General features: G+C 67.2%; 46 protein-coding genes, 1 other RNA gene and 2 pseudogenes (2 of these 49 cut by a window edge). 30 read left to right on the top strand and 19 right to left on the bottom strand.

Annotated features, from left to right (window positions below; genetic code table 11):
* On the top strand, positions 1 to 57 hold the end of the coding sequence (bamE, locus tag OY559_RS09275) for an outer membrane protein assembly factor BamE (protein ID WP_142125396.1). Its footprint begins 336 nt before the window's first position; 57 of the gene's 393 nt are visible here — the last part of the coding sequence; its start codon lies off the left edge, out of view; the stop codon is at positions 55 to 57.
* 15 nt (positions 58 to 72) lie between these two features.
* On the opposite strand, the gene OY559_RS09270 is transcribed toward bamE, so the two are convergent.
* Together OY559_RS09270 and OY559_RS09265 are read right to left on the bottom strand one after the other, a co-directional pair.
* Complete coding sequence (locus OY559_RS09270) at positions 73 to 321, bottom strand: RnfH family protein (protein ID WP_277729965.1); 249 nt, start codon at positions 319 to 321, stop codon at positions 73 to 75.
* Position 322: 1 nt separating this feature from the next.
* Positions 323 to 751, bottom strand: coding sequence for a type II toxin-antitoxin system RatA family toxin (locus OY559_RS09265; RefSeq protein WP_277729766.1), 429 nt, complete (start codon positions 749 to 751; stop codon positions 323 to 325).
* Between the two features lie 41 nt (positions 752 to 792).
* On the opposite strand from OY559_RS09265, the gene smpB reads away from it, so the two are divergent.
* The 6 genes from smpB to OY559_RS09235 all read left to right on the top strand — a co-directional run bounded on the left by smpB (position 793) and on the right by OY559_RS09235 (position 5,990).
* Positions 793 to 1,281: an SsrA-binding protein SmpB gene (gene smpB, locus OY559_RS09260; protein WP_142125393.1), complete on the top strand. Its 489-nt coding sequence runs from the start codon at positions 793 to 795 to the stop codon at positions 1,279 to 1,281.
* A gap of 210 nt (positions 1,282 to 1,491) precedes the next feature.
* Positions 1,492 to 1,845: a transfer-messenger RNA gene (gene ssrA / locus OY559_RS09255) on the top strand.
* Between the two features lie 132 nt (positions 1,846 to 1,977).
* Complete coding sequence (locus tag OY559_RS09250) at positions 1,978 to 2,658, top strand: DUF3348 domain-containing protein (protein ID WP_277729765.1); 681 nt, start codon at positions 1,978 to 1,980, stop codon at positions 2,656 to 2,658.
* Positions 2,655 to 4,733 (top strand): DUF802 domain-containing protein, encoded by a 2,079-nt coding sequence (locus tag OY559_RS09245; protein WP_277729764.1) that lies wholly within the window; start codon positions 2,655 to 2,657, stop codon positions 4,731 to 4,733. Before OY559_RS09250 ends, OY559_RS09245 begins: the two co-directional genes overlap by 4 nt.
* Complete coding sequence (locus OY559_RS09240) at positions 4,730 to 5,377, top strand: OmpA family protein (RefSeq protein WP_277729763.1); 648 nt, start codon at positions 4,730 to 4,732, stop codon at positions 5,375 to 5,377. The genes OY559_RS09245 and OY559_RS09240 overlap by 4 nt, the downstream gene beginning before the upstream one ends.
* Positions 5,367 to 5,990, top strand: a complete 624-nt coding sequence (locus tag OY559_RS09235) for a DUF2894 domain-containing protein (protein ID WP_277729964.1) — start codon at positions 5,367 to 5,369, stop codon at positions 5,988 to 5,990. The genes OY559_RS09240 and OY559_RS09235 overlap by 11 nt, the downstream gene beginning before the upstream one ends.
* A gap of 559 nt (positions 5,991 to 6,549) precedes the next feature.
* Here OY559_RS09235 and OY559_RS09230 read toward each other — a convergent pair.
* Positions 6,550 to 7,860 (bottom strand): exo-beta-N-acetylmuramidase NamZ family protein, encoded by a 1,311-nt coding sequence (locus OY559_RS09230; RefSeq protein ID WP_277729762.1) that lies wholly within the window; start codon positions 7,858 to 7,860, stop codon positions 6,550 to 6,552.
* Between the two features lie 147 nt (positions 7,861 to 8,007).
* On the opposite strand from OY559_RS09230, the gene OY559_RS09225 reads away from it, so the two are divergent.
* Positions 8,008 to 10,068 carry a hypothetical protein gene (locus OY559_RS09225; protein WP_277729761.1) on the top strand — a complete coding sequence of 687 codons (2,061 nt, stop codon included), beginning with the start codon at positions 8,008 to 8,010 and terminating at the stop codon, positions 10,066 to 10,068.
* 128 nt (positions 10,069 to 10,196) lie between these two features.
* Here OY559_RS09225 and OY559_RS09220 read toward each other — a convergent pair whose 3' ends face one another.
* The 11 genes and pseudogenes from OY559_RS09220 to OY559_RS09170 all read right to left on the bottom strand — a co-directional run bounded on the left by OY559_RS09220 (position 10,197) and on the right by OY559_RS09170 (position 24,333).
* Entirely contained in the window at positions 10,197 to 12,560 is a 2,364-nt protein-coding gene (locus tag OY559_RS09220) for a Tex family protein (protein ID WP_277729760.1), read from the bottom strand.
* A gap of 151 nt (positions 12,561 to 12,711) precedes the next feature.
* Positions 12,712 to 13,284: pseudogene (locus OY559_RS09215) on the bottom strand (OmpA family protein); the annotation flags it as partial.
* A gap of 211 nt (positions 13,285 to 13,495) precedes the next feature.
* The gene (locus OY559_RS09210) at positions 13,496 to 14,956 is read right to left on the bottom strand and encodes a WS/DGAT/MGAT family O-acyltransferase (protein ID WP_277729759.1); all 1,461 of its coding nucleotides are present in this window, start codon (positions 14,954 to 14,956) and stop codon (positions 13,496 to 13,498) included.
* Between the two features lie 59 nt (positions 14,957 to 15,015).
* Entirely contained in the window at positions 15,016 to 16,434 is a 1,419-nt protein-coding gene (locus OY559_RS09205; protein WP_277729758.1) for a cryptochrome/photolyase family protein, read from the bottom strand.
* A gap of 30 nt (positions 16,435 to 16,464) precedes the next feature.
* The gene (alr, locus tag OY559_RS09200; protein ID WP_277729757.1) at positions 16,465 to 17,661 is read right to left on the bottom strand and encodes an alanine racemase; all 1,197 of its coding nucleotides are present in this window, start codon (positions 17,659 to 17,661) and stop codon (positions 16,465 to 16,467) included.
* A 39-nt stretch (positions 17,662 to 17,700) separates the two neighbouring features.
* A complete protein-coding gene (locus OY559_RS09195; protein WP_277729756.1) occupies positions 17,701 to 20,739 on the bottom strand; it encodes a sensor histidine kinase in 3,039 nt (1,012 codons plus the stop codon).
* A gap of 223 nt (positions 20,740 to 20,962) precedes the next feature.
* Positions 20,963 to 22,363: a replicative DNA helicase gene (locus OY559_RS09190; protein WP_277729755.1), complete on the bottom strand. Its 1,401-nt coding sequence runs from the start codon at positions 22,361 to 22,363 to the stop codon at positions 20,963 to 20,965.
* A gap of 200 nt (positions 22,364 to 22,563) precedes the next feature.
* Positions 22,564 to 23,013, bottom strand: a complete 450-nt coding sequence (gene rplI / locus OY559_RS09185; RefSeq protein WP_277729754.1) for a 50S ribosomal protein L9 — start codon at positions 23,011 to 23,013, stop codon at positions 22,564 to 22,566.
* Positions 23,014 to 23,110: 97 nt separating this feature from the next.
* Positions 23,111 to 23,341, bottom strand: a complete 231-nt coding sequence (gene rpsR, locus OY559_RS09180) for a 30S ribosomal protein S18 (protein WP_055942998.1) — start codon at positions 23,339 to 23,341, stop codon at positions 23,111 to 23,113.
* An 11-nt stretch (positions 23,342 to 23,352) separates the two neighbouring features.
* Positions 23,353 to 23,781, bottom strand: a complete 429-nt coding sequence (gene rpsF, locus OY559_RS09175) for a 30S ribosomal protein S6 (RefSeq protein WP_142125379.1) — start codon at positions 23,779 to 23,781, stop codon at positions 23,353 to 23,355.
* A gap of 213 nt (positions 23,782 to 23,994) precedes the next feature.
* On the bottom strand, positions 23,995 to 24,333 hold the full coding sequence (locus OY559_RS09170) for a HesB/IscA family protein (RefSeq protein ID WP_277729753.1): 339 nt from the start codon (positions 24,331 to 24,333) through the stop codon (positions 23,995 to 23,997).
* 119 nt (positions 24,334 to 24,452) lie between these two features.
* Between OY559_RS09170 and asnS the strand changes: the two genes are divergently transcribed.
* The 17 genes from asnS to OY559_RS09085 all read left to right on the top strand — a co-directional run bounded on the left by asnS (position 24,453) and on the right by OY559_RS09085 (position 38,905).
* Positions 24,453 to 25,853, top strand: coding sequence for an asparagine--tRNA ligase (gene asnS / locus OY559_RS09165; protein ID WP_277729752.1), 1,401 nt, complete (start codon positions 24,453 to 24,455; stop codon positions 25,851 to 25,853).
* 3 nt (positions 25,854 to 25,856) lie between these two features.
* Positions 25,857 to 26,162, top strand: coding sequence for a hypothetical protein (locus tag OY559_RS09160; RefSeq protein ID WP_277729751.1), 306 nt, complete (start codon positions 25,857 to 25,859; stop codon positions 26,160 to 26,162).
* Complete coding sequence (locus OY559_RS09155) at positions 26,159 to 26,467, top strand: hypothetical protein (RefSeq protein ID WP_277729750.1); 309 nt, start codon at positions 26,159 to 26,161, stop codon at positions 26,465 to 26,467. The genes OY559_RS09160 and OY559_RS09155 overlap by 4 nt, the downstream gene beginning before the upstream one ends.
* A 10-nt stretch (positions 26,468 to 26,477) precedes the next feature.
* Complete coding sequence (locus tag OY559_RS09150) at positions 26,478 to 27,107, top strand: FMN-binding negative transcriptional regulator (RefSeq protein ID WP_277729749.1); 630 nt, start codon at positions 26,478 to 26,480, stop codon at positions 27,105 to 27,107.
* A 120-nt stretch (positions 27,108 to 27,227) separates the two neighbouring features.
* Positions 27,228 to 28,016: an SDR family oxidoreductase gene (locus OY559_RS09145; RefSeq protein WP_277729748.1), complete on the top strand. Its 789-nt coding sequence runs from the start codon at positions 27,228 to 27,230 to the stop codon at positions 28,014 to 28,016.
* Between the two features lie 44 nt (positions 28,017 to 28,060).
* Complete coding sequence (locus OY559_RS09140) at positions 28,061 to 29,482, top strand: aldehyde dehydrogenase (RefSeq protein WP_277729747.1); 1,422 nt, start codon at positions 28,061 to 28,063, stop codon at positions 29,480 to 29,482.
* Between the two features lie 24 nt (positions 29,483 to 29,506).
* Positions 29,507 to 30,172, top strand: a complete 666-nt coding sequence (gene can / locus OY559_RS09135; protein WP_277729963.1) for a carbonate dehydratase — start codon at positions 29,507 to 29,509, stop codon at positions 30,170 to 30,172.
* Complete coding sequence (locus OY559_RS09130; protein ID WP_277729746.1) at positions 30,165 to 30,596, top strand: RidA family protein; 432 nt, start codon at positions 30,165 to 30,167, stop codon at positions 30,594 to 30,596. Before can ends, OY559_RS09130 begins: the two co-directional genes overlap by 8 nt.
* Before the next feature lies 1 nt (position 30,597).
* Positions 30,598 to 31,146 carry a 3-hydroxyanthranilate 3,4-dioxygenase gene (locus tag OY559_RS09125; RefSeq protein WP_277729745.1) on the top strand — a complete coding sequence of 183 codons (549 nt, stop codon included), beginning with the start codon at positions 30,598 to 30,600 and terminating at the stop codon, positions 31,144 to 31,146.
* A 44-nt stretch (positions 31,147 to 31,190) separates the two neighbouring features.
* On the top strand, positions 31,191 to 31,832 hold the full coding sequence (locus OY559_RS09120) for a nucleotidyltransferase domain-containing protein (protein WP_277729744.1): 642 nt from the start codon (positions 31,191 to 31,193) through the stop codon (positions 31,830 to 31,832).
* Positions 31,816 to 32,223, top strand: a complete 408-nt coding sequence (locus OY559_RS09115; protein WP_277729743.1) for a hypothetical protein — start codon at positions 31,816 to 31,818, stop codon at positions 32,221 to 32,223. The genes OY559_RS09120 and OY559_RS09115 overlap by 17 nt, the downstream gene beginning before the upstream one ends.
* 79 nt (positions 32,224 to 32,302) lie before the next feature.
* Positions 32,303 to 33,313: an amidohydrolase family protein gene (locus OY559_RS09110; RefSeq protein WP_277729742.1), complete on the top strand. Its 1,011-nt coding sequence runs from the start codon at positions 32,303 to 32,305 to the stop codon at positions 33,311 to 33,313.
* A 169-nt stretch (positions 33,314 to 33,482) separates the two neighbouring features.
* Complete coding sequence (gene kynU / locus OY559_RS09105; protein WP_277729741.1) at positions 33,483 to 34,757, top strand: kynureninase; 1,275 nt, start codon at positions 33,483 to 33,485, stop codon at positions 34,755 to 34,757.
* 15 nt (positions 34,758 to 34,772) lie between these two features.
* The gene (locus tag OY559_RS09100; protein WP_277729740.1) at positions 34,773 to 36,143 is read left to right on the top strand and encodes an FAD-dependent oxidoreductase; all 1,371 of its coding nucleotides are present in this window, start codon (positions 34,773 to 34,775) and stop codon (positions 36,141 to 36,143) included.
* Positions 36,140 to 37,579 (top strand): exodeoxyribonuclease I, encoded by a 1,440-nt coding sequence (gene sbcB, locus OY559_RS09095; RefSeq protein ID WP_277729739.1) that lies wholly within the window; start codon positions 36,140 to 36,142, stop codon positions 37,577 to 37,579. The genes OY559_RS09100 and sbcB overlap by 4 nt, the downstream gene beginning before the upstream one ends.
* A 65-nt stretch (positions 37,580 to 37,644) precedes the next feature.
* Positions 37,645 to 38,331, top strand: coding sequence for a DUF2461 domain-containing protein (locus OY559_RS09090; protein WP_277729738.1), 687 nt, complete (start codon positions 37,645 to 37,647; stop codon positions 38,329 to 38,331).
* A 37-nt stretch (positions 38,332 to 38,368) separates the two neighbouring features.
* Positions 38,369 to 38,905, top strand: coding sequence for a DUF2939 domain-containing protein (locus OY559_RS09085; RefSeq protein ID WP_277729962.1), 537 nt, complete (start codon positions 38,369 to 38,371; stop codon positions 38,903 to 38,905).
* 25 nt (positions 38,906 to 38,930) lie between these two features.
* Here the strand turns inward: OY559_RS09085 and OY559_RS09080 are convergent, their stop codons facing one another.
* From OY559_RS09080 to OY559_RS09065, 4 genes and pseudogenes are all read right to left on the bottom strand, one after another.
* Positions 38,931 to 39,839 carry a 5'-nucleotidase gene (locus OY559_RS09080; protein ID WP_277729737.1) on the bottom strand — a complete coding sequence of 303 codons (909 nt, stop codon included), beginning with the start codon at positions 39,837 to 39,839 and terminating at the stop codon, positions 38,931 to 38,933.
* A 48-nt stretch (positions 39,840 to 39,887) separates the two neighbouring features.
* Positions 39,888 to 40,379, bottom strand: a complete 492-nt coding sequence (locus tag OY559_RS09075; protein ID WP_277729736.1) for a hypothetical protein — start codon at positions 40,377 to 40,379, stop codon at positions 39,888 to 39,890.
* Positions 40,380 to 40,495: 116 nt separating this feature from the next.
* Positions 40,496 to 41,263, bottom strand: a complete 768-nt coding sequence (locus tag OY559_RS09070; RefSeq protein WP_277729735.1) for an NAD kinase — start codon at positions 41,261 to 41,263, stop codon at positions 40,496 to 40,498.
* An 82-nt stretch (positions 41,264 to 41,345) separates the two neighbouring features.
* A pseudogene (locus tag OY559_RS09065) lies at positions 41,346 to 46,241 on the bottom strand (NAD-glutamate dehydrogenase domain-containing protein); the annotation flags it as partial.
* Positions 46,242 to 46,716: 475 nt separating this feature from the next.
* On the opposite strand from OY559_RS09065, the gene OY559_RS09060 reads away from it, so the two are divergent.
* From OY559_RS09060 to OY559_RS09040, 5 genes are all read left to right on the top strand, one after another.
* Entirely contained in the window at positions 46,717 to 47,427 is a 711-nt protein-coding gene (locus OY559_RS09060) for a TetR/AcrR family transcriptional regulator (RefSeq protein ID WP_277729733.1), read from the top strand.
* Positions 47,424 to 48,605 (top strand): efflux RND transporter periplasmic adaptor subunit, encoded by a 1,182-nt coding sequence (locus tag OY559_RS09055; RefSeq protein WP_277729732.1) that lies wholly within the window; start codon positions 47,424 to 47,426, stop codon positions 48,603 to 48,605. The genes OY559_RS09060 and OY559_RS09055 overlap by 4 nt, the downstream gene beginning before the upstream one ends.
* A 15-nt stretch (positions 48,606 to 48,620) precedes the next feature.
* On the top strand, positions 48,621 to 51,785 hold the full coding sequence (locus OY559_RS09050; RefSeq protein WP_277729731.1) for a multidrug efflux RND transporter permease subunit: 3,165 nt from the start codon (positions 48,621 to 48,623) through the stop codon (positions 51,783 to 51,785).
* Between the two features lie 282 nt (positions 51,786 to 52,067).
* Positions 52,068 to 53,264 (top strand): efflux RND transporter periplasmic adaptor subunit, encoded by a 1,197-nt coding sequence (locus OY559_RS09045; RefSeq protein ID WP_277729730.1) that lies wholly within the window; start codon positions 52,068 to 52,070, stop codon positions 53,262 to 53,264.
* A gap of 12 nt (positions 53,265 to 53,276) precedes the next feature.
* A complete protein-coding gene (locus tag OY559_RS09040; protein WP_277729729.1) occupies positions 53,277 to 56,450 on the top strand; it encodes an efflux RND transporter permease subunit in 3,174 nt (1,057 codons plus the stop codon).
* 149 nt (positions 56,451 to 56,599) lie between these two features.
* Here OY559_RS09040 and OY559_RS09035 read toward each other — a convergent pair whose 3' ends face one another.
* Positions 56,600 to 57,671, bottom strand: the 3' portion of a protein-coding gene (locus OY559_RS09035; RefSeq protein WP_277729728.1) for a Tle-like phospholipase domain-containing protein. Its footprint extends 494 nt past the window's final position; the window shows 1,072 of its 1,566 coding nt (coding positions 495-1,566); the start codon falls outside the window, past its right edge; the stop codon is at positions 56,600 to 56,602.

Raw genomic sequence — 57,671 nt, 5'->3', positions numbered from 1 at the left:
GTGCGCAAGTTCGGCCCCAACCTGGCCAAGGAAAAGAAGAAGGGCGGCCGCCGCTGAGGCGCGGCTGACCTGCTATCTGCGCGCCCGTCGACGGCGCGCGTCCTTCGGATCGATCAGCAGCGGCCGCAGCACTTCCACGCGGTCGTCCTCGTTCAACACGGTTCCTGCCGTCGCATTCACGCCGTGAATCGCGATCGCGGCCGATTGCACGCCGTCGAAACCGCTCGCAGCCAGCGCATCGGCCACGGTGGCGCCGGCTGGCAAATCCAGCTGCACCGACTCGAACCGGTGCGGCCAGGCCCGGATCACCTCTACGCGCATCTCATTCCCCGCGATCGGCGGCACGCACGAAGTCGTCCACCATGCGGTCCGCGAGCGCCTGGAAGCCGATCGCCATCGCCGGCGCCAGCAGGCGGCTGGACGGTTCGAACTCCAGCGTCAGCGTGACCTTGCAGGCTGACTCATCCAGCGCATGGAAATCCCAGCGGCCATGCAGCTTGCGGAATGGGCCATCGACCAGGTTCATGTCGATGCGGTGCGGACGGTCCAGCGTGTTCTCGGTGGTGAACCACGTGCTCAGCGAGCCCAGCCCCAGGTCCAGACGGGCCACCAGGCGGTTTTCATCCTGCTCGATGAGCCGGGCGGCGCTGCACCAGTCGAACCGGCGGGGATAGGCCGCCACGTCATTGACCAGGTCGAACATCCGGGTGGCCGAGTGTTCGACCAGTGCGCTGCGGCGGATCGTGTGCATGTGGCTCGCGTAGGGTTCCGCCTTCGGCGACAATAGGACGGATGGCAAAGAAACCGGACAAGAATAAAGCAACGGGCACGATCGCGCTGAACAAGCGCGCCCGTCACGAGTACCACCTCGAGCAACGCCACGAGGCGGGCCTCGCCCTGCAGGGGTGGGAGCTGAAGGCCATCCGCGCCGGACGCGCCAACATCACCGAGGCCTACGCCACCATCCGCAATGGCGAGATCTTCCTGTTCGGCGCGCAGATCACCCCGCTGATCCAGGCTTCGAGCCATGTGGTCGCGGACGATCGCCGCACGCGCAAGCTGCTGCTACACCGGAACGAGATCGACAGCCTGATCGGCAAGGTCGAGCGCGACGGCTATACGCTGGTGCCCACCTCGCTGTACTGGAAGGGCAACAAGGTGAAGGCCGAACTGGCGCTGGCCAAGGGCAAGCAGACGCACGACAAGCGCGCCACCGAGAAGGACCGCGACTGGGCACGCGAGAAGTCGCGCGTCATGCGCCGGCACAACAAGGATGCGTAGCTCCATCGCTTCGCGATGAAACCCCCAAGATTTGCTTCGCACATCTCGGGCCCCGACGCGCGCTGCCGATCCCCCATTCGCGCTCACGCGCGAATTCGCCCCCTTACCAAGGGGGCTTGGCCTCACGAGACTGAACATCGCCCTTGCTGCGCCTTGTGAAGCGAGGTGCCCGCCCCTACACTTGCCCTTGTCAGGACGTTTCTGACTCCCGGGGGTGCACTGGCTTCGACGGGGGTTGCGAAGTTGCCTGGTGCATGCCGAGGGGGCAGCTTTCCTCGTAAATCCAGCGGCAAAACTCTAGTTGCCAACGACGACAACTACGCTCTCGCCGCTTAAGGCGTAAGCCCTGAAACTGCTTGTGTCCGTGCTCGCAGCGTAAGGTCATCATCACGGAATCGCCGGGAGTGGCTGCCTGTCAGCACCCGGTCAACCTAAAACAGGCTGGTTCTGCGGTGCGCTTTGCCCACCGTGCTGCTGCAGGACGAGACTCAACGGCGGGATAAGCATGTAGTACCGGGGATGGAGTGCCTTCGGACGGCGGTTCAATTCCGCCCACCTCCACCATTTGAAGAAAAGCCGGAACCGCAAGGTTCCGGCTTTTTCTTTGCCCGCCCGCATCCGTCAGCTCAGATTGCCAATGAACGGACCATTTGCCGATCAGTCGACTTGGTGCTTCCTGTAAAATCGCCGTCTTTTTTGAGCGTCAGCGTGGCAGCAGTGCAACAACGGGCGCCGGTGTCGGCCCCGGCCTTCGTACGACTCCTTGCCCGACTGGGCGACGTCGGCGCGCCTTCCGCCGGCCCCGCCCTTTCCGAGCGACTGGGCCAGTGGATCGACTGGAACCGCGCCATCGCACTGTCGCGCGCACTCGACGCGGTGCCAACGCCCGGTTCCTTCCCGACCCAGGCCGAAGGCGAAGCAGCCGCCTGCGCCCGCGTGCGCGCCAGCTTGCGGACCGCCATCATGCGCACCGACAAACTCGAGAAACTGACCGGCGAGGATTTCGCGCCGTTCCGTCGCCACTGCGTGGACCTCCAGCGGTCCCTGCTGGCGTCCACAGGCCCGTTGCGCGGGCGCCTGCGTGATGCACTGGCCACGGGCTCACCCGAGCAGGCGAGGCTGGCGGAGGTCGACGCCGTCATGGAGATGACGCTGAGCCCGCGCGAACACGCCCTGCTGGCCACGACCCCCACCCTGCTCGGCCAGTACTTCGAGCGGCTGAAGCGGGCCAACGCCGACGCGCCCGACGACGCCTGGCTCCCTACTTTCCGCCGCGACCTGCAGGACGTCCTGCTCGCCGAGCTGGACGTCCGCTTCCACCCCATCGAAGCGCTGCTCGCCGCCCTTCGCACTTCGCACGTTTCCGGAACACCATGATCAGAACCCCTCTCCTCGCCGCCCTGTTCCTGCTGGGTCTCGCCATCGTCACCTGGATCGGCGTGGGTTACGTCGGCACGCATGCGCTGGGCGTCGTGGTCACGCTGGTCATCTGCGCCTGCTATGTGGCCGGCGCGGTCGAACTGCACCGCTACCGGCAGGCCACCGCCACACTGGTGCGGGCCGTCGCGGATACCTCCGCCGCCGGCAGTGGCCTGCACGCGTGGCTGGCGCTGCTGCCACCGGGCCTGCGCCCGTCGGTGCGGCAGCGCATCGAAGGCGAGCGCGTCGCCCTGCCCGCACCGGCGCTGACGCCGTACCTGGTCGGCCTGCTGGTACTGCTGGGCATGCTGGGCACCCTCCTCGGCATGATGGCCACGTTGCGGGGCACCGGCCTGGCGCTGGAAAGCGCGACCGATCTCGACGCCATCCGCGGTTCACTGGGCGCGCCGGTCAAGGGGCTCGCATTCGCCTTCGGCACCTCGATCGCGGGCGTCGCCACCTCGGCGGTGCTCGGCCTGCTGGCGGCGCTCTGCCGTCGCGAACGGGTGCAGGCCGTGCAGGACCTCGATGGCGAAATCGCGACCTCGCTGCGCGTGCACTCCCAATCGTTCCAGCGCGAGGAATCCTTCCGCCTGCTGCAGCAGCAGGCCGCGCTGATGCCCGACCTCGTGGACCGGTTGCAGGCGATGGTCGCGTCGATCGAACACCAGAACAACGCCACCGGCGAACGCCTCGTCGTCAACCAGCAGGCGTTCCACGAACGCACCGAAGCGGCGCAGGTGCAGCTCGCGGCCTCACTGGAGCAGGCCTTGAAGTCGGGTGTCGACGCCAGCGCCCGGGCCGTGGTCGCCGCGCTGCAGCCGGCGACCGAGGCGACGCTCGCAGGGCTCGCACGCGAGAGCGCGGCGATGCAGGACGCCGTCACGCAGGCGGTGCAGCGCCAGCTCGATGGCCTGACCGCCGGTTTCGACGCCGCCTCCACCACCGCAGCCGCCAGCTGGACCACGGCGATCGAGCAGCAGCGCCAGACCAACGACACGCTCACCGGCCAGATGCAGGCCTTGTCCGAGCGGCTGGCCGCCAGTTTCGAGCAGCGCAGTGCCGCCGTTCTCGACGGGGTGTCCACGCGGCTGGAGCGCAACGCCGCCGAACTGTCGAACAACTGGAACCAGGCGCTTGCGCGACAGGAGGCCACCAGCGCCGGGATCGCCGCGCGCAACGAACACGCGCTGGCGGCGGCGGCAGGCGGCATCGAACGCCATGCCACCGAGCTGCTGCAGGCGATGGAGCGCTCGCATGCCGGCCTTCAGCAGACGCTGGCGGCACAGGACGACGAGAGGCTGGCGGCGTGGGCCGAACGCCTGGCCGCGATGAGCGCCTCCCTGCGCGAGCAGTGGGAACATGCAGGCGCGCAGACCGCACGCCTGCAGCAGGACATCTGCGATGCGCTCGCACGCAGTGCGGAGGACATCACCACCCAGGCGCAGGCGCACGCCGCGCAGACCATCGCCGAGATCTCGCAACTGGTGCAGGTGGCGTCCGAAGCACCGCGCGCCGCCGCCGACGTGATCGCGGAACTCCGCCAGAAGCTTTCCGACAGCATGGTCCGCGATACCGCCATGCTTGAGGAGCGCACCCAGATGATGGGCACGCTGCAGACCCTGCTCGACGCGGTGAACCATGCTTCCACCGAACAGCGGGGTGCCATCGATGCGCTGGTCGCCACTTCCGCCGACCTGCTGGATCGCGTCGGCACCCGCTTCACCGACCACGTTCAGGCCGAGACCGGCAAGCTCGAACACGTCGCCGCACAGGTCGCCGCCGGCGCCACCGAGGTCGCCGGCCTCGGCGATGCGCTGGGCAGCGTGGTCGCCCGCTTCGGCGAGTCCAACGACGCCTTGCTGGCGCGCCTGGAAAGCCTCGAAGGCGCGCTGGAGCGCTCGCTCGTGCGCAGCGACGAGCAACTGGCCTACTACGTGGCGCAGGCACGTGAAGTGGTCGACCTGAGCCTGTCCGCGCAGCGCCAGATCACCGTCGACCTGCAACGCCTGTCCGGGGCCGAAGCCGCATGAGCGTGGAAACCGGAGACGACACCGACCTCGGCGCGCCCGTCTGGGCCAGCTTCGGCGACCTGATGTCGGTGCTGCTGGGGGCGTTCGTGCTGGTGCTGGTCGGCGTGATCGCCGTGCAGGCGCAGCTGTCTCAGCGGCTGGACGAGGAAGTGCGCAGGCGCGAGCTGGAAACGCAGCAGCGCGATGCGCTCGAAAAGGCCCTCGCGGTGCCGCTGGCCGAAGGGCGGGTGACGCTGGTGGATGGCCGCATCGGCATCCGCGGCAACGTGCTGTTCGCACTGAACTCCGACCAGTTGCAGCCCGAAGGCCGTGACCTGCTCAAGGGTCTCGCCGCCCCGCTCGCGGGCTACCTGCGCACGCGCGACGAGATCCTGATGGTCAGCGGCTTCACCGACGACCGCCAGGTGCGCGACAGCAACCGCCGGTTCGCCGACAACTGGGAACTCTCGGCGCAGCGTTCGCTGACGGTCACGCGCACGCTGATTGCAGAAGGCGTGCCGTCATCGTCGGTGTTCGCCGCCGCGTTCGGCGCCGAGCAACCGGTCAGCGCGAACACCGACGAGGAAGGCCGCGCGCGCAACCGCCGTGTCGAGATCGCCCCCATCCCCCGCCCCGCCAAACGCAGCGGTGACGATGGACGGTGACGCGTTGCCGCTGACGGCGCAGCTGCAGGCGTGGCGCGCCCAGGGCGCGGACCGCGCGGACCCGGCACGCTTCGACATCCTGCAGGCGCTGGCCGCGCGGATCAGCGCGCACGAGGGAGAAGCCCGTCGCCTGCTGGAAGCGCGACTGGCCGGGTTGATGCGGGCGTATGCGGAAGCGTTGGCACAGCGACCGCCTGCCGCCCCTGCGGCGAAACACGCGACCGTGGCCGCTTCCGGGTTGCGCGAGCTGGTCGCCGCGCTGCAGCCGCGTGCCGGCCAGCTCCCGGATCACGACACCCCGCTAATGGCGCCTGCCATGCTGACCGAAGCGCGCGAGACCTGGGCCCAGGTCCGCACCGACAGCCAGCTGCGCGCCTCGCTGCACGACCTGCCCGCCGACGCCGGTCCGCTCAACTCCGGCATGCTCGTGCATCGCGCCCTGCACCTGATGCGCGCCACATCGCCGGGTTATCTGCAGCACTTCATCGCCTACGCCGATACGCTGTCGTCGCTGGAACAGCTCCAGCAGGCGGTGGCCCCGCTGACCGCGGCACCGGAAGCCCCGCGCACGACCCGACGCGCCCCGCGCAAACGGAAAGCAGTGGGGACGTAGCGGCTGAAGCGCGCATGCGCGTCGCCTGGCGTGTGGGTGTGGGAGCGACGCCAGTCGCGATGGAGCGTTACCGATAGTCCCTCGCGACGCACGTCGCTCCCACGCCTCCCCCGGTCGCAAGCGTCCTCGTCATTCCGAGCCCTTTGGGTGGCTCTCAATGTGAGAACGATGCCACTGCAAGCGCGATCGTTCGGGCTGGATGTGAGAAAGATCGGGCTCCGAGCTCCCTCCGCAAGGCTGGGAGCTCCGAGGATCGCTTTCGGAATGCCATCCCATCGATCTCGGAAAGCCATCGATGGCTTTCCGGATGCCATCGATGGCTTTCAACGTGAGACAGATCGCATTCCGAGCCCCACCCGCAAGGCGCGGAGCTTCGCGGATCGCAATCGCAGTGCCATCTTCATCGCATTCGGCGTGCCATCGACGGCGTTCCGAGCCCCATCGTTGGCTCTCAATGTGAGACAGATCGCCCTCAGCGCTCGAACGTTGGGGCCCGGAGCCCCATCGCTCACGCTCCGAGCTCCGTCGCGGGGGCTCTCACGCTGAAACGGCCGCGCGCTCAGGGCATCGGATACAGCAGATGCTGCCGGCGCAGCACCTCGAACGCCGCCAGCCCCGGCTGCCAGCGCGCTTCGATAACGTCCAGGGTGTCGCCGCGCGCGATGGCGGCACGCAGATCATCCACGCCGGCCAGCCGGTCGAAGAACGGCGGCTCGCCGGGCAGGAAGGCGAAGTCCTTCGGGTGCTGGTCGTGCAGGGCCTTCAGGACAGCGATGCCGGTACGCACGGGAAGGAACGCCGCGCGATCGGTCACGTGCAGCTGCACGCCGCCGCAGACCTGGCCTGCATGCTTCGAGAACGTGGGCGTGAACCACGTGGCGCGGAAGCGCACCCCGGGCAGGCCCAGCGCGTTGAGCCGCGCGGCCAGCGCCTGGGCATCCACCCACGGCGCGCCCACGGTCTCGAACGGGCGCGTGGTGCCGCGGCCCTCCGAGACGTTGGTGCCTTCCAGCAGGCCCATGCCCGGATACACCAGGGCGGTGTCCGGCGTGGGCATGTTGGGAGACGGGGGCACCCACGGCAACGCACCACGCAGCGGTTCATCACCGCGCCGCCAGCCCTGCATCGTCACCACATGCAGCTCGGCGCCGATGCCGAATCGGGTATTGAACAGCGTCGCCAGCTCGCCGATGGTCATGCCATGGCGGATCGGAATGGGGAACATGCCCAAGAACGACGCCAGCGCCGGATCCAGCACCGGGCCCTCCACCCGCATCCCACCGAGCGGATCGGGCCGGTCCGCCACGATCACCGGGATACCGGCGCGCTTTGCCGCACGCATCACGCCCGCCAGCGTGTATGGATACGTATAGAACCGCGTACCTACGTCCTGGATGTCGAACACCAGCACGTCGACGCCGGCCAGCATCGCCGGCGTCGGTTCGCGGTGCTCGCCATACAGGCTGTGCACCGGCAACCCGGTGGCGGCATCGCGCGATGAGGCGACCGTGTCGCCGGCCTGCACGTCGCCCCGCACGCCATGCTCCGGCCCGAACAGCGCCACGAGCGTGAAGTCGGTGCGTGCGGCGAAGCGGTCCATGGTGCTGCGCAATGCACGGTCCATGCCGGTGGCATTCGTCACCAGGCCCACGCGCTTGCCGCGCAGCAGGTCCAGGCGCGATGAGAGCAGGACATCGATACCCAGCCGCGGTGCCGTGCTCGTGCAATCACAGGCCGCAGCATCCAGCGGCGATGTCGCTGCGGATGCGCCGCTCGCGCCGCAGGCCAGCACCACGCCGAGCACCAGCAGCGCGATGTGCCGGCGCGGGTGGCGCGGCGCGGCATGCAACGGTCGCAGGTTCCGGGGCATAGTGTGGCTCTCGTTTGCTATCGTTGTCATGACGATAGCAGCCCGCGTCGGGCGCCGCGCAAGGGGAACATCGCCGGTCTCGACACCGTCTTCCGTTGTCTGATGAGGGATCCGATGTCCCGTACGGCGAATTGCATCATGCGAAGCATGTCCTTCCTTGCCATGGCCGGTGTCCTGGCCCCCGCCACTGCGCAACCTGCGCCGTCCCGCCTGGGCGTGACCCCCTCGGCGCAGTCGCAGGACTTCGTGGCGCACAAGCAGCAGTTCCAGTTGCACAGCCTGCTGACCGAACAGCGCCACCCACGCAGCTTCGACCTGAGCACGCGCATCGCGGCCGATACCACCGACGGACTGGCAGCGCTGCTGGCGGTGGACGAGGACATCGCGAAGGCCCTGCAGGACGTGGCCGACGATCCGGCACGGCGGGCAGCGCTGGAGGCGGCCTCGCGCGACATCACCCGCGCGCTGCGCGACGGGCACCGCCTGTACTTCTATGGCACGGGCTCGACCGGACGCCTCGCTGAAACGATCGAAAGCGGATTGTGGCGCCCGTTCTGGCAGCGCACTGCCGCATCACCGGCAATGGCCAAGATCGAGGCGCGCTTTCCCGGCCTGGGCGAACGCGTGCGTGGCGAGATCACCGGCGGCGACCGCGCGCTGATCGCCTCGCTGGAAGGCTTCGAGGACATCCCCGAGATCGGCCGCCTGCAGTTGCAGGACAACGGTATCCAGCGCGATGACCTGGTCTTCGCGGTCACCGAGGGCGGTGAAACCTCGGCCGTGATCGGCACCGCGCTGGCGGCCGCCGACCAGGCCGGTGTGGACGCACGGCGTACGTGGTTCGTCTACAACAATCCCGATGAGGTGCTGCGCCCGTTCGAGCGCAGCCGTCGCGTGCTGGACGATCCGCGGATCACCAAGATCCCGTTGCCCACCGGGCCGCAGGCGATCACCGGCTCCACCCGCATGCAGGCCACCACCACCAGCCTGTACGTGCTGGGCGTGGTGCTGGAGGACGCAACGCGCACGCTGTTGAGCGAGGTGCTGTCGGCAGACGAACTCGTCGCGCTGGGCTTCAGCGACGCCAGCATCGCCGATCGCCTGCGCGGCTTCGCCGGCATCCAGCGGACTGTCGCGGCGGCCGCGCCGAAACTGGCAGCGTGGACCGAGCGCGAAGCCGCAAGCTACGCCGCCGGACACCGTGCCACCTACCTGGCCACGCGCGCGTTGATGCCGGTGTTCGTGGACGTCACCGAGCGTGCACCTACCTTCCGGCTCGGCCCGCTGGACCCTGTGGACGCACCGGAACGGCGTTCGTGGATCCAGGTCTGGACGCCCGCTGGCAATGCGCAAGAGGCCTGGCAGGCACTGCTGCACCGTCCCTTCCACGGACTGGACAAAGCGCTGTACCTGCCGCCGTTCGAAACCGGCATCCCGGACCCGTACCTGCGCGAGTCCGCGCTGCGCGGGCTGGCGAACGCGGGCGACGAACAGCAGGCGCTGTACGACCTGTCGTATTCCGATGCCAACATGCGCCGCAGCGGACCGCAGGCGGGCGATTCCGGTGCGCTGATCCTGCTCGGCGATGAAGCACATGACGAGGCGAACCGGCAGTGGCTGCAGGCGTTCGCTTCAGCAGGCGCAGACCTGGTGCTGGTGTCGGTGTCCGCACGTCCGCTGGCCTCCGAGGTCGTGCGCGATGCCGCCGCCCTGCCCCGTCCCGTGCCGGTGATCGCGGTGACGGTGCCGCAGCGCGATGCGTTCGAGCTTGACCAGACCATCGCGCTGAAGATGCTGCTCAATGCGCATTCCACCGGCGTCATGGCCAAGCGTGGCCGCGTGGTCGGCAACACCATGACCAGCGTGCAACCCGGCAACCTGAAACTGATCGGCCGCGCGACCTGGCTGATCCTCTCGCACGTCAATGCGGTGCTGGAGACGCCCGCGTGGCGCAGCGCACACGGCGCGACTGAACCGCTGTCCTACCCCGAGGCCAATGCCGTGCTGTTCGAGGCCATCGAACAGCGCCGCAACGCACCGGGCGCGAGCGGGCTGCCGGAGGTGGAGCTGTCGGTCGTGGCCGTGCTGGAGGCGCTGAAGGCCGGCGCGCCGGTCGACTGGAGCGCGGCCGCCACGCGGTTGCGGACCGGCGGACTGAGCCACTACCTCGCGCCCTATGCGACGACGGTGCGCGACCGCGCCCGCTGATCACGCACGCCTTTGTGGGAGCGACGCAAGTCGCGACCGTACCCGGAGCACCCCTCCTGCACGGAGGGGCATCGGAACGGCCATCGCGACTCACGCCGCTCCCCCATGGAAACGAGGGCTGACTCCGATCAGCCCTGCCCCTTCGCGCGCGCGAAGGCCGCGGCCAGCGCATTGTCGGCTGGCGCTGCGCCGGGCTTGGACGGGGCCGGGCCACGCCGGTTGTCGCGGGAAGGACCACGTTCCTGTCCGCGCGGCGGACGCGGATCGTTCACGCGTGCTTCGCGCGGTGCCTGCGGCGCAGGCGCATCGTCGAGGCGGCGCGTCAGCGCGATGCGCTTGCGGGCCACGTCGACCTCCAGCACCTTCACCTTGACGATGTCGCCGGCCTTCACCACTTCACGCGGGTCTTTCACGTAGCGGTCGGCCAGCGCGGAAATGTGGATCAGGCCGTCCTGGTGCACGCCGATGTCGACGAACGCGCCGAAGGCGGCCACGTTGCTGACCACGCCCTCCAGGATCATGCCTTCGCGCAGGTCCTTGATGTCTTCCACGCCGTCGGCGAAGCGCGCGGCCTTGAATTCCGGGCGCGGATCGCGGCCGGGCTTTTCCAGTTCCTTGAGGATGTCGCGGATGGTCGGTACGCCGAACGTCCCGTCGGTGTACTGCTCGGGCTTCACCGCGCGCAGGAACACGATGTCCCCGACGATCTGCTTCACCTGCCTGCCGCTGCCGGCCAGGATGCGTTCCACCACCGGATAGGCTTCCGGATGCACGGACGAGGCGTCCAGCGGTTCGTCGCCGTCGGCGATGCGCAGGAAGCCGGCGCACTGCTCGAAGGTCTTCTCGCCCAGCCGCGGCACGCCCAGCAGCGCCTTGCGTGTGCGGAAGGCGCCGTGTTCGTCGCGGAAACGCACGATGTTCTCGGCCACCGTCGACGACAGGCCGGACACGCGCGTCAGCAGCGCGGCCGAGGCGGTGTTGACGTCGACGCCGACGGCGTTGACGCAGTCCTCCACGCGCGCATCCAGCGCCCGCGCCAGGCGGAACTGGTCCACGTCGTGCTGGTACTGGCCCACGCCGATCGCCTTGGGTTCGATCTTCACCAGCTCGGCCAGCGGGTCCTGCAGTCGGCGTGCGATGGAGACCGCGCCACGGATGCTGACGTCGAGGTCCGGGAATTCCTTCGATGCGAATTCAGAGGCGGAGTAGACCGATGCGCCGGCTTCGCTGACGACGATCTTCTCCAGCTTCAGCTCCGCGGCCTGTTTGATCAGGTCGCCGGCCAGCTTGTCGGTCTCGCGGCTGGCGGTGCCGTTGCCGATGGCGATCAGCTCCACCTGGTGCTTCGCGCACAGCGCACGCAGCACGTGCAGCGATTGATCCCACTGGCGCTTGGGCTCATGCGGGTAGATGGTGGCGTGGTCGACCAGCTTGCCGGTGCGGTCCACCACCGCGACCTTCACGCCGGTGCGCAGGCCCGGGTCCAGGCCAAGCACGGCCTTCGGCCCCGCAGGCGCCGCCAGCAGCAGGTCCTTCAGGTTGTCGCCGAACACCGCGATGGCCTCGGCTTCGGCCTTCTCGCGCGCCTGGTTGAACAGGTCCAGCAGCAGGTGCATGTGCAGCTTGGCGCGCCAGGTCAGCCGGCAGGCATCCAGCAACCACTTGTCGGCCGCGCGTCCCTGCGAGGAGACGCCCGCATGCACCGCCACACGGCCCTCGGCCTGCTGGTGGCCGGCCTCGGCCTCCATGCCCGGGTCGAGGTCGAGCAGCAGGATCTCTTCGCGGCGCGCGCGGAACAGCGCCAGCAGGCGGTGCGAGGGAATCTTCGCCAACGATTCGGCGTGGTCGAAGTAGTCGCGATACTTGGCGCCTTCGTTCTCCTTGCCCTGCGCAACCTTGGCGCGGATCACGCCGACGTCGGTCATCCAGGCGCGCAGTTCGCCGACCAGTGCGGCGTTCTCGCCCCAGCGCTCCATCAGGATGGCGCGCGCGCCGTCCAGCGCGGCCTTGGCATCAGCCACGCCCTTGTCGGCATCGACATACGCGGCGGCCGCGACCTCCGGCACCTGGGTAGGATCGGCGAGCAGGCCGTCGGCCAGCGGTTCCAGTCCCGCCTCGCGCGCGATCTGCGCGCGCGTGCGGCGCTTGGGCTTGTAAGGCAGATACAGGTCTTCCAGGCGCGCCTTGCTGTCGGCGGCTTCGATGTCGGCGCGCAGCTCGTCGGTCAGCTTGCCCTGCTCGTCGATGCTGGCCAGTACGGCGGCGCGACGGTCTTCCAGTTCGCGCAGGTAGGTCAGGCGCGTCTCGAGGTCGCGCAGTTGGATGTCATCCAGCCCGCCGGTGACTTCCTTGCGGTAGCGGGCGATGAAGGGAACCGTGGCGCCTTCGTCCAGCAGCGCGATGGCGGCCTTGGCCTGCGCGGTCTGTGCGCCGATCTCGGCGGCGATGGTGGCGGCGATGTGCTGGGCGATCTGGGGATTGCGGTCTTGCATTGCGTCCGTACTGGAAAACCCGATGGACCGGGTGGGATGCCGATTGTGGCAACGGATGGCAGCGCTGGGAAAGGGTTGACAGCGCGAGGCGGAAGCGACAAAGAAAACGGGCCGCTTGCGCGGCCCGTTTTCCACACGCTGCAACGATGGCTTACGAGCGCACCGGCAGTACGCGCACTTCGACGCGGCGATTCATCGCACGACCCGCGTCGGTATCGTTGCTGGCGACCGGATACCGCTTGCCCATGCCGACGATCTCGAAGCGCTCGCGCTGCAGGCCCTGGCCGATCAGGTAGTTGCCGACCGCAGCCGCGCGCTGTTCCGACAGGCGCTGGTTGACCGCGTCGGAACCGATGCTGTCGGTGTGGCCGCTGACTTCCACGATGGTCTGGTTGTACTCCCGCAGCGTGGACGCCACGTTGTTGAGCGCGGGATAGAACTGCGACTTCAGGTCGGCCTTGCCGAAGTCGAAGGTCACGCCGTCGGGCAGGTTGAGCTTGATGACGTCGCCATCGCGGCTGACATCGATGCCCGTGCCCGCGGTCTGGCGGCGCAGCTCCGCTTCCTGGCGATCCTGGTAGGCGCCGATGGAGCCGCCCGCCAGGCCGCCGACACCGGCACCCACCAGCGCGCGCTGGCGGCGTTCGGTGGCATCGCTGCCGCTCAGCAGGCCGGCCACGGCACCGATGCCGGCACCGATCAGGGCACCGGTACGGGTGCGGTTGGGATCATTCGGATCATTGGTCTGGCCGGTGTAGCTGGCACAGCCGCCCAGCAGAGTGACGGTGAGCGCAGCCAGGGCGCCGGTCTTCAGCATCGCATTCATGGATCCTCCTTGGTGGCGTGCGGGGTAATCCCCGGAACGGCCGCCAGCCTAACCACCGAAGTGTTCATGGCGCGCGATTTCCGCCCTGTTCATTCAGGTGGGGGCAGGGTCAGGGAAGCAAGGCGGTGGCCGCCGGTGCGTCCAGCGTCCGCTCCCAGTCGCCCATCAGCGACAGGTACAGGAGTTTGTCGAACTCCGGCCCGAAACGCCGGATCACCGCGTCCGGGTCCGGGATCAACTTGGCGTCCGCGATGAGTCCGAAGTGCACGCGGCCGTTGTAGCTGAGGATCGAGACACCGATGCCGATGGAACCGGTCTGCGGCACCCAGAACATCATCTCGCGCAGCCGCGATCCGCCCATGTACAGCGGCTGCTGCGGACCGGGCACGTTGGTGGCCACCGCCGTGGCCTTGCGCGAGAACAGCTCAAGCGCGACGCTCTGGATGGCGGAAGGCGCCATGCCAAGCGCAGCCAGAAGTCCAAAGGCAACAATGGCTTGCCGCGAGTTCTTCAAGTCGCGCATGCACTCCGCCACGCGCTCCAGCCGACGGATCGGATTGTCCTCGCCCACCGGCAGGTCCAGGAACACGAGACCGAAATGGTTGCCCAGCTTGCGGGCATGCTCCAGCGGCCGCAGGTTGACGGGCACGGTGGCGCGCAGGGTGACCCCATCGATCTGCTCGCCACGCTCCAGCATGTAGCTGCGCAGCGCGCCGGAGGCCGCGGCCATCAGTACATCGTTGACGGTGCAATCGCAGGCGCGGCCGACGGCTTTGACTTCCTCCAGGTCCAGCGGCTCGGCCCAGGCCACCCGCTTGCTGACGCCCAGCTTGCCGCGCAGCAGCGTCGGCGGGTCGTCCGACAGCGACAGTGCATGCAGCAGTTCGCGACCGATCTCGCCTCCCTCCTTCGCCAGCACCGTGGCCAGCGTGGGATCACGGTACATCTCCATGCCCTTGCCCAGCACCTTGCCGCCCAGCTGCATGTAGCGATCGATGGCGCCGACCCGGCGCACGACTTCCACGCCATCCTTCTTCAGCCAGGCCGAGCGCAGGTCCTTGCCGGCATCCGGCTTGCGACTGGTATCGGTCAGCGACAGCAGCACCTGCACCAGCGCGATGCCGTCGGCGTAACTGTGGTGGATGCGCGCGACGAGCGCCGAACCCGTGCCGTAGCGCTCGATCAGGTGGAATTGCCAGAGCGGCTTGGTCTTGTCCAGCGGCGTGGAAGCCATCTGGCTGGTGAAGCGTTCCAGAGCCTTCTTCTCTGACGCCGGATCGTGCCGGCCGGGCAGCGCTGACAGGCGCACATGCCAATCGAGGTCGAAATCGGGATCGGTTACCCACGACGCCCCTGCCGGCGTGTCGACCGCCTTCTGCAGGAAGCGCGGATAAGCGAGGAACCGCCGCTTGATGACCTGCTTCAGCCGGTCGAGCGTCATCGGCTCGTCGAACATCAGCACACCGGTGATCATCATCGGGTTGGTCGGACGACACATCCGCAACCAGGCGGTATCCACCCGCGACATCGGCTCGCGACGCGGCTTTGCCGGCGCCTTCTTCGTGGCCATGCTTGCCCTCCTCTCCCGCGCCGAGTGAAGCACGCGGCGCCGAAAGGCGTCAACGCAGCTCAGTCGCCGGTCTTGCGGTACGCCGCCAATGCGCCGTCGCGACCTGCGGCCAGGTCGGCGATGGGGTGGCGCGGATAGTCCGGCGCGACGCGTGCCAGCAGGTCGGGCTTTTGCCACGGCGCGAAGCGCAGCGGTACAGGCAGCGCGGCGAGGTCAGGCACCCAGCGGGCGATGTACGTGCCGTTGGGATCGAACTTCTCCGCCTGCGTGACCGGATTGAATACACGGAAGTACGGCGCGGCATCGGCGCCGGTGCCCGCGGTCCATTGCCAGCCAAGTGTGTTGCTGGCCAGGTCGGCGTCCACCAGCGTGTCCCAGAACCAGCGTGCGCCGTGCAGCCAGTGGTAGCGCAGGTGCTTGGTCAGGTAGCTGGCCACGATCATGCGCACGCGGTTGTGCATGTAGCCGGTGGCCCAGAGTTCGCGCAGGCCCGCGTCGATGATGGGCACGCCCGTGCGGCCGCGTCGCCAGGCGTCGAGGGCTGCGGGGTCCACCTTCGCCCAGTCGAAGTGTTCGAAGCGCGGATTGAGGTTCTGCGTGGTGGTCTGCGGGAAGTGATGCAGCAGGTGGTAGCCGAATTCACGCCAGCCCAGCTCACGGATGTAACCGTCCATGTCGGCGCTGTTGGCGGCCGTGCGCGCGCGCTCCAGTCCGGCCACGATGCGCCACGGTGCGATCTCCCCGAAGTGCAGGTGCGGGGACAGGCGCGAGGTGCCGGTGCGATCCGGGCGGTCGCGGTCGCTGCGGTAGCCATTGAGTGCACCGTCGATGAAGACCTCGAGTGCTTCGCGCGCGCCGGCCTCACCCGGCGTCCACGCGCCCCAGAAGCCTGCATCCCAGCCAAGCGAAGGCGCCAGTTTCCACGCATCCAGCGGCTCGCTCCGGAGCGCGGTGTCGACGGATGGCAATTGCGCCGGCGCGGTCCACGGTTCGGGGACCCGCCACTGCGACAGCGCCGCGCGCCAGAACGGGGTGAAGACCTTGTAGGGCGTGCCCTGCTGCGTGGCGAGGTCCCACGGCTCGAACAGCAGCACGCCCTTGAAGCTCTCGACCTGCACGCCGCGTTCGCGCAGCGTCTTCTTCAGCGCCGCATCGCGCGGCTGGGTGGCCGGCTCGTACTTGCGGTTCCAGAACACGGCCTGCGCGCCGGTCTCGTCGAGCAGCGCGTCGAGCGATGCCGCGCTGGAGCCATGCCGCCGCAGCAGACGCGATCCGCGGCGCTGGAGGTCGGCATCCAGCGCGGCCAGCGAGCGATGGAGCCAGGCGTTGGACGCTGCCCCGGGCGTCCACTCGCCCTCCTCGTCCGGCGCATGGAGGTACACCGGAACGGGCGTGAAGCCCTGCTCCAGCGCGGCCCGCAGCGCAGGATTGTCGTCCAGGCGCAGATCATGGCGGAACCAGACGAGGGCGGTCGGCATGCGGAAAATCCGAGGGAACGGTGTGCTGGCTTACGTCGCGGACGCCAAGCCGGATGCGGCACCGACGTATTCGCGCGGGATGCGGGCATTGAGCCCGGTCAGGATCTCGTACGGAATGGTGCCGGCCGCCAATGCCACCGCTTCGCACGAAATGGCATCGTCGCCCTGGCGGCCGATCAGCACCACTTCATCCTCGTTGTAGGCACTGCCTCCCGGACCGAGGTCGACCATGAACTGGTCCATGCACACGCGCCCGACGATGGGATGGCGCGCACCCCGCACCAGCACTTCCCCCCGCGAGGACAGCGAACGCGGATAGCCGTCGCCGTAGCCGATCGGCACGGTGACGATGCGGGTATCGGTTGGCGCCGTCCAGGTGGCGCCGTAACTGACCGTGCGACCGGCGTTGACCACCTTGAAGTAGACCACCTTCGAAACCAGCGACAGCGCGGGCTTCAACGCCACGGTCGGGCGGGAGGCGGCATCAGGCATCACGCCGTACAGCGCGATGCCGGGGCGCACCATGTCCAGGCAGGTTTCCGGGAAATGCAGCACGCCACCCGAGTTGGCCAGGTGGCGGATCGGCATCGGCGCACCGATGCGCTCGAAATGCCGGCAGGCGTCGAGAAAGCGCCCCAGTTGTTCCAGCGTCATCGGCGAGGCCGGGTCGTCCGAGCACGCAAGATGCGAGTAGACACCTTTCACCGTGCACCAGCGTGAAGCGGTCGCCGCCTCGATCAGCGGCCCGGCATTCTCGCTGTGCACGCCGATGCGCTCCATGCCGGTGTCCACTTTCAGATGGATCACCGCGTGGCGTCCCAGCGATTCCGCCGCCAGTTCGACCTGCCGCAGCTTGGCGATCGAGGACACGGTCACTTCAAGGTCGCACGCCAGGAACTGGCTGACCTGCGGCGCATGGATCCCACCCAGCGCCAGGATGGGTACCGTCACCCCCGCGCGCCGCAGGGCGATGCCCTCCTCCACCAGCGCCACGCCCAGTTGTCCGATGCCCTGGGCCTGCAGGTGTCGCGCGACGGGCACCAGCCCGTGCCCGTAGGCATTGGCCTTGACGATGCCCATCACCGGCACGCCCGCGTGCGCCTGCAACGCATGGAAGTTGTGGCTCAACGCATCCAGGTCCACGCGGATGCGCGTGGGACGATCATTCGCCTCGGGCCGGAACGAGGCCGCGAAGTCCATTCCCTCGATGTGGTCAGGTCCAGGCATGGGGGGATTGTAGCGGTGCGAATGCGGATGCCCGCTGCTTCAGCGACCGTCCTTCCCATCGCGGCGCCCGCGCAGCCAGCGTCGCCACCCGCGCGCGCGCGCGCGGTACGCGAGTGCCGCCGGCACATGGACTTCGACGCAAGTGCCCTCGCCCGGTCGCGATGCCACGTCCAGCGTCGCGCCCAGCCGCTCTGCGCGTTCGCGCATGCCGGCCAGCCCCCAGTGTCCGTGCCGGCCTCCGCTCGCCAGCACATCGGGCGCGATGCCGCGGCCGTCATCGATGAAGCGGATGCGCACGCCATCCGTTCCCTGTTCGATCACGACGTCGATGCGCTCCGCCTGGGCATGGCGGAATGCATTGAGCAGCGCTTCGCGCCCGATCTGCACCAGTTCGTCCTGCACGATCGGATCCAGCGACGCGGCTTGTCCTTCCATCGTCACCCGGCAGGAAACATCCGTATCGCTGGCCAGGTCGGCCGCCATCCGGACAAACACGTCGGACAGGCCGCCCGCATGGTGGCTCGCACGCAGGTCGAGCACGCGGTCGCGCGCCTCCACCAGCACGTCGTCGGCGCGCTCCAGCACGGACTCGAGGGCCTGGCGCCCCGGCGCACTCGCCCCCAGCGATCCCGCCACCGCATGGAAGCGCAGGATCAGCCCCTGCACGCTCTGCAGCAGGGTGTCGTGCAACTCCCGGGCGATGCGCTCGCGTTCGCGGTGGCGCTCCTGCAGGCGGTCATGGATCTGGCGGGATACGCTCCGCAGACGCATCAGGTAGGCGACCCACAGCAGACCGGCGACCAGCGCGAGGCACAGCAGGGCGAACCATGGCGTCTGGTAGTAGCGCGGCGCGATCGAGAACGCGATGCTGGCGCCCTCCTCGTTCCACACGCCGTCGTTGTTGGCGGCAAGCACGCGGAAAACATAGTGCCCCGGCCCGGGATTGTTGTAGTAGGCCACGCGACGCGTGCCGGCTTCCTGCCATTCCTGTTCATAGCCTTCGAGCCGATAGCGGAACCGGACCCGTTCGGGGATGGCCAGGCTCAACGCGGTGTAGCCGATCTGCAGGTTGCGCGCGCCCGCTGGCAACGACAGTGACGTGCCCTCCAGGCGATGGATCCGGCCGTCGACGGACAGCGAGCGGACCACTACCGGCGGCGGCAACGGATTGCGCCGGATCGCCTTCGGATCGATCGACACCACGCCGCTGGTCGTGGCGAACCAGAGTTTCCCATCGCCGGCCTGCAGTGCGGTCGGGATGGGCCGGAACTGCGCGGGGATACCGGGCAGTCCATCGAGGAAGTCGAAGAGATCGTACGCAGCCTGCGGCGCATCCCCGAGCACCGCCTCGATGGCGCTGGCCGGCACCCGCACGATGCCGCGCGCCCCGTTGAGCCAGAGATCGCCGTCCGCCGTCTCCACGATGCCGGAAATTCCGCGGAACGGGCTGTCCGCTTGCGCACGCAGGCTCTGGATGCGGTCACCGCGCAGACGCGCGAGCCCCTGCTCGCCCCCGATCCAGATGGCGGCACGTCCCTGATGCAGCGCGCTCACGTTGCCCACATCCAGCCCCTTGGAGGGACCGAACACCTGCAGGCTGCCGTCCCGCATCCGCGCGATGCGATTGTGCGCAAAGCCCATCCACAACTGCCCCTCCCGGTCGGCAAGCAGGCTCAGCGGCGACGAACCATCGCGGGTGCCCGGAAGTTCCTGCAGATGGGTCCAACGACCGTCACGCAGACGATGGATGCCAGGTGTGTTCAACGACACCCACAGCGTGCCGTCGGTCGTCCGCGCGATCGCCTGCACACCCGAGTACGCCCTGACCGGCAGGGGTGCCGCCGGCGCCAGCGTACCGTCACGCAATGTCCAGAGTCCTTTGGGGCCGCCGAGCCAGACCACGCCACTGTCGTCCCTGTGCGCGGCGGTCAGTGGGGGAGGCAGCGGCAGCGTCTCCAGCACGCCGCCCCGCAGTCGCATCAGGGGCCGGTTGCGACTTCCCGCCAGCACGGACGCGCCCTCACCGGCGACGATGGCGAAGTCGTGCGCACCATCCGGCAAGCGGGCAAGCACCACGTTGGCATGGCGGAAGCGGTCCAGCCCGCGACTGCTGCCCAGCCAGATCGTGCCTTCGCGGTCCTCCAGCAGCGGCAATGCGTAGTCCGAACTCAGGCCATCGCGCTGGCGATAGCTCTCGAAGTGCGGGCGCCCTTCGCCGGCCAGCCGGTAGACGCCGTCACCCAGCGTGGTGGCCCACAGCGCGCCGTCGCGATCGAACAGCAGGCCGGCCGATGGCAGTGGCAGCGCAACGGTCGACGCCGGAGCGCCCGGCAAGGGCAAGGCGCGTACCGCGCGATCCGCCTCGGCAATCCAGATGCCGCCGTCCGGCGCCTGCGAAAACTGGCTGATCCGGCCAACCGCGGCAGGCACGCGCTGGAACGCCCGGGCTCCGCGTGGCAGGAAGGCAACGCTTTGCTCGCTCGCCACCCACAACGTGCCGGCCGCATCGGCGAACACGGTGCGCGCCTGCCGGCCGGGGAATTCCCATTCCGGTCCCAGCGCATGCCATCGCCCCCGCTCCAGGTAGACCAGTCCGGTGAAGGTGGCCGCCCACAGCCGGCCATCGGCATCGCGCGCGAAGGCGAACACGGTGCCACTGGGCAGGCCTTGCGCCTCTCCGTAATGCGTCAGCGTGCCGCCATGGATATGGCTGACGGCGCCGTAGCGGAAACCCACCCAGAGCCCGCCTTCTGGAGATGCATGCAGGGCCGAAACACTGGTCGCGGGCAGCGCCTCGCCGACCGGCGGCTCGTAGCGCTCGAACTGCACGCCGTCGAAGCGATACAGGCCGATCTGGGTAGCCAGCCAGAGGTAACCGTCCGCCGTCTGCGCCAGCGCGGTGATCTGACCCGGTGCACCGTCCTTGACGCTCCAGGCCGTGTGGTGGAATTGCGACAGCTGGCGGTGGATCTCGAGTGCGGACGCGGTCTGCACGAGCACGAGCAACACCAGGCCGGCCCATGCCGCCCGCCAGCCACGCCATCGCCTGCTTGTGCCCGCGCCCGACGCACTGGCCACTGGATTCCCCTGGATTTACTCGCTGGCAGATCTGTTTCCGCCGCTGCCATCGCCGCTGCGGCGGATCACTGCTGGTCATTCGTGATCCGGACCTCCACCGTACCGGGCATCTCGTCCGGACGCCCCGCAGCGCCCGTCAATGCCTGATGCCGGCTCCCCCGTGGACCGGTCCTGCCGGGTGCAGCGTACTACGCGGCACGCACCGCCGTGAACATCGATCCGATCACTCGAATGCGCCGATGCTGTCGTGGCTCAGGTTGTCGAAGCGTGTGTATTCGCCGAAGAAGCGCAGCTTGCACGAACCGGTCGGGCCCGAACGCTGCTTGCCGATGATGATTTCGGCCAGGCCTTTGTCCGGCGACGTTTCCTTGTTGTAGTAATCGTCGCGGTAGATGAAGACGATCATGTCGGCGTCCTGCTCGATGGCGCCCGATTCGCGCAGATCCGCCATCACCGGACGCTTGTCGGTACGCGTTTCCAGCGAACGGTTGAGCTGCGACAGCGCGAGCACCGGCACGTTGAGTTCCTTCGCCAGTCCTTTGAGGGAGCGCGAGATCTCGGAAATCTCGGTAGCACGGTTCTCGCTGTTGCCCGGCACGGACATCAACTGCAGGTAGTCGATCACGATCAGGCCCAGGTCGTGTTCGCGTTTCAGGCGGCGCGCCTTCGAGCGCAGCACGTCCGGCGAGAGTCCGGGCGTATCGTCGATGAACACCTTGGCCTGGTCCTTGAGGATGCGGATGGCGCTGGTGACGCGGCTCCAGTCCTCATCCTCCAGCGAACCGGTGCGCAGTCGTGTGGCATTGATGCGGCCGACCGAAGAGATCAGTCGCATCGCCAGCTGCCCGGCCGACATTTCCATCGAGAACACCGCGACGGCCTTCTTCGACTTGATGGCCGCGTACTCGGCGATGTTCAGCGCGAACGTGGTCTTGCCCATCGCCGGACGCGCCGCCAGGATCACCAGGTCGGTGGGCTGCAGGCCCGCGGTCATCATGTCGAACTCGGTGTAGCCGGTCGGCAGGCCGGTGACGGTGCCTCCGCTTTCCGAACGCACGCGCAGGACTTCGAACGCATCCTTCAACGCATCGTTCATCGCCACGAAGTCGGTGCGCCCGCGTGCGCCCTGCTCCGCGATCGCGAACACCTTCTGTTCGGCGACCGCCAGCATCTCGTCGCTTTCCTTGCCCTCCGGCTGGAACGCGTCGTTGACGATCTCGGTACCGACCTCGATGAGCTGGCGCATCACCGCCTTGTCGCGCACGATCTCCGCATAAGCCGTGATGTTCGCCGCCGACGGCGTGGTGCTGGCCAGTTCCACCAGGTAGGCGCCGCCGGCGACCAGTTCCATGTGTCCCTGCGACTCGAACCACTCGCCCAGCGTCACCGCATCGAACGGACGGTTCCGTTCCGCGAGTTCGCCGATGGCGCGATAGATCAGCTGATGGTCGCGACGGTAGAAATCATTCGGCGTCAGCTTGTCGTTGATGCGGTCGTACGCTTCCGGCGCCAGCATCAGGCCGCCCAGCACCGCCTGTTCCGCCTCGATGGAGTTCGGCGGAACGCGCAGCTGTTCGATGCGCGCGTCGTGCGGGTCGGTGCGGAAGTTGGTGCGTGCTGACATGGGCGGGGCGGACTCCTGCGGCACATGCGTGGCGAACGCCAGCACGGCCGGACATGGTAGGCCGTCCATGCCCAACTGTGTTGCAGATAAGTGTGTGGATAACCGGTGGGAATCTCAGGACCTGAGATTCCCGGCCTCGAAACAGAACGGGCGCCTTTCGGCGCCCGTCTGTCGGCATCACGGATGATGCGCTTGCTGGATCAGGCTTCCGCCTGCACCACGACCTTGACGGTCGTCTGCACGTCGGCGTGCAGCTTCACGGCGATTTCGTACTCGCCGATGTTGCGCAGCGCGCCTTCGCCCATGATGACTTCGCTCTTCTCGAGCGGCAGGCCGGCGGCGGTGAACGCATCGGCGATGTCGCGCGGACCCACCGAACCGAACAGCTTGCCTTCGGTCGCGGCATTGGCGGTGATCGTGACGCTGGCACCTTCCAGCTTGGCGGCGCGGGCTTCGGCGTCGTCGTGCACGGCCTTGGCCTTGGCCTCGTACTCGGCGCGCTTGGCTTCGAACTCGGCGACGTTGGCGGCGGTGGCCGGCACGGCCTTGCCCTGCGGCACCAGGTAGTTGCGGCCGTAGCCCGGCTTCACGTTGACCTTGTCGCCCAGGACACCCAGGTTGGTCACTTTCTGCAGAAGAATCAGTTCCATCGTATTGCTCCGTATTCGTTAGCAGGCATGGCCTGCAGCGATTGGCTGTCCGAATGACAGTAGGAAGAAGAACCTCCCCGCGCGGGGAGGTCCTGGATTACACGTCGTGGTTGTCCGTGTACGGGATCAGCGCCAGGAAACGGGCGCGCTTGACCGCGGTGGACAGCTGACGCTGGTAGCGGGACTTGGTACCGGTGACGCGGCTCGGCACGATCTTGCCGTTCTCGGTCAGGTACTGGCGCAGGGTGTTGAGATCCTTGTAGTCGATCTCTTTCACGCCTTCGGCGGTGAACTTGCAGAACTTGCGGCGGCGGAAGAACTTGGACATGGGTGTGATCCTCAGGCGGCTTCGGCGGTGTCGGAATCGGTCGAAGCCTCGGTGCTGGCCTCGCCTTCGTCGTCGTCACGGCGACGACGCTCGCCACGCTCGGGCTTGTCGCCCTTCTCGTCCTTGTTCTTCATGATCAGGGACTGCTCGGTATCCGGGCCATCGCGCTTGATGACCAGGTTGCGCAGCACCGCATCGTTGAAACGGAAGCTCTCGACCAGTTCGTTCAGGACGGCCTGGTCGGCTTCGATGTTGAGCAGCACGTAGTGGGCCTTCACCAGGTTCTGGATCGGGTAGGCCAGCTGGCGGCGGCCCCAGTCTTCCAGGCGGTGGATCTTGCCGTTGCCCGTCTCGATCAGCGACTTGTAGCGCTCGATCATGGCCGGCACCTGCTCGCTCTGGTCCGGGTGGACCAGGAACACGACTTCATAGTGACGCATCGTTTTTACCTTTCGGATGTGGGCCCGGCACGCGGAATGCACGCCGGGCGGGACAGCCCCCCGACCACTCCGCGCGGATGCCGGCGGGGTGCGGTGGGGCAAGGACCCGCGGCCAGCAGGCCATCGGGAGCCGGAAATTATGTCAGGTCAGTGACTTAGGGGCAAGCCGGGCGATTCACGCCGGCGACGGGGCTGCATCCCCGCCCTGCGTGCTCAGGCCGCGTCGGCCGTGGTGGTGAAGCTCTCGCCGCAACCGCATTCGGCCGCCGCATTGGGATTGTTGAACAGGAAGGTCTCGCCCAGGCCCTGCTTCGCGAAATCGATCTCGGTGCCATCCACCAGCGCCAGGCTGTCGGCGTCCACATAGATCCGCACGCCCTGGAACTCGAACACCGTGTCTCCCTCGCGCTGGTCGCGGGCCAGGTCGGCCACATGGCCCCAGCCGGAACAGCCGGTGCGGGTCACTCCGAAACGCAGGCCCAGCGCACCCGGGGTCTGTTCGACGAAACGCTGTACGCGTTCGAGCGCAACCGGGGTGAGGGTGATGGCCATGCGGTGCTCCTGCGGGACAACTGGGGAGGAATTATAGCGGTGGCCACGCAGCGTGGGCCGCGCGGCTCTTGTAAACTCCGCGTTCCATTAATGTGTCTGTTTACGGAAGGATTCAAGCCATGACGGTGGTGAGCGTCGAACATGCGCTGGCGGGCAAGCTCCCGGCCGGTGGCGAAGTCACGGTGCGCGGCTGGGTGCGCACGCGGCGCGATTCCAAGGCGGGCCTGTCCTTCGTCAACGTCAGCGACGGCTCATGCTTCGCGCCGATCCAGGTGGTGGCGCCCGATTCGTTGTCGAACTACGAATCCGAAATCAAGCACCTGACCACCGGCTGCGCAGTCGTCGCCACCGGCACGCTGGTGCCTTCGCAGGGCCAGGGCCAGAGCTTCGAGATCCAGGCCTCGTCGGTCGAGGTCGTGGGCTGGGTGGAAGACCCCCTGACCTACCCCATGCAGCCCAAGCAGCATTCGCTGGAGTACCTGCGCGAGTTCGCCCACCTGCGCCCGCGCACCAACCTGTTCGGCGCGGTCACCCGCATCCGCAATTCGCTGGCACAGGCCGTGCACCGGTTCTTCCACGAGAACGGCTACTTCTGGATCAGCACGCCGATCATCACCACCTCCGACGCCGAAGGCGCTGGCCAGATGTTCCGCGTCTCCACGCTGGACCTGGTCAACCTGCCGCGCGACAAGGAAGGCGCGGTGGATTTCTCCCGCGACTTCTTCGGCAAGGAAACCTTCCTGACCGTGTCCGGCCAGCTCAACGCCGAGGCGTACGCGCTGGCGATGAGCAAGGTCTACACCTTCGGTCCGACGTTTCGCGCCGAGAACAGCAACACCACACGCCACCTTGCCGAGTTCTGGATGATCGAGCCGGAAGTCGCGTTCAACGACCTGGCCGCCAATGCGCAACTGGCCGAGGACTTCCTGAAGTACCTGTTCCGTGCGGTGCTGAGCGAGCGCGCCGACGACCTGGCCTTCATCGCCGAGCGCGTCGAACCGACCGCGCTGACCCGCCTGGAAGCCTTCGTCAACTCGCCGTTCGAGCGCATCGACTACACCGATGCGATCTCGCTGCTGCAGAAGTCCGGGCAGAAGTTCGAGTTCCCGGTCGAATGGGGCCTGGACCTGCAGACCGAGCACGAGCGCTGGCTGACCGAGCAGCACGTCGGCCGCCCGGTGGTGGTGACCAACTACCCCGAGCACTTCAAGGCGTTCTACATGCGCCTGAACGACGACGGCAAGACGGTCGCCGCGATGGACGTGCTCGCGCCCGGCATCGGCGAGATCATCGGCGGCAGCCAGCGCGAGGAGCGCCTGGACGTGCTGGACATGCGCATGGCGCAGTTCGGGCTGGATCCGGCGCACTATGGCTGGTACCGCGACTTCCGCCGCTACGGCTCGGTGCCGCATGCCGGCTTCGGCCTGGGTTTCGAACGCCTGGTGGTTTACGTATGCGGGCTCAGCAACATCCGCGACGCCATCGCCTACCCGCGCGCGCCGGGCAACGCGGAGTTCTGATCGATGCTGTTGTTCTTCGCTCTCTGCTTCGTCGGCATCGCCATCGCCGGGTTCTGCGCGTTCGTGATCTTCTGGCCGCTGACACTGGTGCACATCCGTGACCGCCATGCCGCGCTGGGCGCGCAATGGGGCGAAGGCGCCTTCCTCAAACCGGCCGCGCTGCGCTGGCTGTTGGGTGGCGGCTATCGCCGGATCACCGACAGCTCACTGTCGGGCCTGGCCACCCCGGCACGGATCTCGCTGTGCGTGATCTTCATCGGGCTGGGCATGGCGGGATTGTTGTGGCTGTGGGCGGAGGCCCTGGGATGAACGATCACCTGAGCGAACACTGGTATCTGGCGTCATTGGGCCGCACGCTGATCTGGGCGCGCCTGCGCGTGCTGGAGGCGGGCACGGCCGAGGTGCTGGACAGCGACGGGCACACCCTGCCCTACGACAGCGAAGACACCGCCCGCGCCGCCTTGTTCGACGCGGAATTCGTCGCCTGGGACGGCCTGGACGAAGACGACGCGCTTGCACGCGGCTTCTCCCTGCACGACATATCGCCCCCGCACGCGGACAGCGACGACATGCTGCGACCGATGATGGTGCAGTCGCTGGGCGCCCGCGCCTGAGGCACGCGCCATGTACTCACCGCGCGCGTTCACCGAAACCGATCTCACCGAACTGGACCGGCTGATCGCCCGTGATGCCTTCATCACGCTGGTCACGGTCGTAGACGGGCTCCCCTTCGCCAGCCATTTGCCGGTGCTTTACGCGCGCGATGGCGAGCGCATCGTCATCGAAGGCCATTGGGCCCGACCGAACCCGCAGGCGCGCCATGCGGGTCCTGCCCTGCTGATCGTGCACGGCCCGCATGCCTATCTGTCGCCGGGCTGGTACGCAGACAAGGAAGAAGCCGCCCGCGTGCCGACCTGGAACTATGCGGTTGCGCACCTGCATGGCGTGCTGGAGACCACCGACGACGCAGCCCGATTGGCCTCGATCGTCGATCGGCTCAGCCAGGTCAACGAAGCCCGGGTAGGCAACGATTGGCGCTTCGAGCACGACCGTGACGACCATGTCCGCCAGCTGCGCGGGATCGTCGGGTTCCGTTTCGCCGTCGAACGGGTCGAACTGAAGTTCAAGCTCAGCCAGAACCATCCTGTCGCCAATGTCGAGGGCGCCACTGCCGCGCTGCAGCGGCTGGGCGGCGAAGACAATCTGGCGGTGGCCGAGCTGATGCGCGAGCGTCTGGCCCGCCGGGCAGAATGATGTGGGAGCGACGCAAGTCGCGACACGATCACGTTAACCTTCAGGATGGTCGGTAGAGCATCGCGACTCACGTCGCTCCCACAAGGCTAAACTCGCTCCACTTCCGCCTTGGATCCTTGCATGGACCTCAACCTCGCCGGCCGGCACGCTTTGGTTTGCGGTGCCTCCGAAGGCATCGGCCGCGCAGCCGCCCATGAGCTTGCCCTGCTGGGCGCGGACGTGACCGTGCTGGCCCGTCGTGCCGAGGTGTTGGCGGACGTCGCCGCTGCGCTGCCGCGCATGGCCGCCGAACAGCACCGCGGCAGTCTCGCCATCGACGTCGCCGATGCCGCGGCATTGCAGGCAAAGGTCGGCGTACTCGTGGCCGCCCGTCCCGTCCACATTCTCATCAACAACACCGGCGGTCCGCCGGGCGGACGCGCCATCGAAGCCGGCGCCAACGACTACCTGGCCGCCTTCCAGCGCCATCTGCTGGCCAACCAGTTGCTCGCGCAGCTGACGGTACCCGGCATGCGTGAAGCCGGCTGGGGGCGCATCGTCAACGTCATCTCCACATCGGTGAAGGAACCCATCGCCAACCTCGGCGTGTCCAACACCATCCGCGGCGCGGTCGCCAGCTGGGCCAAGACGCTGTCGAAGGAACTGGCTCCGGATGGCATCACGGTCAACAACGTGCTGCCCGGCTACACGCGCACGCAGCGACTGGAGCAGATCCTACGTGACCGCATGCAGGCCACCGGCAAGGATGAGGCCGCCATCAGCAGCGCGATGCTGGCCACCGTGCCGGCAGGTCGCTTCGCCGACGCGCGCGAGGTCGCCGCCGCCATCGCCTTCCTCGCCTCGCCTGCCGCGGGCTACATCAACGGCGTCAGCCTGGCCGTGGATGGCGGCCGCATGCAGTCGATCTGACCTGCCGGCACAGGGGGCTTGCCAGCCGGGTTAAGCTAATGGGCATGGACCGCTTCAGCCATTTCATCGCGGGCGAACTGCGCCACTCCGGCGCATGGCGCCCCGTGTTTGAACCCGCCTCGGCCCAGGTCTATGCCGAGGTCGCGGATGGCACCGAAAGCGATGTACTGCATGCGGTCGATGCGGCGGAATCGGCATTTCCCGCGTGGGCGGCGCTGACCACGACGGGGCGTGCGCGCTGGCTGGAAAAGCTCGCCGATGCGCTCGAGGGCCGCCTTGAGGAGTTCGCCCTCGCCGAATCGCGCGATACCGGCAAACCGCTGGCGCTCGCGCGCGATATCGAGATTCCCCGCGCCATTGCCAACCTGCGCTTTTTCGCCCATGCGGCAACCCAGTTCGCCAGCGAGTCGCACCACGGCGAAGCCGGCCTGAACTACACGCTGCGCCAACCCTTGGGCGTGGTGGCCACCATCTCGCCATGGAACCTGCCGCTGTATCTCTTCACCTGGAAGATCGCCCCGGCACTGGCCGCCGGCAACACGGTGGTGGCCAAGCCCTCGGAGATCACCCCTGCCACGGCGTCCATGTTGGGCGCGTTGGCCGCAGAGATCGGCCTTCCGTCCGGTGTGCTGAACATCGTGCACGGGACGGGCCCGGCGGTGGGCGAGCCATTGGTACTGCATCCCGCGATCAGGGCAGTGTCTTTCACCGGCAGCACGGTGGTGGGCCGTCGCATTGCCGGCCTGGCCGGACCGCTGCTGAAAAAGGTCTCGCTGGAACTCGGCGGCAAGAACGCCACGCTGGTGTTCGCGAACAGCGACTGGCGCGCGCACCTCGACACGCTGCTCCGCTCCGCTTTCCAGAATGCCGGGCAGATCTGCCTGTGCGGGTCGAGGCTGCTGGTGCAGCAGGCGATCTACGACGAATTCCGCGATGCCTTGATCGAACGCGCGCGGGGACTGGCGGCGGGGCCGCTGGACGACCCCGACACCCGCCTCGGCGCGATGGTGTCGCAGGCGCACTTCGACAAGGTGCTGGCCTGCATCGCGCGGGCGCGAACCGAAGGCGGGCGTGTCCTGCTTGGAGGGCATGCGCTGGAGCGTTCCGGTTGGTTCATCGCACCCACCGTCATCGACGGGCTGGGCCCCCAGGCGGCCACCAACCGCGAGGAGATCTTCGGCCCGGTCGTGACCCTGCAGCCGTTCGAGGACGAGGCCCATGCGCTGGCGCTGGCCAATGCCGGCGACTACGGCCTGGCGGCCACGCTGTGGACGCGCGACCTGGACCGTGCCCATCGGCTGGCATCGCAACTGCGTGCCGGCATCGTCTGGATCAACACCTGGATGACCCGCGACCTGCGCACGCCCTTCGGCGGCGTGGGCGCTTCCGGTCTCGGCCGCGAAGGCGGCCACGAGGCCATGCGTTTTTTCACCGAACCCAAGAACGTCTGCGTGGCGTTGCGCTGAGGACCACCAAACCCCATGTCCGACCTGACCGAACTCGAGAAACTGCTGCAGAACAACCGCGACTGGGCCGCCCGCATCAAGCAGGAGGATCCCGGCTTCTTCAAGCGCCTGTCGCAGCAGCAATCACCGCGTTACCTCTGGATCGGTTGTTCCGATTCGCGCGTGCCGGCCAACCAGATCCTGGGCCTCGACCCGGGTGAGGTCTTCGTCCACCGCAACATCGCCAACGTGATGTCGCACGGCGACCTCAATGCGCTGTCGGTCGTCCAGTTCGCCGTCGACATCCTGAAGGTCGAGCACATCCTGCTGGTCGGCCACTACGGCTGCGGCGGTGTGCATGCCGCCATGACCGGCCTGCGCGTGGGCCTGGCCGACAATTGGCTGCGCCATGTCGCCGATGTCGCGCTCAAGCACAACGATCTGCTGGAACAGGTGGATACCGAATCCCTGCGCCATGCCCGCCTGTGCGAACTCAACGTGATCGAACAGGTGTTCAACGTGTGCCAGACCACCGTGGTGCAGGATGCCTGGGCTCGCGGCCAGCCACTCGCTATCCACGGCTGGGTCTACAGCCTGTTCGACGGCCGCGTGCGCGAACTGGGCATGGACGTGGCCGCACAGGATGAACTGCAGCCTGCCTACCAGCGCGCACTTGCCGGTGTGCCGGCCAAGGGCAAGCGCGATGAGTGACGTCGTCCACACCGAGGCCGCGCCGAAGCCCGTCGGCCAGTATCCCCACGCGCGGCGCGTGGGTGACCTGCTGTTCCTGTCCGGCATCGGCCCGCGCGACCCGGCCAGCAACGCCATCGTCGGCAACGTGCACGATGCGGCTGGCCATCTCATCAGCTATGACATCGACGCGCAGTGTCGCGCCGTGTTCGCCAACGTGCGGACGGTACTGAAGGCCAGCGGTGCGCGCTGGGAAGACCTGGTGGACGTGACCGTGTATCTCACCGACATGGCGCACGACTTCAAGGCCTACAACCAGGTGTGGGCAGAGTATTTCCCCGACGCTGCAACCGCACCTTGCCGCACCACGCTCGGCATCACCGCGCTGCCGACCCCGATCGCCATCGAACTGAAATGCGTCGCGCACCTGCCGGAGCGCCGCTGAGATGCTGCCGAACCCGCTCAATTTCCAGGCCTGGATCGACGAGCACCGCCACCTGCTCAAGCCGCCGGTGGGCAACAAGGTGGTCTACGACGGCGACTTCATCGTCATGGTGGTCGGTGGGCCGAACGCGCGCACCGACTATCACTGGGATGAAGGTCCGGAATGGTTCTACCAGTTGGAAGGCGAGATGGTGCTGCGCATCCAGGAAGACGGCGCGCCGCGTGACATCCCTATCCGGGCAGGCGAGATCTTCCTGCTGCCGCCACGCGTGCCCCATTCGCCGCAACGCATGCCGGGTTCGGTCGGGCTGGTGATCGAGCGCAAGCGCCTGCCGCACGAGGACGACGGCCTGTTGTGGTTCTGCGAGCGCTGCAACACAAAGGTCTATGAGGAGTATTTCCACCTCAATGACATCGAGCAGGATTTCTTCCGCGTGTTCGAGGCGTTCTACCGCAACGACGACCTGCGCACCTGCAAGGCCTGCGGACACCTGAATTCCCGCCCCAGCCGCTACGAGATGCAGGCCGATTCACAAGCCGACATCACCTGAGCTTGCACTTGCCCAATCCGGGCATTATCGTGCCCGATATGGGCATGAATGACGGTTCCAAACCTCCCAGAGTCAGTGAAGCGGCGGCGCGCTACGCGACGGCCAGCCTGTCGAGCGCGCTGTTCACCACCACCCAGCAGCGCGTGCTGGCCTGCCTGTTCGGCGAGTCCGGGCGCAGCTACGCGGTCAACGAGCTGATCCAGGCCACGGGTGCCGGCAGTGGCGCGGTCCAGCGCGAACTGGCCCGGCTGGCCGGCAGCGGACTGCTGAGCGTCGAGCATGTCGGCAACCAGAAGCGTTATCGCGCCAACCCAGATGCCCCGATCCACGACGAACTGGTCGCCATCGTCCGCAAGACCTTCGGCCTGGCCGAGCCGCTGCGCGCGGCGCTGGCGCCGCTGGCCGGCCGTATCCAGGCCGCCTTCCTGTACGGTTCGGTCGCAAAGGGCAGCGACACCGTCCGCAGCGACATCGACCTGATGCTGATCGCCGACGACGTCGACTACGCCGAAGTGATGCTGGCGCTGCATCCGGTGGCCGAACGGCTTGGTCGACAGATCAATCCCACCGTGTACGCGCGCGACGAACTGCGCAGCCGCCTCGACGCCGGCAACGGCTTCGTCACCCGCGTGCTGCAGCAACCGCGGCAATGGCTGATCGGGAACGACGATGACCTCCCCGCTTGAGAAGCTCGCCACCCACAGCGGCCCGCTCAGCGCAGAGCCTGCGGACAAGAACGAAACCACCGGCCTGCTGCGTTCCGGGCTTGCCCGGCTCGCCGACGCCCACAACGATGCGTTGTCGCTGGAGAGCCGCTTCGACCTGGCCTACAACGCCGCTCATGCGCTGAGCCTGGCGGCGCTGCGCCGCGCCGGCTTCCGCGCACGCCACCGGTACATCGTGTTCCAGGTGCTGCCGCACACCCTGGGGCTCGGCCCCGAGGTATGGCGCGTGCTGGCCAAAGCGCACGACCTGCGCAACCTCGCCGAGTACGAAGGCCACGTGGAGGTGGACCGGCGCCTGGTCAACGACCTGATCGCGGCGTGCGAACGCGTCTCCGACGCGCTGGAGCGATGATGTCGAATGCCTTGCTGGCTTCGCCTCCATCGCGGCACTGCAGCGCGAATCCCCTGCAGGCAGCCCCTACAATCCCACGATGCTGAAAATCGACACCCACGCGCACTTCCTGCCCCGCGACTGGCCCGACCTGGCGGCCAAGTACGGCGACCTGCGCTTCCCGGTGATCCACCACGGCGACGACGGCCGCCACCGCATCTACAAGGACGGCAAGTTCTTCCGCGAGATCTGGCCCAAGACCTGGGACCCGGAAGAACGCATCGCCGATTACGCCCAATTCGGCGTGCAGGTGCAGGTGATCAGCACGGTACCGGTGATGTTCAGCTATTGGGCCAAGCCACACCACGCGCTGGAGCTGCACCAGGCGCTCAACGACCACACCGCCGTCGCCTGTCGCGACTATCCGCGCCACTACGCCGGCATCGGCACGGTGCCGATGCAGTCGCCACGCCTGGCCGTGCAGGAGCTGGAACGCTGCATGGACCAGTTGGGCCTGCAGGGCGTGCAGATCGGCAGCCACGTCAACGACTGGAACCTCGACGCGCCGGAACTGTTCGAGTTCTTCCAGGCCGCCAGCGAGTTGGGCGCCGCGATCCTGGTGCATCCCTGGGACATGATGGGCGCCGCGTCGATGCAGAAGTACTGGCTGCCCTGGCTGGTCGGCATGCCCGCCGAGCAGTCGCGCGCCGCGTGCAGCCTGATCTTCGGTGGCGTGCTGGAGCGCCTGCCGCAGCTGAAGGTCTGCTTCGCCCACGGCGGCGGCAGCTTCCCCTACACCATCGGTCGCATCGAGCACGGCTTCAACATGCGGCCGGACCTGGTGGCCACCGACAACCATCGCAATCCGCGCGAATACCTTGACCGGGTCTATTTCGACTCCTGGGTCGCCGATCCGCGCGCGCTGCGCTACCTGCTGGACACCGTCGGCCACGAGCGCGTGATGCTCGGCACCGACTACCCCTTCCCGCTGGGCGAACAGGAACCCGGCGCCGGCATCGCCGCGCTTGGCCTGGACACGACGCAGCAGGCGCGCCTGTACCACGGCACCGCGCTGGAATGGCTGGGCTTGCCCGCCTCGAGGTTCCTATGAGAGTGCTCCTTGTAGGAGCGACGTCAGTCGCGACCGCACGGCACGATCTTGCCAGGACCTTCAGTATCTCCGTGGGAGACCAGCCCATTCGACGTCATCTCCACCGACACTCCACGGTCGCGACTGACGTCGCTCCTACAACCCAAAGATCATCTCCAAACCACATTCCATGACCGACCCGCTGTCCCGCACCCACATCATCGCCCTCGACGCCGCCGACCCGTTGCGTGCGCTGCGCAACGACTTCCTGATCCCGCGCCACAAGCACAACGACCAGGTCTACTTCTGCGGCAACTCGCTCGGCCTGCAACCGAAGGCCGCGCGCACCTACATCAACGAGGTACTGGACAAGTGGGCCAACGAGGCGGTCGAAGGCCACTTCACCGGCAATGCGCAGTGGATGACGTACCACGAACTGGTACGCGAACCGCTGGCGCGCCTGGTCGGCGCGGAACCGGCGGAAGTGGTGGCGATGAACACCCTGACCGCCAACCTGCACCTGATGATGGTCAGCTTCTACCGCCCCACCGCGGAGCGCCCCGCGATCCTGATGGAGGCCGGCGCATTCCCGTCCGACCGGCATGCAATGGAATCGCAGGTGCGCTTCCACGGATTCGACCCGGAAACCGATCTGATCGAAGTGGAGCCGGACCTGCCCGATGGCACGCTGTCGATGGCGGCGATCGAGCGCGCCATCGCCGAACACGGTCCGCGCCTGGCGCTGGTGCTGTGGCCGGGCATCCAGTACCGCACCGGGCAAGCGTTCGACCTTGCCGGGATCGCGCGGCTTGGCCATGCGCAGGGCGCCGTCGTCGGCGTCGACCTGGCGCACGCGGTCGGCAACCTGCCGTTGCAGCTGCACGACAGCGGTGTCGATTTTGCCGTCTGGTGCCACTACAAATACCTCAACTCCGGACCGGGTGCCGTCGCCGGCTGCTTCGTCCACGCGCGCCACGCGCATACCGACCGTCCGCGCTTCGCCGGCTGGTGGGGCCACGAGAAGGAGACACGCTTCCGCATGGGGCCGGCGTTCGTCCCCACGCCCGGCGCCGAGGGCTGGCAGCTCAGCAACCCACCGATCCTCGGGCTTGCGCCGCTGCGCGCATCGCTGGAACTGTTCGAGAAGGCCGGCGGCATGGACGCTGTCCGGACCAAGTCGCTGAAGATCACCGGGCTGCTGGAAGCGCTGATCCAGGCACGGCTCTCGGACGCACTGCAGATCATCACGCCAGCCGACCCCGCCCAGCGCGGTGCGCAATTGTCATTGCGGGTGATCGGCGGGCGCGAGCGCGGCCGTGAACTGTTCGAATACCTGCTTTCCGTCGGTACCATCGGCGACTGGCGCGAACCGGACGTGATCCGCATCTCGCCCGCCCCGCTCTACAACCGCTACATGGATGTCCACCGCTTCGTCGAGGAAGTCGAGACGTGGCGGGGGTTCTGATCCGGAGAGACGCTCTTGGGCATTGAGCCACAACGACACATCACCCTCATCGGCGCCGGCCTCGCCGGCGCGCTGCTGGCCACCCTGATGGCGCGCGCCGGCTGGCGCGTGGAGGTGTTCGAGAAGCGTGGCGACCCGCGCGTGCAGGGCTATGCCGGGGGACGCTCGATCAACCTGGCCCTGACCGAACGTGGCCGCCATGCGCTGCGGATGGCGGATGCGGACGATGCGGTGATGCGGCAGGCGGTGATGATGCGCGGGCGCATGGTGCATGCCCTCGACGGACGGCTGCAGTTGCAGCGTTACGGGCGCGACGACTCCGAGGTCATCTGGTCGATCCATCGCGGCGACCTGAACATCACGCTGCTGGACCTGGCGGAACGTGCAGGGGCCGTCATCCAGTTCAACCGCCGGTTGGAATCCGTGGATTTCGACGCGCGCATCGCCCGCTTCGTCAACGAGCGGGACGGTGGCGTCCATCCTGTCGGGTTCACCGCCCTGGTCGGTGCCGACGGCGCCGGTTCATCCTTGCGTGGTGCCATGCAGCGCCGGGAGGATCTAGGCGAACGCACCGAGTTCCTGGACCACTCCTACAAGGAGCTGGAAATCCCCCCGGCCGCCGATGGCGGCTTCATCATGGAACCGAATGCCCTGCATATCTGGCCACGCGGCCACTACATGTGCATCGCATTGCCCAACGACGAGCGCACGTTCACGGTGACGCTGTTCCTGCCCAACGAAGGCGATCCCGGCTTCGACAGCGTGCGCAGCGGCGCGGAAGCGAAGGCGCTGTTCCTGCGTGACTTCGCCGATGCGGTGCCGCTGATCCCGCGACTGGAACAGGACTGGGACGCCAACCCCACCGGCCTGCTCGCCACGCTGTATCTCGAACGCTGGCACCTGCGGGGCCAGGCCGTGCTGCTGGGCGACGCCGCCCACGCCATGGTGCCGTTCCATGGTCAGGGGATGAACTGCGCTTTCGAGGATTGCGTCGCCCTCGCCCACCACCTGCAATCCACGCAAGACCTCGCGAAGGCTTTCGCCGCCTTCGAAGCCGAGCGCAAGCCAAACGCGCTCGCCATCCAGGAAATGGCGCTGGAGAACTACGTGGAAATGCGCGACAAGGTGGACGACACCGGCTATCTGTTGCAGCGGGAACTGGAGCTGTCCCTGCAGCAACGCCACCCGGACCGCTTCGTACCGCACTACACGATGGTCAGCTTCATGCGCATCCCGTATGCGGTCGCGCAGCACCGCAGCCACGTGCAGCGCGACCTGCTGGTGCGGCATACCGCCGGACGTGATGCCCTCGACGGGATCGACTGGGCAGCGGTGGACGCCGATGTACTGGCGCGCTTGCCGGTGCTGGAGGAGACGGCCGGGTGAGCGCCAGCTTCCTGTTCTACGATCTGGAGACCTTCGGCGCGGATCCGCGCCGCAGCCGGATCGCGCAGGTCGCGGCCGTGCGCACCACCCCCGCGTTGGAGCTGATGGAGGAGCCGGTCAGCTTCTTCGTACGGCCGGCGGATGACCTGCTGCCCTCGCCCATCGCCACGCTGATCACCGGCATCACGCCGCAACAGGCGCTCCGCGACGGCGTCAACGAAGCCGAAGCCTTCGCCCGCATCGCCGACGAGATGGGGCGGCCGGAAACCTGCACGCTGGGCTACAACAGCCTGCGCTTCGACGATGAGTTCGTGCGCCATGGCCTGTTCCGCAACTTCCATGAGCCCTACGAGCGCGAGTGGCGTGGCGGCAATTCGCGCTGGGACCTGCTGGACGTGATGCGGCTGATGCATGCGCTGCGGCCGGACGGCATCGTGTGGCCGAAGCGGGACGACGGCGCAACGTCGTTCAAGCTGGAGCACCTGGCACTGGCCAACCGCGTCCGCGAGGGCGATGCGCACGAGGCCCTGTCCGATGTCTACGCCACCATCGGGCTGGCACGGCTGATGCGGCAGGCCCAGCCCCGCCTGTGGGACTACGCATTGCAACTGCGCGACAAGCGCTTCGCCGCGCGCCTGCTGGACGTGACGGCCATGCAGCCGGTACTGCATGTCTCGCAGCGCTACCCCGCCAGCCGCCTCTGCGCCGCCCCCGTGCTGCCATTGGCGCGGCATCCGCGCATCGACAATCGCGTGGTGGTATTCGACCTGGAGAGCGACCCGAGCGCGCTGCTGTCCATGGCGCCCGACGAGATCGCCGATCGTCTCTACACGCCGGCCTCCGACCTGCCGGAAGGCGAGCAGCGGATCCCGCTGAAGGAAGTCCATCTGAATCGCGCACCGGCGCTGGTCGCATGGTCGCACCTGCGTCCCGCGGACATGGACCGGCTCGGCATCGATCCCGTGCGCTGCGAGCGCCACGCAGAGGTCCTGCGCGGGGCCGGCCCGGCGCTTGCGGAGAAGGTGCGCCAGGTGTTCGCCGGCGAGCGGGCGTTCACTCCCGGCGACGTGGATGCCTCGCTTTACGATGGCTTCCTGGCGGACGCGGACAAACGCCGTTTCGCCGAGGTGCGGACCACGCCGCCCGCGCTGCTGGGCCAGCGTGATTTCGGCTTCCGCGATGCCCGCCTGCCTGAACTGTTGTTCCGCTATCGCGCACGCAACTGGCCCGATACCTTGTCTGCAGGCGAACACCAGCGCTGGGACGACTACCGGCGCCAGCGCCTGGCGACCGACAGCGGCATGTCCGAATACAGCTTCACCAGCTTCGACGCCGAACTTGCGGGCCTGCGGGCGGCGCACGCCGACGACGCGGAGCGGCTGGCCCTGCTGGACAAGATCCAGCAGTGGCGCGAGGACCTGCAGGCCGGTCTCTAGCACGCGGTCAACATCGAGGGCAGCCTTGTCGGCCTGATGACACTGGCTTGTCTAGAATGGGGGCCATGGCCACCTACTTCTCCGATGCCAGCTTCAAGTTCCTGCGCGGGCTGGCCCGCCACAACGACAAGACCTGGTTCAACAACCACAAGGCGCAGTACGAGGATCATGTCCGGCAGCCGTTCCTGCGCCTGCTGACCGATCTCCAGCCCGATCTCGCCGCGGTAAGCCTGCACTTCCGGTCGGATCCGAAGACCGTGGGCGGGTCGCTGTTCCGCATCTACCGAGACGCGCGTTTCTCCAACGACAAGTCACCGTACAAGTCATGGCAGGGCGCGCGCCTGTTCCACGAGCGCCACAAACAGGTGCCCGCACCCTCGTTCTACGTGCACCTGCAGCCTGGCGAGTGTTTCGTCGGTGCCGGACTCTGGCATCCCGAGCCGGACACGCAGCGGCGGGTACGGCAGTTCATCCTCGACAACCCGGGCAGTTGGAAGAAAGCGGCGCACGACGCGCCCTTCCGGCGACGCTTCGAGTTCGAAGAGAGCGAGAAGCTGGTGCGTCCGCCGCGGGGGTTTCCCGCCGATTTCGAGTTCATCGAAGACCTGAAGCACCGCAATTTCGTATTCTGGCGCTCGCTGGACGATGCCACGATGACCGGGCCGCGCCTGCGGCAGACGCTGGCCGGCGATCTGAAGACACTCGGACCCTTCGTCGATTACCTGTGCGCTGCATTGGATCTGGAATTCTGACCGGGAGGATGCAGCGATGACGGGTTCGCGGGTGAAGATGGGGCTCATCGGCGGCGTGCTGCTGGCCGCGCTGCTGGGGCTGGCGACCTACGTGATCGCCGGGCCTTACCTGGCCATCCACGGCATCCGCACTGCACTCGCCGAACAGGACACGGCCAAGCTGCAAAAGCACGTGGACTTCCCTGCCGTGCGGGTCAACCTGCGCGCACAGGTCGAGGACTACCTTGCACGCAAGGCGGGGCCGGACGTGTCTTCCAACCTGTTTGGCGCGGCCGCCCTGTCCATCGCCAATCAGGTACTCGGGCGCGGTGTCGACACGCTGGTGACGCCGATGGGCATTGCCGCCCTCCTGCAAGGCCGGGCAACGTGGAAGCGCGCGGTCGGCGAAACCGTGGGTGGCGATACCTATGCACCTCCGGTGCCGGCCGAACCGCTGAAGGACGCCGAGCATCGCTACGAATCGCTGTCGCGCTTCACCGCCACGGTGCATGACGAAAACGGCAGCCCTGTCGTGTTCGTGCTCACCCGACAGGGCCTGCGTTGGCGGCTGACCGATATCCGGCTGCCGCTTTGACGAAGATGGCGGGCCAGGGCCCGCCCTACGGGTTGGCGACGCCGTGGGGCACGTGGCCTGCGGCGACGTGGTGACGGGCACTGTCGATGTTGTGCTGGGAATCATCGAAGAAGATGTCGGCCCCGAAGGCCTCCAGGAACGGCCCCTTGTGCCGCCCCCCCAGGAACAGCGCCTCGTCCAGGCGTACGCCCCACTCGCGCAACGTGCGGATCACGCGCTCGTGCGCGGGCGCGGAACGCGCGGTGACCAGGGCGGTGCGGATCGGGGAACGCTCGTCGGCCGGGAATGCCTGCTGCAACTGGTGCAAGGCCGACAGGAAGTTGCGGAACGGGCCGCCTGACAGCGGTTCGCGTGCGCGCTGCTGTTCGTGCCGGCCGAATGCCTCCACACCCTGCTCGCGCGAGATGCGCTCGCTTTCGTCGCCGAAGATGACCGCGTCGCCATCGAACGCAATGCGCAGCTGGTGCTCGTGGCGCTGCTGCGGTGCGCCTGCCGGCAGGATGGTCGCCGCCGCGATGCCGTGCTCAAGTGAGCGGCGTACCGATTCCGGGTTGGCCGACAGGAACAGGTCGGTGCCGAACGGCTTGACGTACGGCCAGGTAGGCTCGCCGGCCGTGAACGTGGCGCGCACGATCCCCAGGCCGTAGTGCTGGATGGAGTTGAAGATGCGCAGGCCGGTATCGGCCGAGTTGCGCGAGATCAGGATCACCTCGACACGCGGCGCTTCCGGAGGCGCACCCACGTTGAGCGCCAGCAGCTTGCGCACGACGGGATAGGCGATGCCGGGCGCCAGCACGTCGTCTTCGTGCGTGCGCTGATAATCGGAATAGGCCTGCACGCCCTCCCGCTCATACAGGGCGTGGCTTTCTTCCAGATCGAAAAGCGCGCGCGAGGTGACGGCGACGGTCAGCAGGCGGGGGGTATTGTCGGCCATGCGCACAGTATCGGCGATCTGTGGCGCACCACGCGAGACGCTGCGCCCCTATCCTCCCGGCGCAGCGGCAATACGTACCTGTGCCGGCGGCCCCCGGCGGTTATCGGGCGTCACGGCGCGCACTTCGACGAGCAGATCGATCGGCGACTGTTCCGAAGGCGGTCCATCGCGCCACAGGAACACGAACTCGCTGCGGCGACCCTCGACGCGCCCCGCCACCGGCTCGCGGGGAAAGATGGCGAGGGCGTCCTCGCCGAGCACCCGGAACTCGAACCCGAGTTCACGCAGCTTGTAGTCCGTGCCGCGGGGCCATTCCACGCCCAACGTCAGCAGACCGCTGGCATCGCACGACGCGCGGCCGTCCACGCCGCGCGTCAGGCTGACCACCTCCAGCAAGGGCGGCTTCAGGGTACCGTCTTCGACCAGCGCCGACGATGCACCACCGGCCGAGAACGCGGTGGTTCCGGTGGACAGATTGCAGGCCGCCGCATCGGTCGCGGCAAGAACGGCGCACAGCGCCAATGCGCATTTCAACTGCATCGTGACCCCTCCCCGGGTGGATGCGAACCGAATCGCTACGGGGCGCTGGATACCATGCAAGGGATGACCCGGCAAGCCGCAATGCGGCGAAACCACGATGTCCGCCGGGACAATCCTCAGGTCATGAACTGCTCGCTGAGGATGCGTTCCTCGAGGTTGTGCTCGCGGTCGAACAGCAGCGTGACCGTGCGGTCACGCGACTCGCGGATGGTCACTTCCACCACGTCCCGCACCTCGTGCGAATCGGCAGTGGCGCTGACCGGGCGCTTGTACGGGTCGAGCACGCGGAACCGGATTTCCGTATCGGCCTTGAGGATGGCGCCACGCCAGCGGCGCGGACGGAACGGGGCGATCGGCGTCAGCGCAATGGTGTGCGAACCCAGGGGCAGGATCGGCCCGTGCGCGGAGAAGTTGTACGCGGTGCTGCCTGCTGGCGTCGCGGTCAGCACGCCATCGCAGATCAGCTCGTCCAGGCGGGTTTCGCCATTGAGGTCGATCTGGATATGCGCCGCCTGCCGTGTCTGGCGCAGCAGCGACACTTCGTTGTAGGCCAGCGATGAGGTGGACGTGCCGGATTCAGTCAATGCCTGCATTTCCAGCGGTCGCAACTTGGCCGGTTCCGCCGCGGCAATCCGCTCGAACAGGCCATCCGGGCGATAGTGGTTCATCAGGAAGCCCACGGTGCCCAGCTTCATGCCGAATACAGGCTTGCCGAGCGCCCCATGCCGATGCAGCGTCTGCAGCATGAAACCATCGCCGCCCAGCGCGCACAGCACGTCCGCCTGGTCGGGTACATGCGCGCCGTGCTCGCGCTGCAGCGTCGCCAGCGCCTCCTGTGCCTCAGGCGTGGGACTGGCGAGGAAGGCGATGCGGGGTGTGGACATCCGTGGCTCCGTCGTGGGGCCTGCACAGCGTACATAAAAAAGGCGGCCCGAAGGCCGCCTTGTCGACTCACCTGGGCAATGCTCAGCCCTGCGAGGCCAGCTGCCCCAAACGCTGCACCGCGACCGAGGCGGTGGGATAGTCCAGCGTCTTCTGCGCGGCCAGCTCGTTGAGCATGTTCAGCGTGAAGCGCAGCCCGGCATCGTCGCGGCCCAGCCAGGCCTTGACCTTGGCGTCGGCGTTGGCGCCCGGCAGCGACAGCAGCTGGTTGGTCAACGTGCGCTGGTGCGCTGCCAACTCATCACGCAGCACACCACGCGCGACGGCATGCCAGCGGCCATCCACCTTCAGCGCTTCGATCTGGTCCTGCAGCCACGGCAGGTGCAGCGCCTCGCCCAAGCGGTAGTGCGCCTTCGACACCTCGACCGGCTTGAGCTTGCGCGCCCGGGCGAGTTCGATGATGTCGCAGGAGGGCTCCAGGTACGGCAGCGCCGCGATCTGGCCGGCCAGCGCAGGCGGCAGACCCTTGTCCTTCCATTCCTGCAGGCTGGCGTTGTACGCCGGACGCAGCGAGTCCGGCAGCACGCCGTCGGCCGCCCGGATCTCGTTGAAGCCATCGTGGTAACGCTCCACGGCCGTGGCGATGGCCGGGATCGGGCCTTGTCGGGTCAGCAGCCAGCGGGTGAAGTTGCGCTGCACCTGCCAGATGACCTGCAACGCGTCGATCTGCACCGATTCCGGCACCTTGCCATCCAGCGCGTCGATCTGGTTCCACAGCGCCCGTGCGTCCAGCGTTTCGCGGGTGATGGTGAAGGCCTTGGCGACTTCCGCCGGCGAGCGGCCGGTGTCTTCCTGCATGCGCAGCAGGAAGGTGGCGCCCATCCGGTTGATGGTGGTGTTGGTGACCGCGGTGGCGATGATTTCGCGCTTCAGGCGGTGCTTCTCCATCTCCGAGGCGTACTTCTTCTGCAGCGGCTGCGGGAAGTAGCGCTGCAGCTCCTTGGACAGGTACGGGTCCTCGGGGATGTCGGATTCCAGCAATTGCTGGAACGCGACCAGCTTGGAGTACGACAGCAATACCGACAGCTCCGGACGGGTCAGGCCCTGTCCGCGTGCCTTGCGCTCGGCAAGCTCCGCGTCGGACGGGAGGAACTCGATCTGCCGGTCCAGCAGGCCCTGCGATTCCAGGGTCTGGATGAAGTGCTGCTTGGAGCCCAGGCGCGAGACGCTCATCCGCTCCATCAGGCTGATGGCCTGGTTCTGGCGGTAGTTGTCCCACAGCACCAGCTCGGCCACTTCGCCCGTCATGTCGGCCAGCAGCTTGTTGCGGGCGTCCATCGACAGTTTCTTGGCCTGCACCACACCGTTGAGCAGGATCTTGATGTTCACCTCGTGGTCCGAGGTATCCACGCCGGCGGAATTGTCGATGAAGTCGGTGTTGAGCAGCACGCCATGCTGCGCCGCCTCGATGCGGCCAAGCTGGGTCAGGCCCAGGTTGCCGCCCTCGCCCACCACCTTGCAGCGCAGGTCGCGGCCGTCGACGCGCAGGCCGTTGTTGGCGCGGTCGCCGACGTCGGCATGCGTTTCGCTCGCAGCCTTGACGTAGGTGCCGATGCCGCCGTTCCACAGCAGGTCGACCGGCGACTTCAGGATCGCGCTCATCAGCTCGTTCGGCGTCATCGACTTCACGCCGTCGGCGATGCCGAGCGCGGTTCGCACTTCCGGGGTGATGTCGATGGACTTCGCGCTGCGCGGATGGATGCCGCCGCCCTTCGAAATCAGCCTGGCGTCGTAGTCGGCCCAGCTGGAGCGCGGCACCTTGAACATGCGGTCGCGTTCCTTGAACGACTTCGCCGCATCCGGGTTCGGGTCCAGGAAGATGTGGCGGTGGTCGAAGGCGGCCAGCAGGCGGATGTGTTCCGACAGCAGCATGCCGTTGCCGAACACGTCGCCCGACATGTCGCCGATGCCGACGCAGGTGAAGTCTTCGGTCTGGCTGTCGCGGTTCATCGCGCGGAAATGGCGCTTGACCGACTCCCATGCGCCGCGCGCGGTGATGCCCATGCCCTTGTGGTCGTAGCCCACCGAACCGCCGGACGCGAACGCATCGCCCATCCAGAAGCCGTGCGCGATGGCCAGGCCGTTAGCGATATCGGAGAACGTGGCCGTGCCCTTGTCGGCCGCGACGACGAGGTACGGATCGTCCTGGTCGTGACGCATCACGTCCACCGGCGGCACGATCCTGTTGCCGACGATGTTGTCGGTGATGTCCAGCAGGCCCTGGATGAACAGTTTGTAGCAGGCAATGCCTTCGGCCAGCACGGCATCGCGGTCGCCGCCCACCGGCGGGCGCTTGACGAAGAAGCCGCCCTTCGCGCCGACCGGCACGATGACGGTGTTCTTCACCATCTGCGCCTTCACCAGGCCCAGCACTTCGGTGCGGAAGTCTTCGCGGCGGTCGGACCAGCGCAGGCCACCACGCGCCACCGGACCGAAGCGCAGGTGCACGCCTTCCACGCGCGGGCCGTACACGAAGATCTCGCGGTACGGACGCGGCTTGGGCAGGTCCGGCACTTTCGCCGAATCGAACTTGAAGCTGATCGTGTGGGCCGGCTGGCCGTCCTTGCCGCGCTGGTAGAAGCTGGTGCGCAGCGTGGCTTCGATCGCACCCATGAAACCGCGCAGGATCCGGTCGTCGTCCAGGCTGGAGACGCGGTCCATCAACTTGAGCAGCGCGCGGTGTGCCGTGTCGACCTGCTGCTCCCGCTTGCCTCCGCGCGCTTCGACCAGCGTGGCCAGGGTCTTCGTCGCGGCTTCGTCGTTCCCGGCCAGCGCCTTGAGTTCGGCGGCGAAACGGTCCTGGCCCTCCTTGATCTGCGCCTTGCTCTCGCTACCGGTGGCGGGATCGAAACGCGCCTCGAACAGTTCCACCAACAAGCGCGCGAGCAACGGATACCGGTTGAGCGTTTCTTCGACATAGCTCTGCGAGAACGGCACGCCGGTCTGCAGCAGGTACTTGCAGTAGCCGCGCAGCAGCGCGACCTGGCGCCACGCCAGGCCGGCGCCCAGTACCAGCTTGTTGAACCCGTCGTTCTCGGCATCGCCATGCCATACGCGGGCGAAGGCGTCTTCGAACGCTGGGGCAAGGCGCGCGATGTCGAACTCGCCGCCCACCGGCTCGACCTCGAACTCCTGGATGTAGTGCGCGCCGCGCGCGGTCTCCAGGCGGAACGGATGCTCCGAGATCACGCGCAGGCCCATGTTCTCCATCAACGGCAGCGCATCGGACAAGGGAATGTCCGACTCCTGGCGATACAGGTTCAGGCGCAGGCGGCCCTGGCCGGGACGCTTGCGGCGCGATTCGTGCAGGCTCAGGCGCAGGTCATCCGCACCGGACAGCGAGGCGAGGTGTTCGACATCGCGCGCGGCGCCTTCCGGCGATACCACTTCGATGTAACCTGCGGGCAGCGCACGGCCGTAACCGCCCGCCAGCAGCAGGCCCTTCGACTCGCCGTGACGGCTGATCAGCGTCTCGCGCAGATCGTCCTGCCAGTTGCGCAGCAGGTGCGCGATGTCGGCCTCGAGCGCGGAGGTGTCCACCTCGACCTGTTCGCCGGCCTTGGGACGGATGGTGATGTGCAACTGCGCCAGCGGGGATTCGCCCAACAGCACGCTGCTGTCGACGTACTCGCCACGCATGGCGTCCTTCAGCAGCGACTCGATGCGCAGGCGCACGTCGGTGTTGAAACGCTCGCGCGGGATGTAGACCAGTGCCGAATAGAAGCGGCCATAGCGGTCGCGGCGCAGGAACAGCTTGCTGCGCACGCGCTCCTGCAGGCCGAGGATGCCCATCGAGGTGCGGAACAGTTCTTCGTCGCTGGACTGGAACAGTTCCTCGCGCGGCAGCGTCTCCAGGATGTGGCGCAGCGCCTTGCCGCTGTGGCCGCTGGGCGACAGGCCGGACTTCTGCATGACGTACTCGTGGCGTTCGCGCACCAGCGGGATTTCCCACGGACGGCGGTTGTAGGCACTGGAGGTGTACAGGCCGATGAAGCGCTGCTCGGCGATAGGGTTTCCCTTCGCGTCGAACTCGAGCACCCCGATGTAGTCCATGTTGCCCGGGCGGTGCACGGTGGAACGGCGGTTGGTCTTGGTGAGGATCAGCGCATCCACCGAGCCGCCCTGCGGCAGGTAGTGCGCGGCCAGCGTCTTGATGTTGCGCGGCGGCGTGGTGTCGCCCTCGCGCAGCAGGCCAAGGCCGCTGTCCTCGACAGCGCCGAGGATGCCGGTGGACTTCTCCACGCGGTACTCGCGGTAGCCGAAGAAGGTGAAGTGGTCGGCGGCGGCCCAGCGCAGGAATTCCTGCGCCTCGCGACGCCCGTCGTCGTCCACCGGCATGCGGCGGGTGGCCATGTCGTCGGCCAGCGACAACATCTTCTCGCGCATGGCACTCCAGTCGCGGACGATCGCCCGGACTTCCTCCAGCACAGCGCGGATGCGCTTCTCGATGGCCGCCATTTCGTCGGGTGGCAGGCGATCGATCTCCAGCAACATCAGGGACTCGGGCTTGCCCTCGCCCACGGCCTGCACCTTGCCCGCCTTGTCGCGCGCAAAGCGCACCAGCGGATGACCCAGCACGTGTACGCCCACGCCCATCTCGGCCAGCGCCATGCTGACGGAGTCCACCAGGAACGGCATGTCGTCGTTGATGATCTGCAGCACGGTGTGCGGCGATTCCCAGCCGTGCGATTTCTGGCTGGCATTGAATATCCGCACGTTCGCGGTGCCGGGCTTGCGGTTGCGCGCGAACGCCAGCGTGTCAGCGGCGATCGCAGCCCACCCGTCCGCGCTGTGGTGCGGATACTCGTCCTCCTCCATGCGCTTGTAGAACGCCTCCGCGAAGGTCTGCGTTTCGGCCTGTGCCGACGCGCCCGACACCCGCTTGCGGATCGCTGCCAGGATCGGCGCAAGCGAGAATGCGCCTGCCACCGTCTTCACCTTGCCCTTTTCCCCCGCGGCCTTCGCCGCCTGCACCGGTCGGGCCGCCACCTTCTTGGTGGGGGTCGCCTTCGGGGTCACCGACTTGGTGGCCTTGGAGGCTGCCGGTTTCGGCTTCTGTTTCGAGGCTTTTTTCGGGCTGCGTGCAGCGTTCATGCAGAGAGTGGCTCAACAATTGGTAGTCGAATGGTCATTGTATCCCCCGGCGCCATGACAAAACTTGCTGCGAGGCGTCATAAGCAACGCTTGCAATCGCATCGGCGATTGACTAGCCACGCGTGCTTCTCCGCCCGACCTGCTCGCGCGTCACCGGCATGAAATTGCACCGTGCGGCAGCGCATGGAAGAAACGAGGCGTCGTCACGCGACCTTTACCGGCCGGCGGTCTCTTTGTGCACGGAAATGGCCCGATTTCAAGGCTGTCATATTTCTAAACTGGACGGTATAGTCCAGTCCGCATGCAGCCCGCCACTCCCACCATCGCGCTCGATCAGCGTCGCAGCCGTGTCCATCAGGCTGTGCGCGAGCTCATGGCCGAGCAGGGCTTCCGGATCAGCATGGACGCCGTGGCCGCACGCGCGGGCTGCTCGAAGCAGACGCTGTACGCGCATTTCGGCAGCAAGCAGGAACTGCTGCGCAGCGTGATCGCCGAGCACCAGGAACTCGCCACGGCCCGCCTCTCGCCCACGGACGAGGACCCGCGCCAGGCGTTGCTGGCCTTCGCCGAAGAGCACCTGCGGCACCTGTGCGATCCTTCCGTTGTCGCCACGCGCCGGCTGTTGATGGCAGAAGCGCACCAATTTCCGCAGGAAGCGCAGGCGCTCTACCGCGACGCCTGCGATACTCTCGTGCAGCGCCTTGCCGCCTGGCTGCAGCACGCGATGGACCAGGGCAGGCTGAGGCATGACGACCCGCACTACGCCGCGGAGTTGCTGCTCAGCATGATGACGGGACTCGATTTCGACAGGCAGCATTTCGGCGTACCGCATCGCGCCAGCGCGAAGGCGCGCGGCCGCTGGGCCGGATTCGCGGTCGATGCCTTCCTGCGTGGCTTCGCCCCCATGACGCCAGACCCTGAGACTCCCACGCCTGCCGTGCCCGGCCGGCGCCTGCGATCCCTGCACTCCCCTTCCCCGACATCAAGAAATAGAAACGGAGCTTCCCCATGACCTCCCCCATCCGTTACCTGGTACTGGTCAGCGCCCTGTTGGCGGCCCTGGCTGCCTGCAGCAAGCCCGAACAGCAGCAGATGCCCCCGCCCGAAGTGGTGGTGATGAGTGCGACGCCCAAGGACGTGCCGCTGGAGCGCGAACTGGTGGGGCGCCTGTCGCCCTTCCGCAGCTCCGACGTCCGCGCCCGCGTGGCCGGCGTGGTGCAGAAGCGCGTATACCAGGAAGGCAGTGACGTGAAGGAAGGCCAGACCCTCTTCCTGATCGATCCCGCCCCGCTGCAGGCCTCGCTGAGCGCCGCGCAGGCCAATCTCGCGTCGGCGCAAGCCACCTACGCGAATGCGAAGACGTCGGCCGATCGCGCGCGCCAGCTGGCGCCGCAGAAGTTCGTCTCCCGGTCCGACCTGGACAACGCGGAAGCGGCCGAACGCAGCGCCGCCGCTGCCGTGCAGCAGGCCCGTGCCAACGTGCAGACCGCGCGCATCAACCTGGGCTATGCCAGCGTCACGGCGCCGATCTCCGGCCGCGCGGGCAAGCAGCAGGTCACCGAGGGCGCCCTGGTCGGCCAGGGCGATGCCACGCTGCTGACCACCATCGACCAGATCGATCCGCTGTATGCGAACTTCTCGATGAGCTCGAGCGAGCTGCAGACGCTGCGCCAGGCGCAGGGCGCAGGCCAGGTGCAACTGGCGGCCGAAGGGCAGCGCACCGTGCAGGTCCTCCTGCCGAACGGTCAGGCCATCGACCAGACCGGTACGCTTGATTTCTCCGACACGGTCGTCGATCCGGCCACGGGCAGCGTCTCGCTGCGCGCCACCGTCCCCAACCCGGACCGCGCACTCCTGCCGGGCACGTTCGTGACGCTGCGTGCCACGCTGGGCGAACAGAAGGGCGCCTTCCTGATCCCGCAGAGCGCGATCCAGCGCGACACCGTCAGCGCTTACGCGATGATCGTCGGAAAGGATGGCAACGTCGTGCGCAAGAACGTGACCACCCAGCAGGCCGTGGGCAACGACTGGCTCATCACCGACGGCCTGGCCGCCGGCGACCAGGTGATCGTCGAGGGACTGCAGAAGGTCAAGGAAGGCGCGCCCGCCAAGGGCATCACCGCCGAGCAGGCCGCAGCCGCCAAGGCTGCGCAGGCCAAGGCCGCCCCGGCGCAAGGCAAGGCCGAGTAAGAAGGACCCTCCCCCATGCCCAAGTTCTTCATCAACCACCCGATCTTCGCCTGGGTCGTGTCGATCCTGATCTCGCTCGCCGGCGTGATCGCGATCCTCAACCTCGGCGTCGAGTCCTATCCTTCCATCGCGCCGCCGCAGGTAACGGTCAGCGCGACCTACCCCGGCGCCAGTGCCCAGACCACCGAGCGGTCGGTCACCCAGGTGATCGAGCAGCAGCTGACCGGCATCGACAACCTGCTGTATTTCAGTTCGAGTTCCAGTTCCTCCGGCCAGGCCTCGATCACGCTGACCTTCGAGACCGGCACCGACGCGGACATCGCCCAGGTGCAGGTGCAGAACAAGGTGTCGCTGGCCACGCCACGACTGCCCAGCGAAGTCACGGCCCAGGGCGTGGTGGTGGCCAAGGCCAACGCCGGCTTCCTGATGGTGGTGGGCCTGCAGTCCGACAATCCCAGCATCGACCGCAATCGCCTGAACGACATCATCGCCTCGCGCGTGCTGGACCAGATCTCGCGCGTGCCCGGCGTGGGCAGCACCCAGCATTTCGGTTCCGAGTACGCCATGAACGTGTGGCTGGACCCGGGCAAGCTGCAGGGCTACAACCTGTCGGCCACCGAAGTGCTGGCAGCCGTGCGCGGGCAGAACGTGCAGTTCGCTGCAGGCTCCATCGGTGCGGACCCCGCTCCCGAAGGCCAGGCCTTCACTGCCACGGTGTCGGCGGAAGGCCGCTTCAATTCACCGGAGCAGTTCGAGCAGATCATCCTGCGCGCCAACAGCGACGGCTCCACCGTGCGCCTGAAGGATGTCGCGCGCGTGCAGTTCGGTGCACAGGGCTATGGTTTCGATACGCAGTACAACGGCAAGCCGGTGGGCGCCTTCGCGGTGCAGCTGCTGCCCGGCGCCAACGCGCTGAACGTGGCCGAGGCCGTGCGCGCCAAGCTGGATGAACTACAGCCCAGCTTCCCGTCGGGCGTCAGCTGGTTCTCGCCGTACGACACCACCACCTTCGTGAAGATTTCCATCGAGGAAGTGGTCAAGACGCTGATCGAAGCCGTCATCCTGGTGTTCCTGGTGATGCTGGTGTTCCTGCAGAACTTCCGCGCCACCATCATCCCCACGCTGGTCATCCCGGTTGCGCTGCTCGGCACGTTCTGGGGCCTGAGCCTGATCGGCTTCACCATCAACCAGCTGACGATGTTCGCGATGGTGCTCGCCATCGGCATCGTGGTGGACGACGCCATCGTGGTGATCGAGAACGTCGAACGCATCATGGCGGAGGAAAAGCTGCCGCCGCGGGAAGCAACGATCAAGGCCATGGACCAGATCACCGGCGCCGTGATCGCGATCACCGTGGTGCTGGCGGCGGTGTTCATCCCGTCCGCGCTGCAGGGTGGCGCATCGGGCGAGATCTACAAGCAGTTCGCCCTGACCATCGCCATCTCGATGGCCTTCTCGGCCTTCCTGGCGCTGGGCTTCACGCCGGCGCTGTGCGCCACCTTCCTGAAGCAGCATGAACACGACAGCCACGAGAAGAAGAACATCGTCTTCCGCGTCTTCGAGAAGTACTACGGCAAGGTCGAGAAGACCTACGTGGGCCACATCGGCTCGGCCATCAGGCATGCGCCGCGCTGGATGGTGGTGTTCGCCCTGCTGACCGTGCTGTGCGGCTTCCTGTTCACGCGCCTGCCGAGCAGCTTCGTGCCCGAGGAAGACCAGGGGTACGCCCTGGCCATCGTGCAGTTGCCGCCGGGCAACACCCTGCAGAACACCAAGCAGGTGTTCAACCAGGTGCGTGGCACGCTGCAGCAGATGGACGGGTTCGAAGGCGTGATGGAGATCGCAGGCTTCAGTTTCGTCGGCCGCGGCGAGAACGTCGGCATGGCATTCATCCGGCTCAAGGCCTGGGACGACCGCGACGTGACCGTGCCGGAGTTCATCCAGCAGGCCAACCAGCGCCTGTACGGGATCAAGGGTGCGCAGATCTTCGTGGTGAACCTGCCGACCATCCAGGGCCTGGGCCAGTTCGGCGGCTTCGACATGTGGCTGCAGGACCGGGCGGGCCTGGGCGAGGACGCGCTGATGGCGGCCCGCAACCAGTTGCTGGGTGCGGCGGCACAGGACCCGAGCCTGATGGCGGTGCGTCCCAACACGCTGGAGAACGCGCCGCAGCTGCAGCTGCACGTCGACCGCGTGCAGGCGCAGGCGATGGGGCTGTCGGTCAGCGACATCTACAACGGCATCCAGCTGATGCTGGCGCCGGTGTACGTCAACGACTTCTTCTACGAAGGCCGCATCAAGCGCGTGAACATGCGCGCCGACGCCGCCTACCGCACCGGCGCCGATTCGCTTTCGCGCATCTACACGCCGAGCAGCCAGCAGACCGACGCCAGCGGCGGTCGCGCGATGATCCCTCTGTCCAACGTGGTGCAGTCGCAGTGGGCTTCCGTGCCCCCCTCGCTGTCGCGCTACAACGGCTATTCGGCGGTGAACATCAACGGTTCCGCGGCACCGGGCGGCTCGTCCGGGCAGGCGATGACCACGATGGAGAACATCGTCACCAACCAGCTGCCGCAGGGCTTCGGTTACGACTGGAGCGGCATGTCGTACCAGGAGATCCTGGCCGGCAACAGCGCCACCCTGCTGATGGTGCTGTCGCTGGTGGTGGTGTTCCTCTGCCTGGCGGCGCTGTATGAAAGCTGGTCCATCCCGGTCGCGGTGCTGCTGGTCGTGCCGCTGGGCGCCCTGGGCGCGCTCGCGTTCACGCTGCTGCGCGGCCTGTCCAACGATCTTTTCTTCAAGATCGGCCTGATCACCATCATCGGGCTGGCGGCGAAGAACGCGATCCTGATCGTCGAGTTCGCGGTGATGGAGCGCAAGCAGGGCAAGACGCTGCGCGAAGCGGTGATCTCGGCCTCGCACCTGCGCTTCCGGCCGATCCTGATGACCTCGTTCGCCTTCATCATGGGCGTGGTGCCGATGGCCATCTCGACCGGTGCCGGCGCCAACGCGCGCCATGCGATCGGCACCGGTGTCATCGGCGGCATGTTCTTCGCCACGTTCCTGGGCCTGTTGCTGATCCCGGTCTTCTTCATCGCCGTGCGACGCATGCTGGGCGACAAGATGGACGAACCTTCGAAGGAATACCTGCTCGAGCAGGAAAACCCCGCTTCGCGCTGAGGGGAGTGAAGGAACAGGGAGCCCCGGCCATGCCGGGGCTCTTCCTTTTTGCAGGCCATGACATCGCGGACGCAGAGGTTGTCCGGCTGTCCGCGAAGCCCCGCCTGCGACCTGCTGGGCGCCGGGCACACGCGCAATGGCGCGTGCCCGGCCGCGCGCCATGCCTTCCTGCACTATGTGTGCCGGTCTCAATCCGTGATAATCCCGCGATTGATCATGTCGATCGCGACGCTGCTCGTTCGTCGACCTGACGACTTCCCCCGACTTGACGAAGACCACTCCATGACACGGAAAGATCCGGCCGCAAGGAAAACGCCCTCCACCACCCGCCGCATGATCCTGATGCTGATCGCCGTCGTGGTGATCTTTGGCGGTGTGTTCGCCGTCAAGGCGATCATGGGCAAGGGCATGAACGACTTCTTCGACAACATGCCGCAGCCTGCCGCGGCGGTGACCGACTGGACCGCGAAGCAGGAGGAATGGGTCGACGCGCAGCAGGCCGTAGGCACCTTCGTGGCCATCAATGGCACCGACGTGACCACCGAGGCCGGGGGTGTGGTACGCAGCCTGTCCATCGACGTCGGCAAGCCGGTGAAGGCCGGCACCGTGCTGGCCCAGCTCAACACGGCCAACGAACTGGCTGTGATGAAATCGCTGGAAGCCTCTGCCAAGCTGGCAGCCGTCCAGCGTGATCGCTGGCAGGCCCTGGCGCGCGACAAGCTGGTCTCGCAGGCCGAAGCGGAAGAGCGCGCCACCGTGGCCGCCACGTCGCTCGCGCAGGTGGAGGCGCAGCGCGCCCTGATCGCGCAGAAGACCATCCGCGCCCCGTTCGATGGCGTGCTGGGCATCCGCAAGGTCAACCTGGGCCAGTTCATCAACCCGGGCGACCCTATCGTCAGCCTGCAGGCACTGGACCCGATCTACCTCGACTTCACCCTGCCCGAGCAACGCGTGGGCCAGGTACTGCCGGGAGCGAAGGTCCGCGCCACCGTGGACGCCCTGCCCGGCCAGGTGTTCGAGGGCGAAGTCACGGCGGTGGAGCCGCAGGTCGATCCGGCCACGCGCAACTTCAAGGTGCAGGCGACGCTTCCCAACCCGGAGTACAACCTACGTCCGGGCGCGTTCGCGCATGTCGGCTTCGACACCGGCGACAGCCGCAAGGTGGTGGTGGTGCCGCAGACCGCGATCAGCTTCAACCCTTACGGCAACGCGGTGTACGTGATCCAGGAAGTGCAGCGCGCCGAAGGCGAGAAGGATATGCAGGGCAAGCCGCTGACCGGCAAGAAGCTGGTGGTACGCCAGCGCTTCGTGAAGACCGGGGCCACCCGCGGCGACCTGATCGCCGTCACCGAAGGGCTGAAGCCCGGCGAACGCGTGGCCACCAGCGGCCTGCTGAAGCTGCGCAACGATGCCGAGGTGGTGGTCAACAACAAGGTGCAGCCGGTGACCGAGGCCCAGCCCAAGCCCGAAAACCGTTGACGGAGCGACGGCATGAAATTCACCGACATCTTCATCAACAAACCGGTGCTGGCGATCGTCGTCAGCCTCTTCATCCTGCTGTTCGGCCTGCGCTCGTTCACCGAATTGAACGTGCGCCAGTACCCGGAACTGCGCAACGCCGTGGTGAACATCAGCACCACCTACTACGGTGCCGATGCCGACCTGATCCAGGGCTTCATCACCACGCCGCTTGAACGCGAGGTGGCCAGCGCCGAAGGCATCGAGTACCTCAGCTCGACCAGTTCGGCCGGTGCCAGCGTGATCCAGGCTTACATCAAGCTCGACCAGGACCCGAACGAGGCGCTCACCCAGATCGCCGCCAAGGTCAACAAGATGCGCGGCCAGTTGCCGCCGGAATCCGAGGATCCGGTGATCGACCTGCAGCAGGGCCAGCAGATCGCGGCGATGTACGTGTCCTTCGCAAGCGAGACGCTGGACAACAACCAGATCACCGACTACCTGACCCGCGTGGTCCAGCCCAAGCTGGTCACCGTGTCCGGCGTGCAGCGCGCCGACATCCTCGGCGCCGGCACGTTCGCCATGCGCGTGTGGCTGAAGCCGGACCGCATGACGGCGCTGCAGGTGACCGCGAGCGATGTGTCCACGGCCCTCTCGTCGAACAACGTGCTGGCGGCGGTGGGCTCGACCAAGGGCCAGATGGTCGCCATCGACATGACCGCGCGCACGGACCTGCGCAATGCCGACGAGTTCCGCCAGCTCATCATCCGCGAGCAGAACGGCGCCATCGTGCGCCTCGGCGACGTGGCCGATGTGCAACTGGGGTCTGAAAGCTACGGCACGTCGGTCCGCATCAACGGCGAAGCCGCCACGTTCATGGGCATCTTCGTGTCGCCGGACGCGAACTCGCTGGACGTCATCAAGGACGTGCGTACGTTGTGGGACAACGAGATCGTCCCGCAGTTGCCGGAAGGCATCAAGGCCACGATCCCCTACGACAGCACCGAGCAGATCCAGGACGCCATCGACGAGGTCGTCAGCACCATCGTGGAAGCGGTGATCATCGTGATCGTGGTGATCTTCCTGTTCCTGGGCTCGCTGCGCAGCGTGCTGATCCCCGCGGTGACGGTGCCGTTGTCGCTGGTGGGCGCGCTGTTCCTGATGCTGCTGATGGGTTTCACCATCAACCTGCTGACCCTGCTGGCGATGGTGCTGGCGATCGGCATCGTGGTGGATGACGCGATCATCGTGCTGGAGAACATCCACCGCCACATCGAGGAAGGCATGTCGCCATACGAGGCGGCCATCAAGGGCGCACGCGAGCTGGCCTGGCCGGTCGTGGCCATGACCACCACGCTGGTGGCGGTGTACCTGCCGATCGGCTTCCAGGGCGGCATGACCGGCGTGCTGTTCACCGAATTCGCCTTCACCCTGGCCGGCTCGGTGCTGTTGTCCGGTGTCATCGCGCTGACGCTGACCCCGATGATGTGCGCCAAGATCCTCAAGCCGCACAGCGAAGGCGGCAAGGGCAAGCTGGAGAAGTGGCTGGACGAACGCTTCGAGAAGATCAATGCCGGCTACCAGCGCCGCCTGCACGGCACGATGGAAACCAAGTCGGTGATCGGCGTGTTCGGCATCCTGGTGCTGGTGTCGTGCGTGTTCCTGTACATGACCGCACCCAAGGAGCCGGCACCGCTGGAGGACGAAGGTTTCATCTTCTCCGTCGCCAGCGCGGACCCCTACTCCACGCTGGACTATGTCGAACGCTACACCGAGGAAGTGACCGCCATCGCCAAGGGCGTTCCGGAAGTGCAGGACTACTTCCTGTTCAACGGCGGCTTCGGCGGCAGCGGCGGCGGTGCCAGCCCCAGCGCGATGGCCGGCTTCGTGCTGAAGCCGTGGAGCGAGCGCGAGCGCTCGACCAATGCGGTACTGCAGCAAGAACTGCAGCCCAAGATGAGCCAGGTCAGCGGCCTGAACATCTTCGCGCTGGTCCCGCCCTCGCTACCGAGTGCGGGCGGCGACGGCGGTGGCGGCGAGTTCGTCATCGGTGGCGTGGGCGACCTGAGCCAGTTGGCGGAACTGGCCGACCAGATCCTGATGAAGGCGATGGAGAGCAAGCGCTTCATCTTCCTGGACAAGGACCTGAAGATCGACAAGCCGCGCATCGAGGTCAACATCGACCGCGACAAGGCGGCCAGCTTGGGCATCGACATGCGCACGCTGGCGGCCGACATGGCGGCGATGCTGTCCGGCGGCTACACCAACCGCTTCGCGATGCAGAACCGCTCATACCTGGTGATCCCGCAGGTGCAGCGCAGCGACCGCCTCAACGCCAGCGACCTGGAGAACTACTACACGCGCACCCGCGACGGCGAACTGATTCCGCTGTCGACCCTGGTGACGCTGAAGGAAAGCGCGCAGCCGCAATCGCTGAAGCGGTTCCAGCAGCTCAACGCGGTATCCATCACCTTCGCCCCGCGCCCCGGCGTGAGCAAGGGCGAGGCACTGGCGATCCTCGAACAGGCCGCGAAGGAAGTGCTGCCACAGGGATATTCGGTGGACTACGCCGGCGAGTCGCGGCAATACAAGCAGGAAGGCGCGGCGATGCTGGTCACGCTGGCACTGGCGCTGATCGTGATCTTCCTCGTGCTGGCGGCACAGTTCGAGAGCTTCCGTGATGCGCTGATCATGCTGTTGACCGTCCCGATGGCGATCTGCGGCGCGCTGTTGACGGTGAACGTGCTGGCGATCCTCAGCGGCATCCTGGGCATGATGCAGATCGAAGCCTTCCCCGGCATGAGCATCAACATCTACACACAGGTGGGCCTGGTGACGCTGGTCGGCGTGATCTCCAAGCACGGCATCCTGATCGTGGAATTCGCCAACAAGCTGCAGATCGAACGCGGCTTGTCCAAGCGCGAAGCGATCGAGGAAGCCGCCGCCATCCGCCTGCGCCCGGTGCTGATGACCACCGCCGCGCTGGTGTTCGCGATGATCCCGTTGCTGATCGCCAGCGGCCCGGGCGCCGCCTCGCGCTTCTCGATGGGCGTCGTGATCGCCTCGGGCATGACCATCGGCACCTTGTTCACGTTGTTCGTGCTGCCGGCGTTCTACCTGTACCTGGCCCGCGACCATGCGCACGACCGCGAGACGGCGGAAGACGCTGATGGCATGTTGCCTGCGGAACCGGCGGGCGGGCACTGATCCCACCGCACTGCACGTCAACGAGAAAGCCCCGGCCATGCCGGGGCTTTTCTTGTAGGAGCGGCTTCAGCGCCGATGCTCTGTCACCACCAGACCGCAACAGAGCGGATGGTCCCAAGTCGGGGCCAAAGCCCCTCCTTCGGTACGGCTCAGGTCAGCGCGTGGCCCGGTGCGCTATGGCCCTGGCTGGCCGACCTCTGCTGCTCCTGGAACTGCGCCGTCTGCTGCATCTGCTGGCGGTCGGATGACTCGATCCCGCGCAGGCTCTCGTGCAAGGAAGGAGACGGCTCGGACAGCGACACGTTGGCTCGGTCGCCGGGTGTCCGGCCCGCCACCCATGCCTGGTCGTCATGGACGATCACGGCCCGGATCTGCCGCATGTCGGTAATGCCGCCCACCACGGCCTGGTGCGTGATCTCGGCCACCTTCTCTTTCGCCACGCCCGGCAATCGCTCTTCCAGAGCGGCATACAAGGGATACCGCGGATGATCGGTCGGAAACGCCTGCACCTGGTCGTCCCGTTGAGCCCGGATATCCAGCGATGGCGCACTCCTGTCACGGTGCGAGTCCTCCGTCCCCGGCCCGCCCCATGACGATGGCTTGGATTGCAGGTAATCCGGCGTCGGGGAGTGGAAGACCGGGGTGTCTTTCGTTTCCGGCCGCCGCAAGAGATCGGGCGGCTGTGCGTCCGGATTCTTAGGAGGAAGGCGCTCGCTGAAGAACTGCTGCCGCTGAGCATGGTAATCGGCAAGCCGTTGCGCCACCTCGGCCTCCGCTGCGGCGGCGCGTTCCGCCCGCGCCGCCGGCTCGCCGGCCGGCAACGGGCCGCGCAGTTCGCCCAGGGCATCCAACGCATTGCCGTGGAGACCACGCGCGGCGACCGTGGCGATACCCCGCCCCGCGGCCACATCGCCGCGGAACTTGTCGATCATGGGATCGAACACCTCGGCCAACTGTCGCGCAGCAGGATCGGACAGCGCGGAACGATCTAGCTTGCCCTCGCCGTCCTCGTTGAGGAAGTGATGCATGCGGTGGGAGCCGGCCAATACGCCGATGGCTACGCCCGGGGCGCGCGGATCGAGCGGATTGCGGTCGTTGGCATAGCCGCAGTTGTGCAAAGCCGCGATCTCACCGGCGTTGGCATATACCCTCACCTGTCCGAAATGCGGGCTGGCGGCGCTGACGGTATCGCCGGCCATGACATGATTGAGGATGTTGTCG

Origin of the sequence: Pseudoxanthomonas sp. SE1 (assembly GCF_029542205.1) — a bacterium.
Lineage (GTDB): Bacteria > Pseudomonadota > Gammaproteobacteria > Xanthomonadales > Xanthomonadaceae > Pseudoxanthomonas_A.
This window is presented reverse-complemented; position numbering and strand designations above follow the sequence as displayed.

Excerpts from the sequence above, each read along its gene's own strand:
- OY559_RS09270 (WP_277729965.1), bottom strand. The coding sequence starts at position 321 with ATGCGCGTAGAGGTGATCCGGGCCTGGCCGCACCGGTTCGAGTCGGTG.
- OY559_RS09265 (WP_277729766.1), bottom strand. The coding sequence starts at position 751 with ATGCACACGATCCGCCGCAGCGCACTGGTCGAACACTCGGCCACCCGG.
- smpB (WP_142125393.1), top strand. The coding sequence starts at position 793 with ATGGCAAAGAAACCGGACAAGAATAAAGCAACGGGCACGATCGCGCTG.
- OY559_RS09245 (WP_277729764.1), top strand. The coding sequence starts at position 2,655 with ATGATCAGAACCCCTCTCCTCGCCGCCCTGTTCCTGCTGGGTCTCGCC.
- OY559_RS09240 (WP_277729763.1), top strand. The coding sequence starts at position 4,730 with ATGAGCGTGGAAACCGGAGACGACACCGACCTCGGCGCGCCCGTCTGG.
- OY559_RS09235 (WP_277729964.1), top strand. The coding sequence starts at position 5,367 with ATGGACGGTGACGCGTTGCCGCTGACGGCGCAGCTGCAGGCGTGGCGC.
- OY559_RS09230 (WP_277729762.1), bottom strand. The coding sequence starts at position 7,860 with ATGCCCCGGAACCTGCGACCGTTGCATGCCGCGCCGCGCCACCCGCGC.
- OY559_RS09225 (WP_277729761.1), top strand. The coding sequence starts at position 8,008 with ATGTCCTTCCTTGCCATGGCCGGTGTCCTGGCCCCCGCCACTGCGCAA.
- OY559_RS09220 (WP_277729760.1), bottom strand. The coding sequence starts at position 12,560 with ATGCAAGACCGCAATCCCCAGATCGCCCAGCACATCGCCGCCACCATC.
- OY559_RS09210 (WP_277729759.1), bottom strand. The coding sequence starts at position 14,956 with ATGGCCACGAAGAAGGCGCCGGCAAAGCCGCGTCGCGAGCCGATGTCG.
- OY559_RS09205 (WP_277729758.1), bottom strand. The coding sequence starts at position 16,434 with ATGCCGACCGCCCTCGTCTGGTTCCGCCATGATCTGCGCCTGGACGAC.
- alr (WP_277729757.1), bottom strand. The coding sequence starts at position 17,661 with ATGCCTGGACCTGACCACATCGAGGGAATGGACTTCGCGGCCTCGTTC.
- OY559_RS09190 (WP_277729755.1), bottom strand. The coding sequence starts at position 22,363 with ATGTCAGCACGCACCAACTTCCGCACCGACCCGCACGACGCGCGCATC.
- rplI (WP_277729754.1), bottom strand. The coding sequence starts at position 23,013 with ATGGAACTGATTCTTCTGCAGAAAGTGACCAACCTGGGTGTCCTGGGC.
- rpsR (WP_055942998.1), bottom strand. The coding sequence starts at position 23,341 with ATGTCCAAGTTCTTCCGCCGCCGCAAGTTCTGCAAGTTCACCGCCGAA.
- rpsF (WP_142125379.1), bottom strand. The coding sequence starts at position 23,781 with ATGCGTCACTATGAAGTCGTGTTCCTGGTCCACCCGGACCAGAGCGAG.
- OY559_RS09170 (WP_277729753.1), bottom strand. The coding sequence starts at position 24,333 with ATGGCCATCACCCTCACCCCGGTTGCGCTCGAACGCGTACAGCGTTTC.
- asnS (WP_277729752.1), top strand. The coding sequence starts at position 24,453 with ATGACGGTGGTGAGCGTCGAACATGCGCTGGCGGGCAAGCTCCCGGCC.
- OY559_RS09160 (WP_277729751.1), top strand. The coding sequence starts at position 25,857 with ATGCTGTTGTTCTTCGCTCTCTGCTTCGTCGGCATCGCCATCGCCGGG.
- OY559_RS09155 (WP_277729750.1), top strand. The coding sequence starts at position 26,159 with ATGAACGATCACCTGAGCGAACACTGGTATCTGGCGTCATTGGGCCGC.
- OY559_RS09150 (WP_277729749.1), top strand. The coding sequence starts at position 26,478 with ATGTACTCACCGCGCGCGTTCACCGAAACCGATCTCACCGAACTGGAC.
- OY559_RS09145 (WP_277729748.1), top strand. The coding sequence starts at position 27,228 with ATGGACCTCAACCTCGCCGGCCGGCACGCTTTGGTTTGCGGTGCCTCC.
- OY559_RS09140 (WP_277729747.1), top strand. The coding sequence starts at position 28,061 with ATGGACCGCTTCAGCCATTTCATCGCGGGCGAACTGCGCCACTCCGGC.
- OY559_RS09130 (WP_277729746.1), top strand. The coding sequence starts at position 30,165 with ATGAGTGACGTCGTCCACACCGAGGCCGCGCCGAAGCCCGTCGGCCAG.
- OY559_RS09125 (WP_277729745.1), top strand. The coding sequence starts at position 30,598 with ATGCTGCCGAACCCGCTCAATTTCCAGGCCTGGATCGACGAGCACCGC.
- OY559_RS09120 (WP_277729744.1), top strand. The coding sequence starts at position 31,191 with ATGAATGACGGTTCCAAACCTCCCAGAGTCAGTGAAGCGGCGGCGCGC.
- OY559_RS09115 (WP_277729743.1), top strand. The coding sequence starts at position 31,816 with ATGACCTCCCCGCTTGAGAAGCTCGCCACCCACAGCGGCCCGCTCAGC.
- OY559_RS09110 (WP_277729742.1), top strand. The coding sequence starts at position 32,303 with ATGCTGAAAATCGACACCCACGCGCACTTCCTGCCCCGCGACTGGCCC.
- kynU (WP_277729741.1), top strand. The coding sequence starts at position 33,483 with ATGACCGACCCGCTGTCCCGCACCCACATCATCGCCCTCGACGCCGCC.
- OY559_RS09090 (WP_277729738.1), top strand. The coding sequence starts at position 37,645 with ATGGCCACCTACTTCTCCGATGCCAGCTTCAAGTTCCTGCGCGGGCTG.
- OY559_RS09085 (WP_277729962.1), top strand. The coding sequence starts at position 38,369 with ATGGGGCTCATCGGCGGCGTGCTGCTGGCCGCGCTGCTGGGGCTGGCG.
- OY559_RS09080 (WP_277729737.1), bottom strand. The coding sequence starts at position 39,839 with ATGGCCGACAATACCCCCCGCCTGCTGACCGTCGCCGTCACCTCGCGC.
- OY559_RS09075 (WP_277729736.1), bottom strand. The coding sequence starts at position 40,379 with ATGCAGTTGAAATGCGCATTGGCGCTGTGCGCCGTTCTTGCCGCGACC.
- OY559_RS09070 (WP_277729735.1), bottom strand. The coding sequence starts at position 41,263 with ATGTCCACACCCCGCATCGCCTTCCTCGCCAGTCCCACGCCTGAGGCA.
- OY559_RS09060 (WP_277729733.1), top strand. The coding sequence starts at position 46,717 with ATGCAGCCCGCCACTCCCACCATCGCGCTCGATCAGCGTCGCAGCCGT.
- OY559_RS09055 (WP_277729732.1), top strand. The coding sequence starts at position 47,424 with ATGACCTCCCCCATCCGTTACCTGGTACTGGTCAGCGCCCTGTTGGCG.
- OY559_RS09050 (WP_277729731.1), top strand. The coding sequence starts at position 48,621 with ATGCCCAAGTTCTTCATCAACCACCCGATCTTCGCCTGGGTCGTGTCG.
- OY559_RS09045 (WP_277729730.1), top strand. The coding sequence starts at position 52,068 with ATGACACGGAAAGATCCGGCCGCAAGGAAAACGCCCTCCACCACCCGC.
- OY559_RS09040 (WP_277729729.1), top strand. The coding sequence starts at position 53,277 with ATGAAATTCACCGACATCTTCATCAACAAACCGGTGCTGGCGATCGTC.